Source organism: Thalassococcus sp. BH17M4-6 (assembly GCF_049323015.1).
Lineage (GTDB): Bacteria > Pseudomonadota > Alphaproteobacteria > Rhodobacterales > Rhodobacteraceae > Puniceibacterium.
The window spans coordinates 1-46,520 of record NZ_JBMPGU010000022.1 but is presented as its reverse complement, the minus strand read 5'-3'; the positions used below and the strand labels follow the sequence as shown (position 1 = coordinate 46,520).

Below are 46,520 nucleotides of genomic sequence, written 5' to 3'. Positions count from 1 at the left end.
GCCTATTATGTTGAAAAACTCTTCCTTGATCGAGTGGCAAGTCGCTGATTCAATTCGTCCTATAGGGAGGGATTGGCGATGATGGGACCGAGGCAGGAAGCGCAGGCGGCTCTGTTCTACGAGTTCTCGCTAGAGGATCATGTTCCCCAAGACCACCTGCTGCGGTCGATTGATCGGTTCGTCGATCTGAACGGCATCCGGGCCCATCTGGCGGATTTCTACAGCCACACCGGCCGCCCGTCCGTCGATCCTGAACTGCTGATCCGGATGCTGCTGGTCGGGTATTGCTTTGGCATCCGGTCGGAACGGCGGCTCTGTGAGGAGGTACATCTCAACCTCGCATATCGCTGGTTCTGCCGTCTCGATCTCGGCGACCGCGTTCCCGATCATTCCACCTTTTCAAAGAACCGGCATGGGCGGTTCCGCGAGAGCGAACTGTTGCGCCACTTGTTCGAGACGACGGTGGCGCGATGCATCGAAGAAGGCCTGGTCAGCGGACAGCGCATGGCCATCGATGCCAGCCTGATCGAGGCGGACGCCAACAAGCAGAACTCGACGCCCAAGGAAGAATGGAATGTGTCGACCATCGATCCGGCAGATGCGCCCCGCGCAGTGCGCGAGTACCTCGATACGCTGGACGAGGCGGCCTTTGGTGCAGCGTCCCCGGTTCAGCCCAAGTTCACGTCCCATTCCGATCCGGCCAGCCAATGGACGGCTGCGCGCAAAGGCCCAGCATTCTTTGCCTATTCCGACAATTACCTGATCGATACGGACCACGGCGTCATCGTCGATGTTGAAGCCACCAGATCAATCCGTCAGGCCGAGGTCGGATCGACCAAGACCATGCTGAGACGGGTGAAGGATCGGTTCGATCTGCATCCCGAACGGCTGATCGCCGATACCGCCTACGGAACTGGGCCTATGCTTGGCTGGTTGGTCGAGCAGAAGATCGCTCCACATATTCCGGTGTTCGACAAGGCTGGCCGATCCGATGGCACATGGTCCCGTGCCGACTTCGAATGGGATGCCGAGAACGATCAGTACATCTGCCCCGAAGGTCACGCCCTCAAACAGTTCCGCCGCAACTACTCGGACCCGAACCGAGGACCGACAGGCAAGGGCACCGCCCGTTATCGGGCACTGAAAGAGGTCTGCCAGGCCTGCCCATCCAAAGCCAGGTGCTGCCCCAACACCGACGCGCGCAAGATCACCCGCGAGGAACACGAAGACGCCCGTCAGGTCGCGCGCGACATTGCCAAGACCCGCCAATACGACATCTCGATGAAGCTCCGAAAGAAGGTCGAGATGCTCTTCGCCCATCTCAAACGCATCCTCGGCCTGGGCCGGCTTCGATTACGAGGTCCATGTGGCGCCAACGACGAATTCCTCCTCGCAGCCACCGCTCAAAACCTCCGCAAACTGGCCAAGATCTTCCCTGCACCGCAGAAACCATCCAAAGCCTGATCAGAGAGGCGCTTGCGCCCCGTTCCGGCCGCTACTTTCTGCATCCGCAACACGTTGTTTTTCAACAGAATCAGCCCAGAGTGACCGATGCTGCGCGATGCATGAATGTCCGGTTTCAATGCTATTTCATTGACAGGCTCAATGGGCACCCGCATGGTTTTTGGTATGCTTGAAGAAATTGCCATCCAATACGTTAATCAGACGGAAGACAGCCTACGGCTGATTTCCTACGGGATCACCATCACAGGCGCTTTTTTCGCAGCGATCTTCCACAAAAGCAGCGCCGAACTCCGGCGGGCGCCCTATTTTGCTTACTCAGGGCTTCTCTTCTTTGTTATGGCCGCATCGCAACTTGTGTGGTTGAACTCGATTCCGGCTATGGCTGGCGGATATCTCTGGGCCTTCATGCTTGTGGACGTAGTTATCGGCCTCTGTGTGGGCTACGCCCTCGGTATCATTGCGATGGCACGATCCCGCGACGCGTACGGTCATGCGCGGATGGGCGTACTCGCGTTCATCCCTATCGCGAACTTCTGGCTTCTGCTCACGCCGTCCAAGAGCGACGTTTCCGCGAACCGCGCGCCGACAATCCCGCTCCTGACAGGTGCGTTGGGAGTGTTGACAGGCTTCGTTCTTCTCTTCGCGGGTGTCGCGCTGGGCGCGTTGATTCAGGTGGAGACGAACCGCATGGTCGCGGAAACCGAGAATGACCCTGCGATGCAACGAGCTGGCATAGACATGATGGTGCGCGGACAGGGCCTTGAAGAAACCCTTCGCCAGATGGCGGCAGAGGTGCCAAGCCAGCGCGTTGACGATACGACGGCCTTGCTGAGAGTTTTGAGCGACGGCACGACCCTACGGTACGTCTACGAGGTATCAACAAACCCGGATGCGTTGCCCGTGTCGATGCGAATGGGCCTTGTCCAGCACAACTGCACCTATGAGGCTCTGCAGCCTGTCATAGAGGCCGGTGCTACCATTGAACACGTCTACCAGCGGACTGACAATAGTGAGATCGGGGTTGTGACGGTCACAGGCGACATATGTAATTATTGATTTGGAGGTTGACCCCGAGCGGACAATCGTTCGGTAGCCAAGTCCCGCGATGCAGGCTTTGAACCATACCGCGCCGAAGGGCCGGTCCGGATCCGAGTTGCTTGACGATTGCGCCAATCCTGCGGGATGCGGCGCGTCGATCGGTTTCGGACGATCCGCATCATCGCGGCAAAGCCGCGCGCGAAAGGTGGCCGGGGGCCGTCGCTCAGAAATCTGTGGGCACGCCGCCTTCGGCCTTTCGGCGGGCGACGAAATCGGACAGTTCCTCCTCTATGGCCTGATCCAGCGCGGGCGGTTCGAATTCTTCCAGGATCAGCTTGTAGAGCATATGCGCCCGCTCGGGTGTCCAGATCGCACCGGCGGAATGCCAGGCCTCGAAATTCTTCCAGTCCGACAGGAAGGGCTGGTAGAAGGCCGTGGCATAGCGGTCCTGGGTGTGCTGGGTGCCGAAGAAATGGCCGGAGTGACCGACTTCGCGGATCGCGTCGAGCGCCAGCGCGTCGTCGCTGACGTCGCAGATCTCGGGCTCCATGTAGCGCTGTAACTGCTGGAGCACCTCGCAATCCATGATGAACTTTTCGGGGCTGGCGATCAGCCCGCCCTCGAGCCATCCGGCGGCGTGATAAACCATGTTGGTGCCCGACTGCATCGCGGCCCAGAGGCTGTGCTCGGTTTCCCACATCGCCTGCCCGTCGGGGATGTTGGCGGCGCAGACGCCCGAGGACCGCATCGGCAGGCCATAAAAACGCGCCATCTGGCCGGTCATTTGCGTGGCGCGGATGTATTCCGGGGTGCCAAAGGCCGGCGCGCCGGATTTCATGTCGACATTGCTGGTAAAGGTGCCGATCACACACGGCACGCCCGGCTTGATGATCTGTGCCAGCACCACCGCGCTCAGCCCCTCGGCCAGGCTTTGCGCGACAGCCCCGGCCATCGTCACCGGCGCCATGGCACCGGCCAGCGTGAAGGGCGTGACCACCAGCGCCTGACCGCGCCGGGCCATCTGCATCCAGCCGTCGAGCATCGGATGATCGTGCTTGAGCGGCGAGGTCGAATTGATGTTGGTGTACATCCGGGGGCTGGCCTCGAACGCGTCGTGGCTGAGCCCGCCGGCGATGCGGACCATTTCCATCACGTCCTGCACCCGTTCCGTGCCCAGGGAATAGACGTGGTTGACCTTGTCGGTCAGCACCAGCTTGTCATAGGCCGCGTCAAGGTGCCGTTCGCGCGGGTGGATGTCGACCGGTTCGACCGGATAGCCGCCCGCGAAATGGATGCAGTTGAAATACTGCGTGAGCTTCAGCAGATTGCGAAAATGCGTCCGGGTGCCGGTGACCTTGTGCCCGATCTCCATGTCCCAGTAGTTTGGCGGCGACGACACGTTGCCGAAAAGAATGTGGTTGCCGCCGACCGTCACCTGCCGGTCGGGGTTGCGCGGGGTCACGGTGAACTGGTCCGGCGCCTTGCCGACCATCTCCATCACCATGGCGCGGTCGATGCGGACGTTTTCGCCCGTGACCGTACAGCCCGCCTTTTGCATGATCTGCGCCGCGGCGGGGTTGAGGAATTCGATGCCGATCTCCTCAAGAATGCGCATCGCCGCGTCGTGCATGCGAGCCACGCCTTCCTCGGTCAGCGGCTCTGTCGGGCGGTCGGTGTTGACCGGGATGCGCCAAGGCGACTGTTCGATGACGGTGGTGCCGCGCCGGGTGGCGTGACCGGCCCGCCCGCCGTGCCTGCGCCGTTTGACTGCTGCCTCTGCCATGCCGTCCTCCGCGTTGCTGGGATCAGCAGAGCATCCGCCCGGGCCGGGGGCCTGCCCGAATGCGACGTGGCGCGTCGTTTTTACCCGTCAGCGCCCCGCAGCCAGTCGGGCAGATGGCCGATATCGGGCAGGACCGCATCGGCCAGGGGCGCCAGATCCTGCGCCGTCGCCGGTCCGGTCAGCACGCCCACGCATTGCATCCCGGCAGCGCGCCCGGCGGTCAGGTCATGGCGGCTGTCGCCCACCATGACCACCCGCGCCGGATCCAGCGCCTGCGCGCGGGCAAAGGCCAGCAGCGGCGCGGGCGAGGGTTTGCCGCCAAAGCCGCTGTCGAAGCCCGCGATGAAGTCGAACCGGTCCGCGACCGCGGCGGCCCCAAGATGCGCGCGCGCGCCGAATTCGGTGTCGTTGGTCATCACCCCCAGCCGCAGGCCCAGGCCCCGCAGCGCGTCGAGCAGCGGCGCCAGCGCCACCACCGGGGTCAGCTGCGCCTCGGCCGAGCTGCGCATGAGGTGGTCCTCGATCTGCGCGATGCTGAGATGCGGCAGTTCCGGCGCCAGGCATTCCGCCGCCTCGCGGTTGGTGCCCGCGATGACCCGGCTTTGCGGACGGAACCGCGCCGATTCGAGGTCGTAACCCGCCGCGTCGGCCAGCGCCCGCAGCCGCCCGGGCACGCCAGCGGCCAGGTCGCGCAGGGTGCCCGCGGCCCAGACATCCCAGGTGGCGCTGAAATCGAAAAGCGTGCCGTCCTTGTCGAACAGCACCCCGTCCGCGCGCAGAGCCGTCACGTCCAGTGCACCTGCTCGCCGCCGGGCAGAAGCGCGCGCGCCATCATCGGCGCCTCGTATCCCAGCCCTTCGGCATCGCAGAAGGAGACGATCCAGGCGTCGTCCATCAACAGGAAATCCAGAACCGAGGCCTGGAATTCCGGATCGGTCAGACCGGCGCGAAACTCTTCGGCGCCGGCACCCGATGCGCCCTGGAAGACCGGGCACAGCTCGTCATTGCCGGCCAGCCAGGCCACCGCCTGCAGCCCGATCGTTTCTGCGCCGTCGCGGGAAATCGCCATGTTGACCAGATCCGGAAACCGTTTGTTAACCAACCTTAGTAAACACTGCCATCCAGCCGGGGTGCAAGCGCGCACTGACCGGTTCCGCAGAGGATGCTCCATGACGGGACGAATTCTGATCGTCGACCCCGTGGCCACGAACCGCATCGTCTTGCGGGTCAAACTGGCGTCGGCGTTCTACGACGTGTCGCAGGCCGCCTCGACCGACGAGGCGCTGCGGCAGATACGCACCGTGCGGCCCGATCTGGTGATCGCGTCGGACGGCGCGGGCGACCAGTCGGGCACCGAGCTGTGCCGCCGCATCCGGGCGGCGGCCGGGCGGCACGGTCTGCCGGTGGTACTGCTGCAATGCCAGCCCACGGCGGCGCAACGACTGGCCGGGCTGATGGCGGGGGCCGACGATATCCTGACGCGGCCGCTGGACGACCTGGTGCTGCTGGCCCGGCTGCGCAGCCTGCTGCGCGCCCGCAATGCCGAGGCCGAGCTGCGCCTGCGCGACGACACCCAGCGCGCGCTTGGTCTGGCCGAGGAGGCGCCGGGCTTTGCCCGGCCTGCGCGCGTGGCGCTGGTGCCTGCGGGGCCGGGGCACGACATGCCCGGGACGCTGGCAAAGCTGCGCCATGCGCTGCCTGATCAGTTTACCATCGCGACACCCGATGCGGTGCTGCGCGACCGCGCCGATCCGGCCGAGGTCTTCGTGATTGCCGAAGCGGCGGGGCGCGGAGGCAAGGGGCTGGCGTTCCTGTCGGATCTGCGCGCGCGGGCGGAAACGCGGCATGCGGCGATCCTGTACGTCGCGGGGGCGCATCAGCGGCAATCGGCGGCGGCGGCGCTGGACCTGGGGGCCGATGACCTGATGATCGGCACGCTGGACGCGCAGGAACTGGCGTTGCGCCTGCAAAAGCAGATTGCCCGCAAGCGCACGGCGGAAAAGCTGCGCGCCAACATGCGCGACGGGGTGCAGGCGGCGCTGATCGACCCTCTGACGGGGCTTTTCAACCGGCGCTATGCCCTGCCGCATCTGGGGCGGCTGATCGACACGGCCACGGCGCTGGGCAAGCCGCTGGCGGTGATGATCGCCGATCTGGATCACTTCAAGCGCGTCAACGACCGGCATGGCCACGCCGCCGGCGATGCGGTGCTGACCGAAGTCGCGACGCGGCTGTCATCGGGGCTGCGCGCCGCCGATCTGCTGGCGCGGCACGGTGGGGAGGAGTTCCTGATCGCGATGCCCGACACCACGCGGGAGCAGGCGATGACCAGCGCCTCGCGCCTGTGTCGCGACATCGCGGCACAGCCCTTTGCGCTGCCGGGCGGGCAGTTGCGCATCCCGCTGACCATCAGCATCGGGGTGGCCATCGGCGGCGCGCCGGGGGCGCTGCAAGCGCAGGCCGAGCTGCTCGAGGCGGCAGATCGCGCGCTATATGCCGCCAAGGCCGATGGCCGCAACCAGGCGCTGATCGACACGCCGAGCGCGGCCTGACGAAAGGCGCCCGGCCGCCCGGCTAGTCGTCGTCGCGTCGCCGCCACATGCGTTTTTCCAGCCGGTCGATCTGATCCGACAGCCGGTCGGCATAGGCCTGCCGTTCCTCGGTGCTCATCCCCGAAACGACGTCCAGAAGCGCCTGCCGCCCGGTTTGCTGGCGCGCCTCGGCGCGGGTGTCCTGGCGCGCCATCACTGCGTCAAAGGCGGCGCGGTCGAAAGGGTCGGCGCGCAGCACCTCGACAGCGGCGCGGAAATCGCCTGCGATCTCGGCGGCGACGGCCCGGCGGTCGCCGCGGAAGGCGGCGCGCAGGTCGCGGCGCAGGGCGTCGCGCTGATCCTCGGTCAGCGCGCGGGAATAGCGCACCGCGCCGTCGCGCCCGCGCGGCCCGTCGCGATGATCTGGCCCACCGCGCAGGACAAAGCCCGCGACGATGCCGACGATCACGAGGTTCAGCGCCAGCGAGGCGAAGAGCACAAGCCGCAGCCAGAATTTCATTCGGGGTGCCTGGTCTGCCATGTCTCAGCCCTCCGTCATCGCGAAATCGTAGCCGCTGACCGGGTCCAGCGTGTCGATCGTGCCATAGGTTCCGTCGCCATCCTGCCAGTAGGCCAGCATCGCATCGGGGGGCGAAAACCCGAGCCAGACCCCCGCGCAGGCCGCCGCCGCCAGCCCCGCCATCGCGGGCCAGCCGCCAAGCGCGGCGATCAGCCCGGCCAGCGGCCGCCGATGCGGCGCGGGGTCGGGATCGGGGCGCGCGGCCAAGGCCTGCGCCTCGATTCGCGCCATGAGGTCGGCGGGCGGTTCGGGCGTGTCGGCGCGGGCGGCGCTGAAATACGCCCCCAACCCCGGGGGCAGGTCATCATCCGGTTCATGCGTCATCGCTCAACCCCAGTTCTGCGCGGGCGGTCAGCAGGATCGCCTCGAGCGCGCGTTTGCCCCGCGCGGTAAGACTTTCCACCGCCCGCGGGCCTATGTCCATGATCTGGGCAATCTCGGGATTGGCCAGACCTTCGATGTGACGCAGCACCACCGCCTGCCGTTGCCGGTCGGGCAGTTGCAAAAGCGCCGCCTGCAGCGCCGCGGCACGGGCGTCCTGCTGCAGCCGTGCCTCGGCGCTGATCGCGTCGTCGGCGATTTCGGGCGCGTCGTCCAGCGGCACGCCGCGGCGTCTGCGCTGCCGGTCGATGCAGAGGTTCGCGGTGACACGGTAGAGCCAGGTGGTCACCTTCGCCTCGCCCGCGCGCCAGCCCGGCGCCTGCCGCCAAAGCCGCATCAACGCCTCTTGCGTCACATCCTCGGCCTCGGCCCGGTCGCCCAGCATGCGCACCGCATGCGCATAGACACGCGGGGTCAGCCGCAGGGTCAGCGCCCGCGCGGCCTCGGCGCTGCCAGCGGCGTAGCGCGCAAGAAGGGTCTCGTCGTCGAGATCGTTCATGGCATCCAGCGGCATCTTCGGTCCTTGCGGCGGTAGCGCCTTGGCGGGGCCGGCGCAAGCGCGGGGCCCCGACAGGACCCCGCGCCAGTGCTTCGGCGCCTAGTGGCGGCCGCGTCCTTCGCCGCGATGGCCGCGCCAGTGCTTGCGGGCGTCGGCGAACTCCTCGGCGCTGATCGCGCCATCCTCGTCCTTGTCGAGCCGCTCGAACATCCGCGCGGGGTCGCGGCGGCCTGCCACCTCTTCGGGGCTGAGCTTGCCATCGCCGTTTTCGTCCAGCCGTTTGACCATCCGCGCGGCGCGGGCGGCGCTGCGTTCGGCCTTGCGGGCCTCGCGCTGGGCCTGCAATTCCTCGGGGCTGAGCGCGCCGTCGCCATCGGTGTCGGCGGCGGCAAAGCGCACGGCCCGGTGGGCCGCCATCTCTTCGGGCGTGACCTGTCCGTCGGCGTTGGCGTCCAGCTCTTCGAACAGGATCGGCGCGCGGTCGGGACCGCCACGGCGGCCGTCGCGGTCATGGGCGCTGGCCGCTACGGCGGTGATGCTCATCGCGGTGACAAGAACGCCCGTGATCCAGATACCTCTTTGCATGTCGTCTTCTCCATTTCTGACGGCGAACCGGGGTCGTTGCCCGGGTTCATGCACAGTCAAACGGCGCGGCCCGGCGGTTCCGTCGCAGAAAGTTCGGACAAACGATCACAGGGCCGTGATTTGCGACATCCGGACGCGGGGCGTTTTGGCCCCTTTTGTCAAGGCCCGGCGAGGGTCATCTTGGCCGCATGAGCAACACGTCACACACCACCGAGTCGCAGACTGCGCAGCCCGAACGGCCGACCTGGCCCGCGGTCTGGAAAGGCTGGCGGCGCAAATGTCCCAACTGCGGCACCGGTCCGATGCTGCGCAGTTACCTCAAGGTACGCGACACCTGCCCGGTGTGCCGCGAGCCGCTGCATCATCACCGCGCCGACGACGGCCCGGCGTACCTGACCATCCTGATCGTGGGGCACCTGATGGCGCCGCTCCTGCACGTGGCGTTTACGACCTACCGGCCCGATCCGCTGATCCTGTTCACGATCTTCGCGGTTGGCTGCATCTCGCTCTCGCTCTATCTTCTGCCGAGGTTGAAAGGGGTGATCGTGGCCATCCAGTGGGCGCGGTACATGCATGGATTCGCGCCGCCCGCGTGATCCGGCCCCTGCTGCAAAGGGGCCCCGGATGACCGATGTGATCGACAAGACCGCCATTCGCCACGCCGCGACCGTCATCGTGCTGCGCGACCGGCTGACCCGGCCGCGCATTCTGATGGGGCAGCGCGGCGCGGGCGCGGCCTTCATGCCCAACAAGTTCGTCTTTCCCGGCGGTGCGGTCGATCCGGCCGATGCGGATGTGCCGCTGGCCGAACCGTTGCCCGCGCTCTGCGCCGCCCGTCTGACCGAAGACGCAGACGCCGCGCTGGCCCCGGCGATTGCCGTCGCCGCCATCCGCGAGTTGTGGGAGGAAACAGGTCAGATCCTTGGCGTGCCCGGGGTCTGGGGCGGCGAGGTTCCGGAAGACTGGCAGAGCTTTGCCGCCACCGGCCACCTGCCGTCTGCCACGGCGTTGCAGTTCGTTTTTCGCGCCATCACCCCGCCGGGGCGGCCGCGCCGGTTCGATGCGCGGTTCTTTCTGGTCGATGCGGGTGCGCTGGTCAGCGATCCGGACGACTTTGCCGCGGCCAGCGATGAGCTGTCGCATCTGCAATGGGTCGACCTGGCCGAGGTGCGCCGTTTCGACATGCCCTTTATCACCGAGGTGGTGCTGGCCGAGATCGCGGCGCGCGCCGAAGATCCCGCGCCGCCGCAATCGGTGCCGTTCTTTCGCAACGATGACGAGGAAAGCCTGTTCCTGCGGCTGCACGGGCGGGTCCTGACGGACTAGGATGATTGCGGGTGTCGCCCGCGTATGGTATTCCGTCGGTGTGCCCTGCAGGGGGCCGCCTGATCCGCGGAAAGCGTGGCTACGCACCTGTGACGACGAAACGACCTTAATCGGTTTTTTCTGTGCCCGACTGGCAAAGCGGATCCCGGGCGTGAACAGGAGGAACCTGCCATGGCCCGACCGAAGGCCCCGTCCTTTGACCATTTGCGCCGCGATGCGAAAACCCTCAGGCGTCTTTACGATGCGCGCGACCCCGGCGCGCTGACGCGGCTGAGGATGTATCCGCCGCGCGCGGACCCTGGCCATCTGAAACACGCGGATTTCCTGCATGTCATCGCCCGCGAACAGGGGTTCGAAAGCTGGCCAAAGCTGAAGCTGGCTGTCGAGACCGTGGGCATGGACCGCGCGGCCAAACAGCAGCGGTTGAAGATCGCGCTGTATCAGGGGCAGGGCTGGGTGGTGGAGCATCTGCTGAGCGAAACGCCGGACCTGGCCGACGGGCTTTTTGGTCTGGCCTGTGCGCTCTACGACATCGACGCCGTCGAGGCCGCGCTGGCGCGCGACCCGTCGCTGGCGGTGCAGGCGTTCGGACCGCGCCGCCCGATCCTGCATCTGGCGTTTTCGCGCTGGATCAAGCAGCGGCCCGAGCTTGCGCCGCAGATGATCGCGGTGGCCGAAGCGTTGCTGGCCGCAGGGGCCGACGTGAACGACGGCTATCCGGTGAGCCCCGGGAGCGATCATCTGCTGTCGGCGCTTTATGGCGCCATCGGGCACGCGGACAACATGGTTCTGGGCCGCTGGCTGCTGGAGCATGGGGCTGATCCCAACGACGGCGAGGCGCTGTATCACGCCACCGAACTTGGGCATCACGAGGGGCTGAAATTGCTGCTGGCCCACGGGGCCGATCCGCATGGCACCAACGCGCTGCTCAGGGCGATGGATTTCGACGACGTGGCGGCGGTGCGGCTGCTGCTGACGCACGGGGCCAAGGCCGACGATTACAACGATGCGGAGGTCGGAGGCGAGCAGCCCTGGGTCGTGCCGGCACTGCACCAGGCCGCGCGGCGCGGTTCGGGACCCGAAATGGTGAAGCTGCTGCTGGAGAACGACGCCGATCCGGGGCGGGTCTGGAAGGGGGCCACGGCCTATGGCTTTGCCCGCGTCTTTGGCCATGCGATGCTGGCGCGCGAGATCGAGGCGCGCGGCGGCGCGGTGCCGTTGAGCCGCGAGGAAACGCTTCTGGCACGCGCGGCCGACGGGGAAGAGAGCCCGGGCGCGTTCATCGACCCCGAACGGCTGCCGCCTGCCTACCGCGACATCATCCGTGACATCGTGCACCTGCCGGACCGGCTGGGGCAGGTGCAGCGGCTGGTGGCGCTGGGGGTGGAGTACGACCGGCCCGATGGCACCGGGGTGACCCCGGTGCAGGCGGCGGGCTGGTGCGGTCTGCCCGGGATGATGGCCTATCTGATGGGCCAGCGGCCCGACCTCGCGCATGTCAACGACTATGGCGGCACGCTGCTGGGCACGATCCTGCACGGGTCGGAAAACAACCCCGACCGGGCGGAGGGCGATTACCGCACCTGCCTGGAACTGGCGCTCGAGGCCGGGGTGGCCCTGCCGCGTCGTGCGATCGAGATGGCGGGGCGTGAGGATCTGGCGGCGTTCCTGGCCGATTGGGCAGAGGCGCATCCCGGTCAGGTGGTCTGAACAGGAGCGTCGCGGAACCTGCCGCTTGGAAAGGGAGTTTTTGCTTAAACCCGGCGGCTGGTCGTGTATCATCGCCGGGTCGGGATGCATGCGGGGGGAGTGGTCATGCGATTGAGAGGGGTGCGCCGCAGCCGCAATGTGGAGGACCGTCGCCGGTCCGGCGGTGGGGCCAAGGCGGGCATCGGCGGGGTCGGCCTGCTGGTTGTTCTGGCCATTGGCTATTTCGCTGGGATCGACGTGACGCCGCTCTTGCAGCAGGTGCCACAGCAAAGCACGGCGCCCCGCGAACTGACCGACGCGGAACAGCGCGCAGCGGAATTTTCGACCCGGGTGCTGGCCACCACCGAAGATGTCTGGGATGTCGTCTTTCCCGAGCAGCTGGGAGTGGAATACGCCGCACCCACGCTGGTTCTGTATTCCGGGGTGACGCAGTCGCCCTGTGGCGGTGCCAGCGGCGCGACGGGGCCGTTCTACTGCCCGGCGGATGGCAAGGCCTACCTCGACACCGATTTCTTCGCCACACTCAGCCGCGAGCTGGGGGCGAAGGGCGATTTCGCCGCCGCCTATGTGATCGCGCATGAGGTCGCGCATCACGTGCAGAATGAACTGGGCCTGCTGGGCCAGGTGAACGAGGCACGGCGCAGCGCCAGCCAGGCCGAGGCCAACGCACTGACCGTGCGGCTGGAGCTGCAGGCGGACTGCCTGTCGGGGGTCTGGGCGCAAAAGGTCGGCAATCTGCTGGAACCGGGGGATCTGGACGAGGCGCTCAACGCGGCGCGGCGGATCGGCGACGACTATCTGCAAAAGCGCGCGGGACGGGTGCCGCAGCCGCACACCTTTACGCACGGCACGTCTGACCAGCGGGAACGCTGGTTCGCGCGAGGTTACAAAAGCGGACGCATCGCCGACTGCGACACCTTCGGCGCGCAAAGGCTTTAGGGCCGTGACGGTGTTTCACGCCTTGCCCGTGGGGGGCGGCATCCTGGCCATCGCGCCGCTGCCGGGGGCGGAGGGAGATTATGCGGGCGATCTGGAGCATATTCGCGGCTGGGCCCCGGCAATGGTGCTGTCGCTGACCACGCTCGTGGAGATGGTCGCGACCGAGGCGCAGGACCTGGGTGCGCATCTGCAGGACCAGGGCACCCGCTGGGTGCATCTGCCGCTGGAGGATTTCGGCGCCCCCGATGCGGCCTTTCAGGAACGCTGGGAGGTGGTCCGCGTCCCGGCGCTGCGGGCGCTGGCAGGCGGTGGGCGGCTGCTGGTGCATTGCCGGGGCGGCTGCGGGCGGTCGGGCATGGTGGCGCTGCGCCTGATGATCGAGGCGGGCGAGGCGCCGGACGAGGCGCTGGCGCGGCTGCGGGGCGTGCGGCCCTGTGCGGTGGAGACCGAGGCGCAGATGAGCTGGGCGATGGCGGCCCCGCGCGAGGCGGCGGTGTTCGTGCGGTCTTCGGGGTAGGGGGCTGGGGGCAACTCATCCGCCCTGCGGGCGTCTTCGTGAAGGTTTGTGCTGAACTTGTCTGAGGCGGGACTCCGCAGACCTTCTGCGAAGGTCAGCTCTGTCCCGCTCGGTGCATTTGAGGGGCAAATGCACCGGAGGTGAGAGGCTGGACAACGACCCAAGCGGGGCTCGTTACGGCTGCTTCCTTCCGGACCTGACCGGGTTGGCGAGGCGCCTGCCCGCGCCAACCTCTCGACCCGGTACATAGTCGCCCGCGCGGCTTATCGCAAGGGGGTCAGCGGCCCAGCAGCCCGGCCCAGCGGGCCCCGTCCATCAGCGTCTCTGCCACGTGATGGGCAAACCGTCCCTCGGTCGGCAGGATGTCGGGGACCTGCACCACGCAGGCGCCGGCGGTATGCGCGGATTCGGCCCCCGGTTCGCTGTCCTCGAAGACCAGGCAGGCCGTGGGCGCGTGGCCCAGCCGGTCGGCGGCCAGCAGGTAGGGATCGGGCGCGGGTTTGGCCCGCTGCACCGAATCGCGGGTCACGACGATGGGAAAATACCGGTCGAGGCCGCTGATCTGCAGCTTTTCCGTCGCGCTTTGGTCATGCGAGGAGGTGGCGAGGGCCAGCGGCACGCCCAGATCGCTGAGATGCGCCAGCAGGTCCGCCGCGCCCGGTTTCAGCGGCACGCCGTCACGTTGGCGCAGGCGGCTGGTGGTGGCGGACCATTCGGTGTTCAGCCGGTCGGTGTCGATATCGCCGAATTCCGCCGCGATGATCTGCGCCCCGGCGTCGTAATCCTTGCCCACCAGCCGGTGCAGGAAATCCTCTTCGATCTCGATCCCCAGGGTTTCGAAGGCCAGAACGCCCGCGCGCATGGCCGCCGCTTCGGTGTCGAGCAGGGTGCCGTCGAGGTCGAAGATCACGGCGGTGAAGGTGGGAGGCGCTGTCTGTGTCATGCCGCGCATAAAGCACGCCGCCGCGCGGCTGTCGAGGTGCCGCCCCCCGGGCCGACCGTCAGAGCAGGATACGGAAGATGGTAAAGCCGTCGTCGTTCATCCCGACCTCTTCCAGCGTCAGGCTTTCCACGCCATCGGCATAGGCCTGCGCCGCCGGTCCGGTTTCGAAAAGCACCGAGGTGTCCGGCATCGGCGCGAAGGACCAGTTGGCGTCGGCGGCGGGGTCGACGGTGCCCTGCTCGACGATGTAGCGCACGATCACGTCGCGGTTGGTGTCGGGTGCCTCGAACACGATGGTGTCGCCCATGGCGCCCGGGAAGGACCCGCCGCCGCTGGCGCGGTAGTTGTTCGTGGCGACGATGAATTCGGCCGCGGGATCAATCGGTTCGCCTTGGTACCTGAGGTCGGTGATGCGGCTGGCGCCTGGGTTGAGCGATCCGCCCTTGGGGTCGTATTTCGACGGCTGCGACAGGTCGATCCGGTAGGTGACCCCGTCCATGACATCGAAATTGTAGCTTGGGAACGCCGGATCCAGCAGCGGCTGGTCGCTGGTGCCCGGGGTGATCTGGTTGAAGATCCCGGCCGAGCGTTCGAGCCAGTCCTTGACCTGCGCGCCGGTGACCTTCACCGCGCGCACGGTGTTGGGGTAAAGATAGAGGTCGGCCACGTTCTTGACCGCAATCGATCCCGCGGGCACGTCGGTGTAGTACTCGGGCCCGCCACGGCCCCCGGCCTTGAACGGCGCGGCGGCGGACAGGATCGGCAGGCCCTCGTATTCGGTGCCCTGCATCATCTGGCGGATATACCAGGTCTGCGCGACCGAGACGATCTGCACAGACGGATCGTCCGCCACCAGGGCAAAGTAGGAATGCAGCGGCGCCGTGGTCTTGCCCACCGGGCGGCGCACATAGTCCAGCGTCGCCTCGTGATCGGCCTTGACCGCGGCCAGGACCGCCGGGTCGTCCTCGACCAGCGCGGTGACAGAGCGGTCTTCGTTGCGGCGGCTGATCGGGCGTGCCTCGGACGTGGTGGTGACGACGCGCCATTCGGACCCGTCGCGTTCCAGAAGCAGGTCGATCACCCCCAGATGGCTGCCCCAGAAGCCGCCCATGGTCGCGGGCTTGCCGTGGATCGTGCCCTTGGCGGTATCGACCGCGGCGTAGCCTTCGTAGGTGGGCGACGGGAAGACCAGGTGCGAATGGCCGGTCATCACCGCATCGATCCCGTCGAGCGCCGCCAGCGGCACCGACGCGTTTTCCAGCCCCTCTGCGTCCTGCGCCTGGCCGATGCCGGAATGCGAAAGCGCGATGATGATGTCGGCACCGGCCTCTTTCATTTCCGGCAGATAGGCGCGGGCGGTGGCGGTGATGTCGCGGGCGGTCACGTTGCCTTCAAGATGCTGGCGGTCCCAGTTCATCACCTGCGGCGGGGTAAAGCCGATGATCCCCACCTTGATCGGGTGGCTGTCGCCTGCGCCGTCGGTCAGCATGCGGTCGAGGATCACGTAGGGCTTGAACAGCGTGGTGTCGTCGCGCGGGCCCGCGCCCGCCTGCGTCGCGATGTTCGACAGCACGATCGGAAAGGCGGCGCCCGCGGTGGATTTCATCAGGAACTCCAGCCCGTAGTTGAATTCATGGTTGCCAATGGTCGCGGCGTCAAAACCAACGGTGTTCATCGCGGCGATGATCGGGTGCATGTCGCCGTCCTGCATCCCGCGTTCATAGGCGATGTAGTCGCCCATCGGGTTGCCCTGCAGGAAATCGCCATTGTCCAGCAGCAGCGCGTTCGTGGCCTCGGCGCGGATGTCGGCGATGATCGACGCGGTGCGCGACAGCCCGACGGTGTCGACGGGTTTGTCGGCGTAGTAGTCATAGGGATAGACATGCACATGCAGGTCCGTCGTTTCCATGATCCGCAGATGGGCCTGACCAGTGCTGGCCCGGGCGGAGAAGGGATGCAAAGCAATCAAGGTGGTGCCTGCGGCTGTGCCGGCCAGAAAGGTTCGGCGAGAGATTGTGGTAGGGCGTTCGATGGGCATCGGGACTCTCCTCTGGTGCGATTCAAGTCTAATCGGAAAATGTGACGCCGGAACATTGGTGATAGAAAAAGATCGCGAATACAATCCCAAGTTGCGTTTCGCGGTGTGAATTCGGCGCAAATACCCTGCGGCAAAAAGGCGCCGCGGCGAAACGGTTTGCCCGCTCCCGCCCGCCGTGGCATGTGGAACAAAACGGGGGGCGGGATGCGACAGGCGGAAACGGTGACATTCGGCGGATCGGGTCTGGACCGCGCGGCAGAGCTGCGCGGCGACATTCCGGCCCTGGCCGCCGCAATGCAGGACAGGGCGGCGCGGACCGTGGTGCTGTGGCGCGGCAAGCCGCTGGTGGCCGGAGAGGACCCGCTGTCGCTTGTGCGGTTGCCGCTGGACCACCCGGTGCTGGCCGAGGCGCGCGGCGCGCCGGTGCTGCTGGGCCGCGAAGAGGGGGCAGCCCGCTTTGCGCATGACATCTCAGGCTGGGAGCCGGAGGGGCTGGACGCGAGCCAGCTGGGCGGCTTTGTCGATGCCAGCGAACAGGTGCACCCGGCGCTTGCGCCCGGCCAGCGCTTTGCCGAGCTGCGGCGGATCATGACCGCGCTGAGCCCGCGCGACGCCGAACTGGCCGCGACCGCCAAGGCGATCCACGGCTGGCATGCGGGGCACGGGTTCTGCAGCCGCTGCGGCAGCCCCAGCGACGTGGCGCAGGCCGGGTGGCAGCGGATCTGCCCGAAATGCGGCGGGCATCATTTTCCGCGCACCGATCCGGTGGTGATCATGCTGATCACACACGGCAATTCGGTGCTGCTGGGCCGCAGCCCAGGCTGGCCCGACGGCATGTATTCCTGCCTTGCGGGCTTTGTCGAACCCGGAGAGACGATCGAGGCCGCGGTGCGGCGCGAGGTCTTCGAGGAGGCGGGCGTGCGGGTCGGGGCGGTGCGCTATCTGGCCAGCCAGCCCTGGGCCTTTCCGGCGTCGCTGATGATCGGCTGTGTGGGCGAGGCGACGGGGCGCGATATCACCATCGATCCGGTCGAGATCGAGGATGCCCGCTGGGTCAGCCGCGAGGACATCGCCGAGGCCTTTGCCGGGCGGCATCCCGACATCCTGCCCGCGCGAAAGGGGGCCATCGCGCAGTTCCTGTTGCGCAACTGGCTGGCGGATCAGCTGGACTGATCCGCGGCGCAGGGCCCGACCCGCGCGGGCAAGGGCGGGATTTTTCAGACTGTTGCCGTCCAATGCCTTGCGATTTTCCGCCGAAACGGCAACACTTTGGCCACAACCAGAAGACGCGCAAAGCGCATGCGGCATCGGGGCAGGGCAGATGGAGTTCACCACCAAGGAAGATATCGAGGCGCCGGTCGACAGGGTGTTCGCGGCGCTGAGCGATTTCGACGCGATCGAACGGTCGGTCCTGCGGCGCGGGGTCGATGTGCGGCGGATCGATCAGTTGCAGGGCCCCTGCGAGGGCATGCACTGGAAAGCCGCGTTCCGGTTCCGCGGCAAGATGCGCGATGCCGATGTGACGCTGACCCGCTATGACCCGCCAAACAGCATGGAATTCAATACCCTGTCCGGCGGGCTCGAGACGAGGACGGTGGTGGATTGCGTAGCGCTGTCGCGCAGCCGCACGCGGGTGAGCCTTGTCGCCACCCTGCAGCCCAAGACCCTGTCGGCGCGGCTGCTGGTGCAGTCGCTGAAACTGGCCAAGGGCAACCTCAACAAGAAATTCCGGGTGCGGGCGGCCGATTACGCCAAGGACCTCGAGGATCGTCTGAAACACGGATGATGTGATCCCGCGTCGATTGCAGCGGGCGGCGGGCGCGCTATGCTTTGCCGCAACGCGCGCTAGGGGCCGCAACTTCTGCCGCCCGCGCTGCGTGACTGCGACAGCAGGCACAGCGCTTGTGCGACATCACATGAACGCGCCGCGCGCGGCGCAAGCAGCGGAGGGACCGATGCGGTTCTTGAAATCACTACTCCTTGCGGCGGCGCTGACGACGGGCGTTCCGGCCACGGCCCATGAATTCTGGATCTCGCCTCTGATCTACCAGGTGCCGTCGGATGCGATGCTGCTGGCCGACATCCGTGTGGGCGAGATGATGGAAGGCTCGCCCTATTCCTATGTGCCGCCGAATTTCGAACGCTTCGAGATCCGCATGGCCGGTGAGAGCTTTGACGTCGACGGCCGGGCGGGCGACCGGCCCGCGCTGAAGATGCGGGCGCCGATGGCCGAGGGTCTGGCCGTGGTGGTGCACGAGACCCGGGACTATTCGCTGACCTACCGTGACTGGGCGAAGTTCACCCAGTTCACCGAGCACAAGGATTTCCGATGGGCCCTGGACCGGCACCGCGAACGCGGCCTGCCGGAGCAGGATTTCAAGGAGCGCTACAGCCGCTACGGCAAGAGCCTGATCGGGGTCGGCTTTGCCGAAGGGTCGGACACCGAGGTCGGTCTGCTGATCGAGATCGTGGCGGGGGCGAACCCGTATACCGACGACCTGTCGGACGGTTTTCCGGTCACGGTGCTTTTCGAAGGTGCGCCGCGCGCCGATGAACAGGTGGAACTGTTCGAAAAGGCCCCCGACGGCAGCGTCACCTCGACCCTGCACCGGACCGATGCCAAGGGCCGGGTCACCCTGCCGGTCAAGGCGGGGCACGAATACCTGGTCGATTCCGTTCTGATGCGCGAGCTGGACCCGGTGGACGAGGGCGACCCGGTCTGGGAGTCGCTCTGGGCTTCGCTCACCTTCAAAGTGCCGGGCTGATGTCGGACCTTGTCGCGGCGCTGCGCGAAACCCTGGGCGCGGGGGCGGTTCTGACCGGTGGCGACGCCGCGCCCTGGTCGCGCGACTGGACCGGTCAGTATCGCTGGACGCCGCTTTGCGTGGTGCGCCCGCGGTCGACGCAAGAGGTGTCGGGGGTGCTGCGGCTGGCGCATGACCGGGGCCTGCCGGTGGTGCCGGTGTCGGGCAACACCGGGCTTTCGGGCGGCACGGCGGGCGAGGGCGCGATCATGCTGTCGCTGGACCGGATGAACGCGATCCGCGACATCCGGCCCGAGGCGCGCTTGGCGGTGGTCGAGGCGGGGGTGATCCTGTCGCAGTTGCACGAGGCGGTGGCCGGGCACGGGCTGAGCTTTCCGCTGACCTTCGGCGCGCGCGGGTCCTGCATGGTTGGCGGCTTCCTCAGTACCAATGCTGGCGGGTCCAATGTGCTGCGATACGGCAACACCCGCGATCTGGTGCTGGGGGTCGAGGTGGTGCTGGCCGACGGTCGGGTGATGAACCTGATGTCCGAGCTGCACAAGGACAATTCCGGGCTGAACCTGCGGCATCTGGTGATCGGTGCCGAAGGCCAGCTAGGGGTGATCACCGGCGCGGTGCTCAAGCTGGTGCCCGCGCCCCGGGCCTATGCCACGGCGATGGTGGCGGTGCGGGATCTGGGCGATGCGCTGACCCTGCTGAACCGGTTGCAGGAGGCGACGGGCGGTGCGGTCGAGGCGTTCGAATACATGGCGCACCCCTATCTGCGGGCGCTGAAAGAGCGCTTTCCCGAAACCCGCCCGGTCTTTGACCGTGAACACGCCGTGACCTTGCTGGTCGAGGTGGGGGCGACAGCACCCCGCGACGTCACCCCCGGCCCGGACGGGCAGGTGCCGCTGGCGGGCTACCTGGAAGAGGTTCTTGCATCGATGCTCGACGAAGGCGCGGTGCTGGATGCGGTGGTCGCCGCCTCCGAGGCGCAGCGGACCGAGATGTGGCAGCGCCGGGAACGCGCGGGCGAGGTTTCGGTGGTGCGTCTGCCGATGATCAACAACGACGTGGCGCTGCCTCTCGACAAGGTCGCGACGTTTCTGGAGCGGGCCGATGCGCGGGTGGCTGCGCTCGACCCAGGGGCGCAGCCGATCGTGGTGGCGCATCTGGGCGACGGCAACGTACATTACGTGATCTGGCCCGAAAGCGACGCGCCTGGGCTGCGCGACGCGGTCATGGAGGCGGTCGAGGACGAGGTGCTGGCGCTGGGCGGGTCGTTCTCGGCCGAGCATGGCATCGGTCTGGCCAAGCGCCCCAGCATGGCGCGGCGCAAGGACCCGGTGGCGGTGGAGGCGATGCGCGCGATCAAGGCGGCGCTGGATCCGAAGGGGATCCTGAACCCGGGCAAGGTCCTGCCGGACTAGAGCCTATCGCTCCTCGAGCCCTTGCGGGCTTTCCTCGCGTCGGATCAGACCTTGGGCGCGCCGGTGTGCCAGTCGAAAAAGCCGGGACCGGCGCGGGTCAGAAGCTCTTGCGCGAGGTCACTGCCCATCGAGGCGCCGTCGCTGATCGGCCCGCTGCGGTGCCCGGAATGCGCGGCGGACCCGTCCGGGCGCAGCACCTCGCCGCGCAGGTGCAGGGTATCACCGTCGAGTTCCGCGAGACCGGCAATCGGGGTTTCGCAGGAGCCGTCGAGCGTGGCCAGAAACGCGCGTTCTGCGGCCAGCCGTTGGCCGGTGGGGCGGTCGTGGATCGCCGCCAGCATCTGCGCCGTGCGCCCGTCGTTCAGACGCCGTTCGATGCCGATGGCGCCTTGCGCGACGGCGGGCAGCATCTCGGTCGTGTCGATGGCGGTTTTCGGAACGTCGTCCATCTTCATCCGGTTGAGGCCAGCCATGGCGAGGAAAGTGCAGCTTGCCACGCCATCGTCGAGCTTTTTCAGCCGGGTCTGCATGTTGCCGCGGAATTCGACCACCTGCAGGTCGGGCCGCCGGTGCAGAAGCTGCGCGCGTCGGCGCAGGCTCGACGTGCCGACCACGGCGCCGCTGGCCAGTTCCGCGATGCCTGAATGGGTGGGCGAGATGAAGGCGTCGCGCACATCTTCGCGCGGCAGGTAGGTGTCGAGCGTCAGCCCGTCGGGCTGCAGCACCGGCATGTCCTTCATCGAATGCACCGCGATGTCGATGCCGCCCGACAGCAGCTGCTCTTCGATCTCGCGGGTAAACAGCCCCTTGCCGCCGATTTCCTTGAGCGGCCGGTCGATGATCCGATCGCCCGTCGTCTTGATCACGACAATGGTGAACGCCTCGTGCGGCAGGTTAAAGGCCTGGGCCAGCCGGTCGCGGGTTTCGTTGGCCTGGGCCAGAGCGAGCGGGGAGCCGCGGGTGCCGATCTTGAGCGGCGCGTCGGGAGAGGGCAAATCAGGTGTCATGGCCCCTGCTTAGCGGTGTCCTTCAAGCCTGACAACCATGGTCGTGGCTTGACATATCGGCGCTGGCATCGGACCCATGTGTCAACCAAAGAGGACAGTTCCGAATGACCAAGACGATCCTGCGCGCGCTGGCGGGCGAAACCCTTCCGACCCCGCCGATCTGGATGATGCGGCAGGCCGGTCGCTATCTGCCGGAATACAAGGCCACGCGGGCCGAAGCGGGCGATTTCCTGTCGCTGTGCTACAACCCCGAACTGGCCGCAGAGGTGACGTTGCAGCCGATCCGCCGCTACGGATTCGATGCGGCGATCCTCTTTGCCGATATCCTGCTGTTGCCGCAGGCGCTGGGGGCGGATCTGTGGTTCGTGACCGGCGAGGGGCCGCGGCTGTCGACGATCACGACCGAAGAGGATTTCACCAAGCTCAAGCCGGTGCATGCCATCGACGACACGCTGTCGCCGGTCTATGAGACGATCCGCATCCTGCGCCGCGAACTGCCGCCCGAGACGACGCTGATCGGGTTCGCCGGGGCGCCCTGGACGGTGGCCACCTACATGATCGCAGGTCAGGGGACGCCGGATCAGGGGCCGGCGCACGCGCTCAAGACCGAGAACCGCGCGCTGTTCGAGCAGTTGCTGGGCAAGATCACCGAAGGTACGATCGATTACCTGTCGCGCCAGATCGAGGCCGGGGCGGAGGTCGTGAAGATCTTCGACAGCTGGGCCGGATCGCTCAAGGGGGATGATTTCGAGCGCTATGCGAAAGAGCCCGCGCGGATCATCACCCAGGCGCTGAAGGACCGGCACCCGGGCATTCCGGTCATCGCCTTTCCGCGTCAGGCGGGCGACAATTACATCGGGTTTCACGCCGCCACCGGGGCCGATTGCGTGGCCATCGACGATAGCGTCAGCCCCGAGTGGGCGGCGGAGCATGTGCAAACGGACGGCTGCGTGCAGGGCAATCTGGCCTCGTCCCACATGGTTACGGGCGGGGATGCGCTGGTGAGCGAGACAAAGCGCGTGGTCGAGGCGTTCTCGAACGGGCCGCATATCTTCAACCTGGGCCATGGGATCACGCCGGATGCGGACCCCGAGAACGTGCAGCTGATGATCGACACGATCCGGGGTACGTGACTTAGCGGCGGAACGGCCGGGCCCGGCGGCCCGGCAGAGGGCGGCCCTTCTGCTGTTCGCGCAGGAACACGAAAAGCCCCGCGCCCACGATGAGCGCGCAGCCCAGCCAGACCGTGGGGGCGGGCCACTCGCCGAAAATTGCCCAGCCCCAGAAGATCGCCAGCGGCAGGCCGATGTATTCGAAGGGGGCGATGGTCGCGGCGTCGGCCATGCGGTAGGCGGCCGACAGGCAATAGCCGATGCCGCCCGCGGCCAGGCCGATGGCGGCGAAGACCGGCCAATCGGCGCGCGGCGGCACGATCCAGGCGCGCAGCAGGAAATGCAGGCTTTCGTTCTGCGGTCCGGGCGACAGGCGGCCATCCCCCGCGATCAGATAAAAGCCGACGGACACCAGCAGGAACGTGCCCTGGATATAGATCGCCAGCGCCGAGGCGCGGGTACTGACCCCCAGCCGCCGCGTCAGCACCTGCATGAGCGCATAAAGCAGCGCGGCGGCCACCGGCAGCAGCAGGACAAACCGCGACGCCCCGACGGCGGTTTCGGCCCAGGGGCGCTGCATCACGGCGACGCCGGCAAAGCCCACGATCACCGCACCCAGGCGCAGCGGCCCGACCTTTTCGCCCAGCATCGGGATCGCCAGCAGCGTGATGAAAAGCGGCGCCACGAAGAAAAGCGCCGTGGCCTGCGCCAGCGGCAGCACCGCGACGGCGGCGTAGAAGGTCATATTGGCCCCCACCACCAGCAGCCCGCGCAGCAGGTGCAGGAACGGTGTCGAGGTCCGCAGGAGCTTGATCCCGCCTTCGTACTGCAGAAGTGCTAGGGAAAAGATTAGCCCGACGGCGGAGCGGACGAAGACGATCTGGTGTAGCGGATAGCCGCCCGACAAGAGCTTGATCAGCATGTCGTTGACGGAAATCGCGGCAACGCCTGCACAGATCAGCAGGATTCCAAGGGCGGGTCGGTCGGTGGATGTCATGGCCGCAGGGTTATCCCGCGCACAGGGCCTGTGCCATCCCGAAAACGACATTGCCGTTGCCATCTGAACGGGGCCGTTTAGATTGCCGCCAAATCCGAGGGAGGGGTGTGCCATGTCGGCGATGGTCGAGATTGACGATATCCGCAAGATCTATGACGGCGGATTCGAGGCTTTGGGCGGCGTCACGCTCGATATCGAGGAGGGCGAGATTCTGGCCCTGCTTGGCCCCAACGGTGCCGGCAAGACGACGCTGATTTCGATCATCTGCGGCATCACCCTGCCGACCGGCGGGCATATCCGCGTGGGCGGGCATGACGTGGTGTCGGACTACCGCGCGGCGCGCACGCTGATCGGTCTGGTGCCGCAGGAGGTCAACCTCGAACCCTTTGAAAAGGTCATCAACACGGTGAAGTTTTCCCGTGGGCTTTTCGGCAAGGGTGCGGATGACAGCTATATCGAAGAGCTGCTGCGGCGGCTGTCGCTTTGGGACAAGCGCAACGCCGCCATTCGCGAACTGTCGGGCGGTATGAAGCGGCGGGTGCTCATTGCCAAGGCGCTGAGCCACCAGCCGCGCGTGCTGTTTCTGGACGAACCGACCGCGGGCGTGGACGTGGAGCTGCGCCGCGACATGTGGGAGATCGTCGCCGGGCTCAAGGCTGATGGCGTCACGATCATCCTGACCACTCATTACATTGAGGAGGCCGAGGCGATTGCCGACCGTGTCGGGGTGATCAACAAGGGCCAGCTTTTGCTGGTCGAACCCAAGGACGAGCTGATGGAGCGTATGGGCCAGAAGCGCCTGCGCATCGATCTGCAGGAGCCGGTGAGCGAGATCCCGGCGTCGCTGAAAGGCTATGATCTGGCGCTGGCCGACGAAGGCCGCGCGCTGATGTATGTCTACGACACCCGCGCCGACCGCACCGGCATCGCCACCCTGATCAAGGAGATGAGCGCCGCCGGGCTGGTGCTGCGCGACATCCAGACCAGTCAGAATTCGCTTGAGGACATCTTTGTCGGGCTGGTCCACGAACAGGAGGGCGCGGCATGAACTGGCAGGCGGTCAAGTCGATCTACCTTTTTGAAATGGCGCGGTTCTTCCGTACGCTGGCGCAAAGCTTCGTGTCGCCGGTCATTTCGACCTCGCTCTACTTCGTTGTCTTCGGCGCGGCCATCGGCAGCCGCATCGACCAGGTCGACGGGATCAGCTATGGCGCGTTCATCGTGCCGGGGCTGATCATGCTTAGCGTCATCACCCAGGCGATTTCCAACGCGTCCTTCGGCATCTATTTCCCCAAGTTCATCGGCACGATCTACGAGCTTTTGTCGGCCCCCGTCAGCTTTCTCGAGATCGTGGCGGGCTATGTAGGGGCCGCGGCGACCAAGGCGTTGTTCATCGGGTTGGTCATCCTGGGCACCGCGGCGCTGTTCGTCGATCTGACGATCCAGCACCCGCTGGCGATGGTGGCGTTCCTGCTGCTCACGTGCCTCAGCTTTTCGCTGATGGGGTTCATCATCGGCATCTGGGCCAGCAATTTCGAACAGCTGCAGCTTGTGCCGCTCTTGGTGGTGACGCCGCTGGTATTCCTCGGGGGATCGTTCTATTCGATTTCTATGCTGCCGCCGGTCTGGCAGACGATCACGCTGTTCAATCCGGTGGTCTACCTGATTTCGGGCTTCCGCTGGGCGTTCTTCGGCATGGCGGATGTGCCCATCGGGCTGAGCCTTCTGGCCATCTTCGGGTTCACCCTGCTGTGCCTCGGGGTGATCTGGTGGATCTTCAAGACCGGCTGGCGCATCCGGAACTGAGCCGCGCGTATCTCAGGCAGGACGAACCCCGGGGGGATAGGCGATGAAGGGCACGGTCAAACTGGCGGATGCGCGTGAACTGCCCCTCTGGCGGCGGCCGGTGATGCTGTTGTTCCTCATGGCCATCGCGATGCCGCTGTCCTTTGCCACGTGGTCGGCGCTCTTGAACAACTTCGTCATCGAGGTCGCGGATTTCGACGGCTCCGACATCGGGTGGTTGCACACGGTGCGCGAGATTCCGGGTTTTCTGGCGGTGGGCGTCATTGCGATCATCATTTTCGTGCACGAACAGACGCTGGCGCTGGTGTCGCTGACGCTGCTTGGCGTGGCAACGGCGCTGACGGCGCAGTTCCCGGAACTGGGCGGTATCCTGACGATCACCATGCTCAGTTCCATCGGGTTTCACTATTACGAAACGGTCAACCAGTCGCTGCAGCTTCAATGGCTGCCCAAGGACCGCGCACCGCAAATGCTGGGGCTGCTGCTGGCGGCGGCGTCGGGGGCGACGCTGGTGGCCTATGTGGCCATCGTGATGACTTGGGAAGCCTTCGATCTGAGCTACAACTTCGTCTACATGACCAGCGGCGGGCTGACGCTCGCCATCGTGGCCTGGTGCGTCTTTGCCTTTCCCCGGTTCGAGGCGCCAAATCCACAGGTCAAGCGGATGGTGCTGCGGCGGCGCTACTGGCTCTATTACGCGCTGCAGTTCATGTCGGGGGCGCGGCGGCAGATCTTCGTGGTCTTTGCCGGCTTCATGATGGTCGAACGCTTCGGGTTCGAGGTGCACGAGGTCACGGCGCTTTATCTCATCAACCTGGTGGCCAACATGATCTTTGCGCCGCTCATGGGCCGCGCGGTATTCCGGTTCGGCGAACGCAACACGCTGGTCTTCGAATATGTCGGGCTGATCGCCGTTTTCCTGGCATACGGCGGCATCTACTGGTTCGGCTGGGGCGTGGTGATCGCGGCAGGGCTTTACGTGCTCGATCATCTGTTTTTCGCGCTGGCGCTGGCGCTCAAGACCTATTTCCAGAAGATCGCCGATCCCGGTGACATCGCGCCGACCGCCGCGGTGGCCTTTACGATCAACCACATCGCGGCGGTGTTTCTGCCCGCGCTTCTGGGTTATTTGTGGCTGATCTCGCCGCTGGCGGTCTTCGTGATGGCCGCGGGGATGGCGGGCGTTTCGCTGATCCTTGCCCTGATGATTCCGCGGCACCCCGAGCCGGGCAACGAGACGGTGTTTTCCGCCCTGCTGCCCGCCCCGGCCGAGTAGGCCTACCAGAAGCCCACCAGGATCGCGGCCATCGACACGGCCAGCAGCGCCGCCCAGACCTTGACGTTCTTCCAGATCGGCGCGTCGTCCGACAGCGCATCGGTCGCCATGTCCGGGGTCCAGACCACATCGGCCAGCTGGTCGTCGGGGCGCGGGGTGCCCGCACGGCTGACGATGAAGAAGATGCCGCAGCTGATCGCCGTCATAAGGCCCACGTTGGTGGTGTAATGCAGCGGCCAGTAGCCCATCTGCGTCGCCACGAAAAACGCGACGCTTACCGCATGTCCGCAACACAGCGTCAGGAATGCGGCGTCGCCGGTGCCCTTTTTCCACAGCGCGCCCAACAGGAAGATCGCCACCACCGGCGGCACGAGGATCGAGAAGGCCTGCTGCAGATAGGCCCACAGCCCGCCCATGTCGTCGATGAACGGTGCCCAGAGGATAGCGATGCCCATCAGCACCAGCGTGGTGATGCGTCCGATGCGGCGCTGCTCGCTGGGGCTTTTGTTCTCGACATCGAGAAAGTCATGGCTGATCAGCGTGGATGAGGAATTGAGCGTGGAGTCGACGCTGGACATGATCGCCGCGACCAGACCGGCCAGCACCAGCCCGGTCAGGCCCGAGGGCAACAGGGTGCTGGTGATGGTCGGGAACACCTGGTCCGGGTTGTCGAGGTCGGGGATGACCGCCAGCGCCATGGCGCCCGGAAGCACCATGATGAACATCGGGATGATCTTGAGGAAACCGCCAAGGACCGCGCCGCGCTGCGCCTCGCGCAGATCGCGGGCCCCCAGCACGCGCTGCACGATGTACTGGTTCGTGACCCAGTACCAGAAACCCAGAAGCGGGACGCCGAAGATCAGCCCCGGCCACGGCAGGATGTCGTCGCTGCGCGGTTGGATCAGCGACAAGTGGTTGGGATCGGGCACGGCGTCCTTGACCGCCTGCCAGGAAAACCCAAGGTCGGAAAACAGGATCCAGGTCATCGTCGCGGTGCCGAAGATCAGCACCACCGCCTGCAGCACGTCGGTGTAGACCACCGCCTTGAGCCCGCCGGAGGCGGTGTAGATCCCGGCGAACAGTCCGATCGCGACGCAGGTCTGCCAGATCGGGATGTCGGGAAAGAAGGTCCGCACCACCACCGCCCCGGCATAGAGCCCGCCCGCGGTATCGACGATCACCGTGAGCACGATGGTGACCCCCGAGAAATAAAGCCGGGCGCGCCGGTCGAAGCGCCGTTCAAGCCATTCGGGGATGGTGGTCACGCGGGATTTGAAGAACAGTGGTGCAAAGATGAAAGCCAGCAGGATCAGCGGGATACCGGACATCCATTCATAAGCTGAGGTGGCGATGCCGGTGGAATAGGCGGCCCCCGTCAGGCCGATGAGCGTGGTGGACGAGATGTTCGAGGCGAAGAGCGAAAAGCCGATGATCCCCCAGGTCAGAGATCGTCCGGCAAGGAACAGGTCGTCGCCGCTTTTTGTGCTGCGGGTGACCCAGATGCCGATCAGGATCACGATGACGAAATAGCCGATCAGAACCCCGATATCGAGCGATGTGATTGCGTTGGCAACGGCTCCCTGCGTGCCCTGTTCCATGTCAGAACCTCTGATTGTGGATGTCGGGAAAACCGCCACTGCGAAAGATTGTTCCGAAATTGCTGGAGTTCGCGCAATTTAGGGTTGCGCGGTCAGTGTTGGATCTGCTGCGTGAAGCGTCGCGCGGAAGGCCGGCCAAAGCGTTGCCGCGGGCGCGGCTTGCGCGGGCGGGGCGGGCGTGCCAAAGAGCCGCCTGACCCAGCATCGAGGCCCGCCATGACAACCTATACCGCCCTCACCACCCTGTCCGGCAAGGACCAGGCCGAAGCCCTGGGCGAGGCGATGGAGACGCTTTGGCCCGAACCCACCGGCGTCGGCGTCTTCGAGATGGAGGACGGGTCGGGCCTGTGGGAAGTGGGCGGCTATTTCGAAGAGCAGCCCGACGATACCGAGCTGGCGCTGCTGGCGGCGGGGTTCGGGGCGAAACCCTTTGTCATCTCCGAAGTGCCGGACACCGACTGGGTGGCAAAGGTGCGGCGCGAACTGGTGCCGGTCGAGGCGGGCCGCTTCTTCGTCTACGGCAGCCACGACGCGGACAAGGTGCCCGAAGGGTCAGAGCCGCTGCTGATCGAGGCGGCGATGGCCTTTGGCACCGGGCATCACGGCACCACGCTGGGTTGCCTGAGGGCGCTGGACGCGCTGGCGGGCGACGGTTTCGAAGGCCAGGCGGTGGCCGACATCGGCTGCGGCACCGCGGTGCTGGCCATGGGGGCGGCCCGGATCTGGCCCGGCACCGTGCTGGCCAGCGACATCGACGAGGTCGCGGTGGACGTCGCGCGGGCAAATGTGGCAGCCAACGGGCTGGAAGGCCGGGTGAAATGTGTCGAAGCTGCCGGATTCGATCAGCCCGATCTGACCGCTGCGGCGCCTTTCGATCTGGTGTTCGCCAATATCCTCAAGGCGCCGCTGGTCGAGCTTGCACCGGCGATGGCGGCGCATCTTCAGCCCGGCGGGCATGCGATTCTGTCGGGTATCCTGAACGAACAGGCCGACGAGGTGATCGCGGTATACACGCAGAACGGGATAAACCTGACGCTACGGCAAGAAATTGGCGAATGGACCACGCTGACGTTGACGCGCGGATAGAACAATCGGGGCAGATTGAAACGAATTCGCCTTATTTGCCCTAATTCTGCCGCATTCGAAGGCTAATTTTGGCATCGACGGTGGGGGCCGTGTAACGAGAGACCGGCCATGGACGACGCATTGCGGAAATTCGAAGAGCGGCACCGCGCCGTAACCAAACGGCATCGCCAGCTGGCGCGCGGATACGTGACGAAACTCGGTCGCAATGGTGTCATCGAACACCGCCCGCGCCGGCAGACTCCGAAACTGTCGCTGCCGATGGTCCTGATGCTGGGTTCCGGGTTTCTGGCCTTCAAGAGCTTTCTGTTCGTGTCGCTCGGGGCCGAGGCCTATGGCGTGCGGGTCGATACGCTGGCCAATGGCACCGTGGTCGAACGGGTGGGGGGCTGGCTGATGCAGGCCGACCCCGCAACGCAATGGATTTCCGCAAACCTGGTGCCGCTTCTGGGCTGAGGCCCACAACCGGGAATGACCGTGTCGCAGGCACAGAAAAAGCCGTGGGCCAGAAGGGCACACGGCTTTTCTGTTTCCGGGCGGGCGGCACCTGGCGCCATGGGGCGCCGGACGGCAACGCCGGTCAGTGGCGGCGGGCGATGCCGTCGATCATGCCGCGCGACAGGCCGATATCGTCAAGTTCGCGATCCGAAAGCTTTTCAAGGCTCTTGCGGGTAACGCGAGTGTCGTTCCATTCGGCGATCATGCTGATCGTGTCTGCGATGACCTTGCCGATGTGACCAAAGGCTTCGGCCGTGGCGAAGGTGGTGCGGTTGGTGTCGAGGAGAGCCATGTCCGTGCTCCTTGTGTAGAGGGTGAATCGATCATCGTGTCGAGCGGCATCTAGCGACGCCCAAACCCCCGCACAAGCGGCGAAAATCGCATGGGTCACATGCGTTTTCTGCATATCGGAATTCATACTTAACGCCCCGTTATTAAAGGCAAAAAGAAGGCAAGGCAAGGTCGCTTTCAGGCCATTGGAGGCCGTTTTTGAGCCACGGATGTCGGCCCGGTGTCGCGGCTGGACCGGCGGGGTCGTTTTCAGGCCGGGCGCGCTAAGGGCTTGGCCTATGTTCGCGTTTCGTGCTAGGCGTTGCCGCAAAGCAACAAAAGGCGGCAGGCATGCGGGTTTTGGGCATTGATCCGGGATTGCGAAACCTTGGCTGGGGCGTGATCGAGGCCGAGGGCAGCCGACTCAGGCATATCGCGAACGGTGTGTGCTGCTCGGCCGGCGATCTGCTGGCCGAACGGCTGTTGTCCCTGCACAGCCAACTGACCGAGGTGCTGCGCCGGCATGCGCCGCAGGCGGCGGCGGTCGAACAGACCTTCGTGAACCGCGACGGGGCCGGCACGCTGAAGCTGGGGCAGGCGCGCGGTATCGCGATGCTGGTGCCTGCGCAATTCGGTCTGGCCGTCGGGGAATATGCCCCGAACACTGTGAAAAAGACGGTTGTCGGGGTGGGCCATGCGGACAAGCGGCAGGTGCTGCACATGGTGCAGATGCAGTTGCCGGGGGCCGAGGTTACGGGGTCGGATGCGGCCGATGCGCTGGCCATCGCCATCTGCCACGCCCGCCACATGGGCACGCAGCCGCTGAGGATCCGGGCATGATCGGGCGCATCGCGGGGCGGGTGGAATACAAGGGCGACGATCACCTGCTGATCGACGTGCGCGGGGTCGGCTACGTGGTCTATTGTTCGGACCGGGTGCTGGCCGGACTGCCCGGCCCGGGCGAGGCGGTGGCGCTGTACACCGATCTGCTGGTGCGCGAGGATCTCTTGCAGCTTTTCGGCTTTCCGTCGCTGGTGGAAAAGGAATGGTTCCGGCTGTTGATGACGGTGCAGGGGGTGGGCGCCAAGGCGTCACTGGCGATTCTGGGGGCGCTGGGGCCCGACGGGGTCAGCCGGGCCATCGCACTGGGCGACTGGAACGCGATCAAGGCGGCCAAAGGGATCGGCCCCAAGACCGGGCAGCGGGTGGTCAACGAGCTCAAGGACAAGGCGCCCGGGGTGATGGCCATGGGCGCGGCGGTGGCCCCGCGCGCCGCCGATCCGGGCGATCTGGCCGAAGTCGTCGAAACGGCGGCACCCGCGGCCCCGGTGCCACGCGCCGCCCCGTCGAGCCAGGCCGAGACTTTGTCGGCGCTGGGCAACCTGGGCTATGGCCCTGGGGAGGCGGCAGGGGCCGTGGCTGAGGCGGCGGGGGCCAATCCGGACGCGGGCACGCCCGAGTTGATCCGCGCCGCGCTGAAACTGCTGGCACCGAAGGGATAGGGCGATGGCGCAGCTTATCCGCCCTGACGGGCGTCTTCGCAGGGAAGGGGGGCGGTGATGGACCGCGATCCGCATCTGCAGCCCCAGGCCCTGCCCGAGGACCGCGACCGCGCGCTGCGTCCGCAGATGCTGGACGATTTCGTGGGCCAGGCCGCGGCCAAGGCCAATCTGCGCATCTTCATCCAGTCGGCCCGGTCGCGCGCCGAGGCGATGGATCACACGCTGTTCCACGGCCCCCCCGGACTTGGCAAGACGACGCTGGCGCAGATCATGGCGCGCGAGTTGGGGGTGGGGTTTCGCATGACCAGCGGCCCGGTGCTGGCCAAGGCAGGCGATCTGGCGGCCATTCTGACCAACCTCGAGCCACGCGACGTGCTGTTCATCGACGAGATTCACCGGCTCAATCCGGCGGTGGAGGAGGTGCTGTATCCCGCGCTGGAGGATTACGAGCTGGACCTGGTGATCGGCGAGGGGCCTGCCGCGCGGACCGTGCGGATCGAATTGCAGCCCTTCACCCTGGTGGGGGCGACCACGCGGCTGGGTCTGTTGACCACGCCGCTGCGCGACCGGTTCGGCATTCCGACGCGGCTGGAATTCTACACGGTGGATGAGCTGAATCACATCGTCACGCGCAATGCCGAAAAGCTGGGCGTGCGTGCCGAAGGCGATGGCGCGCGAGAGATCGCGCGGCGGTCGCGCGGCACGCCGCGCATCGCCGGGCGGCTGCTGCGGCGGGTGGTGGATTTCGCGGTGGTCGAGGGCGATGGCGTGGTGACGCGGGCGCTTGCGGACAATGCTTTGACCCGTCTGGGGGTGGATCATCTGGGTCTTGACGGTGCTGATCGGCGGTATCTGACCTTGATTGCCGAGAATTATCAGGGCGGCCCTGTGGGAATCGAGACGCTGTCGGCGGCGCTGTCGGAATCGCGCGACGCACTGGAAGAGGTGATCGAGCCCTACCTGCTGCAGCAGGGGCTTATTCAGCGTACGCCGCGCGGTCGGATGCTGGCGCAGAAGGCCTGGGATCATCTGGGCCTGGCGGCACCGCGCCCGCCGGGGCAATCGAGCCTGTTTGACTGACCGCGCCTCGCACGGCACAAAGTGCGTGCGGCGGGGGCCGGAGCCTCCGGCGGGAGTATTTTGCCAAGAAGAAGCTGGGGGTTGCGCGATGAGCGACGCTTTGGACGCGGGGGAGATCGAGGCGCTGTTCACGCGGTCGGACGGCGCCTATGCCTTTGCGCGCTGGGGGCGGCCGCTGTCGCCGGTGGTCTTTGGCGTCGAGGATCAGACCCTGGGCGTGATAAAGGGCGCGTTCGAGGCGGTCTGCCAGCTGGCCGGGCACCAGATGGCCGAGACCGATCCGGAGCTTGGTGCCAATGTCATGGTGTTTTTCTGCCGCGAATGGGCCGAATTGACCGGTGTGCCGAATCTTGACCGGCTGGTGCCCGACCTGGGGCCGCTCGTGGCGCGGCTTGAGGATGCCGGGGCCAACCAGTACCGCATTTTCCGGTTTGACGAGGCTGGCGCGATCCGTGCCTGTTTCGTGTTTCTGCGGATGGATGCGGAGTTGAGCGCGGTGCCTGCGGAAACCCTGGCGCTGGCGCAGGTGGTGCAGAGCATGCTGCTGTGGTCCGACCGGGCCTTTGCCGACCGGTCGGCGCTGGGGCGGCTGGAGGACGGGCGGATCGTGCTGCGCCCCGAGATCGGTGCGCTGTTGCGCGCGGCCTATGATCCGGTGATGCCTGTCGCCGCCCATGATCCGTCGCATGCGCTACGCCTGTTCGCGCGCGTGTCGCAGGCGCTTTGACAGGGGTAGGGAGGGACAGATGAGCCACGAATTTCCGATCCGTGTCTATTACGAAGACACCGACATGGCGGGGATCGTCTATTACGCCAACTACCTGAAATACATCGAACGCGCTCGCAGTGACTGGGTGCGCGAGATCGGGATCGACCAGAATGCCATGCGCGCCGATGGGGGGGTTTTCGTGGTGCGGCGGGTCGAGGCGGATTACCGGCGGCCCGCGCATTTCGACGACCGGCTGCTGGTCCGGACCGAAACGCTGAGCGTGTCCGGCGTGCGGCTGGTGATGCGGCAGGATGTGCTGCGCGGCGAGGAAGTGCTGTTTCAGGCCGTGGTCACGGTGGTCTGCGTGAACGGCGAGGGGCAGCCCGCGCGGCTTCCGGCGAATATCCGCCGCCAGATCGCCTGATCGTGGGGCCAGGGCGCGCGCGCACGCCATTGTGTTGGCCTTTGCCGGGCAAATCGGTTAAACCCACGGCAATCAGAGCCCCGACAGAGGGGCCGTTGTCGAAAGAGCAGGCTTATGGAACTCGAAACCGTCGCGCTGGCGCAGGAGGTTGATTTCTCCATGTGGGCGCTATTCGCACGCGCCACATTGACCGTGAAACTGGTGATGCTGGTGCTGATCATCGCCTCTTTCTGGTCCTGGTCGATCATCGTGCAGAAGCTGATCGCCTACCGCGCCGCCCGGCGCGAGGCCGAAGTGTTCGACCGCGCGTTCTGGTCCGGCGATCCGCTGGACGAGCTTTTCGACAAGATCGGGGTCGAGCCTGAGGGGCGCGCCGAAAAGGTCTTTGCCAGCGGCATGATGGAATGGCGCCGGTCCCATCGCGAGGATGGCGGGCTGATCGCCGGGGCGCAGGCGCGGATCGACCGCAGCATGGATGTGGCGATTTTGAAAGAGGCCGAAGAGCTGCAGAAAGGCCTGCCGGTGCTGGCCACGGTCGGATCGACCGCGCCCTTCGTGGGCCTTTTCGGCACGGTCTGGGGCATCATGCACGCCTTCATCGAGATCGCGCAGCAGCAGAACACCAACCTGGCGGTCGTCGCCCCCGGCATCGCCGAGGCGCTGCTGGCCACCGGCCTGGGTCTGATCGCGGCGATCCCGGCGGTGGTCTTCTACAACAAGCTGAGTGCCGACAGCGACCGTATCGTCGCGGGCTACGAGGCCTTTGCCGACGAATTTTCGACCATCCTGTCGCGTCAGCTGGACAGCTGAGCCATGGGCGCGGGCGTGATGAAAAAGGGCGGCGGGGGCGGACGCAGACGGCGCGGGCGCCGCGCCAGCGCGCCGATGTCGGAAATCAACGTCACGCCCTTCGTGGACGTGATGCTGGTGCTGCTCATTATCTTCATGGTGGCGGCACCTTTGTTGACCGTCGGTGTTCCGGTGGAACTGCCCAAGACCGCCGCGACCGCGCTTCCGTCCGAGACCGAGGAGCCGCTGACCGTCACCCTGACCACCGATGGCGTCGTGATGATCCAGAACACCGAGGTGGACCGCGGTGATCTGGTCAACCGACTGCGCGCGATCGCGGTCGAGCGTTCGGACGACCGGGTGTTCCTGCGGGCCGACGGGGCGGTGCCCTATTCGGACGTGGCGCAGGTGATGGGCGCGCTCAATGCCGGTGGCTTTGCCTCGATCGGTCTGGTGACGGATATCGGCGGTCCGGCCCTTGACGGGTCGGGGAACTAAGGCGCGCGCCCATGCATATCGGGCATTATATCTCGGGCGCAGGGCACGGGGTTCTGATCCTGTGGCTACTGTTCGGCGGGATCTTCGAGCCCGAGCCCGAGGCGCCGCAGGTGGCCGAGGTATCGGTGCTGTCCGAGGCGGAGTTCGCGGCGCTGACCGCGCAGTCGCAGCCGCCCGAAAGCACCGTTGACGTGGCCGCGCCCCCGGCGCCCGAGGTGACGCCGGAACCGGTGCCGGAGCCGCCCGCGCCGGAGCCCGCCCCCGCGCCGCAGCCCGAGCCCGAAGCGGCGGAGCCGCCCGCGCCCGAAGCCGCGCCCGAGGCCCCCGCGCCGCCGCCACAGGCCGATATCAGCGACGCCGCGCCGGTGCTCGACGCGCCCGAGCCCGAACCGCTCGACATCCCCGAAACCGCTCCGCGCCCGCAACCCCGACCGGCGCCGCGCGTGGCCCCCGAACCCGTCGCCCCGCCCGAGCCCGACACCGCCGTGGCCGAGGTCGAGCAGGAGGCCGTGGTGCCGGACGAGACGGCGCCCGCCGACACACCGCCCGAACCCGAGCAGGAGGCCACGGCGCCCGAGGCCGCGGCGACCGAGATCGTGACCGAGGCCGAGGAACCCGCCTCTGCCGCGCCGACGGCGTCGGTGCGGCCGCGCACTCGGCCCAACCGCCCCGCGCCCGCGCCTGAGCCGTCGCCGGAGCCCTCGCAGACCGCCGAGACCGCAGAGCCTGCCCCCGCCACCGACACCGCGGATGCCGTTGCCGATGCGGTGGCGCAGGCGCTGGCCGGTGGCACCACGGATCCCGCGCTCGAATTGCCGGTCGGCCCGCCGATGACCAGCAGCGAAAAGGATGCGCTGCGGGTCGCGGTGCAGCGCTGCTGGGTTGTCGACGTGGGCAGCCAGGCGGCCAACGTGACCGTCACCGTGGCGATGGAGATGGACCAGAGCGGAAAGGTCGTTGGGGCGATCCGGCTTGCCTCGTCCGACGGCGGGCCGCAGTCGGCGGTCGACACCGCATTCCAGGCGGCGCGCCGGGCGATCCTGCGCTGCCAGCGCGACGGGTATGACCTGCCGTCCGAGAAATACGCGCAGTGGCGCGAGATCGAGATGACCTTTAACCCCGACGGGATGCGCGTGCGATGACTTGGTTTCCCCGAATAGCGATCTGCCTTCTTCCCGCCTTTATATCGGCGCATGCCGCTCTGGCGGACAGCATCATCATCGACCTTCCCGCTGGAAGCTTTGAGATGATCCAGGGCAGCCTGCGCCCGGCTGGCGATGGGGTTTTCAAGCTGGATGGGGTCGTTCGCATCAACAACGGCACTTTGCGCATGGGCAGCGCTCCGAGGTCGGCTACGGCTCACCCGTCGATGCGCAGCGTTCCGAAAGCGCCTGCGTCCAGAAAAGACTATACGATGGATAGCTTGCGCGTCGCCGTACAGCGCTGCTGGGTCGTTGACCTGAGCAGCGAAGCCGCCAATGTCAGAGTGACGGTCAGGATCGTTTTCGATGAGGCTGGCCGCGTGTCGGGCCCAATCCGAATGATCGAAGCTGAAGGTGGGCCGCAGTCGGCGGTCGACACCGCGTTCCAGGCGGCGCGCCGGGCCATCCTGCGCTGCCAGGGCGACGGATACGACCTGCCGTCCGAGAAATACGCGCAGTCGCGCGAGATCGAGATGACCTTTAACCCCGACGGGATGCGCGTCAGATGAGCCATGGGAACACATCGGCGGAATTCCCCCGACACGGCGTTTTGCACGCCCTGAAATCCCGCTATGGTGCCGCCAGACGCGCGGCCCGGAACCCGAGAGGATGACGATCGGATGAGACAGTTGTTTGCCCTGACCCGCCTTGTGCTCTTGTTGATCGCGGCGCCGCTGGCCGCGCTGGCCCAGGACGGCCCGCTGCGGATCGAGATCACCGAAGGCGTAATCGAGCCCTTGCCCTTTGCGGTGCCCGATTTCGTCGCCGAAAGCAGCGCCGCGGCGAGCTATGCTAACGAGATCAGCCGCGTCGTGGCCGACGATCTGATCGGCAGCGGCCTGTTCCGCGAAGTCCCGCGCGAGGCGCATATCAGCACCGTCACCAGCTTTCAGAGCCCGGTGCAGTTCGCCGACTGGAAGGCGATCAACGCGCAGGCGCTGATCACCGGGGCGGTGGATGTGGACGCGGGCGGCCGGGTCGTGGTCAAGTTCCGGGTCTACGACGTCTTTGCCGGGACCGAGCTGGGCGACGGCATGCAGTTCGCGGGCACGCCAGACGGGCTGCGGCGCATGGGCCACAAGGTCGCCGATCAGGTCTATTCGCGGATCACCGGCGAGTCGGGGTATTTCGACAGCCGCGTCGTCTTCGTTTCCGAAACCGGCCCAAAGGACCAGCGCGCCAAGCGGCTGGCGATCATGGATTACGACGGCGCCAACCTGCAGTACCTGACCAATTCCAGCTCCATCGTGCTGGCGCCCCGGTTTTCGCCGACCGGCGACCGGGTGCTTTATACCAGCTACGAGACAGGCTTTCCGCGGGTGCATGTGCTCAACGTCGGCGACGTGCAAAGCCGCATCCTGCAGGGCAACGAGGGCGTGATGAGCTTTGCGCCGCGCTTTGCCCCCGATGGCCGCACGGTGGTCTATTCGCTGACCCAAGGGTCGAACACCGACATCTTTGCGATGGACATCGCCAGCGGTGCCACGACGCAGCTGACCTCGGCGCCGTCGATCGAAACCGCGCCCAGCTTTTCACCCGATGGCAGCCGCATCGTTTTCGAATCCGACCGCAGCGGCACGCAGCAGCTATATATCATGCCCGCGGGCGGCGGAGAGGCGCAGCGCATCAGTTTCGGCCAGGGCCGCTATGGCACGCCGGTCTGGTCACCGCGCGGCGACCTCATCGCCTTTACCAAGCAGAACGCAGGCCGCTTTCACATCGGCGTGATGCGCACCGACGGATCCGAAGAGCGGCTGCTGACCGCGTCCTTCCTGGACGAGGGCCCGACCTGGGCCCCAAATGGCCGGGTGCTGATGTTCGCGCGGGAAACCCAAGGGGCTGCGGGCTCCTCATCGCTTTATTCCGTTGATATTTCGGGCCGCAACCTCAAGCGCGTCCGCACACCCGAGGGCGGATCGGACCCCAGCTGGGGGCCACTGCAGTGACGTCGGGTCCGGTCGGAAAAATCCTCGAGGATTTTTTGCCAGAAATTTTCGAAAATTTCTGTGCCGGGCGGCGGACGTCGGGCGCGCGGTTTGCATGGCGCGGGCGCTGTGGTAGCGTTTCGCAAAACGACAGAGCAGGACGGATCCAATGAGACATATGACCAAGGCCCTTTTGCTGATGGCGGCGCTGGGCGTCGCGGCCTGTACCAATGCCGACCGGTTTTCGGGCGATGCGGGCGCGGGGATGTTCGATGCCAATGCGGGTGCCAACGCTGGCATCATCCCGGGCAGTGCCAACGACCCGGCCTCGCCCGCGTACTTCAGCCAGACGGTCGGGGACCGGGTGCTTTTCGCCGTCGACCAGTCGACGCTGGGGCCCGAGGCGCAGAACACGCTGAACGGGCAGGCGCAGTGGCTGCTGACCAATTCCGACTACCTCGCCGTGATCGAAGGCCATGCCGATGAACAGGGCACGCGGGAATACAACCTCGCGCTGGGGGCGCGCCGGGCCAATTCGGTCATGGAATACCTGATTTCGCGCGGCGTTCCGGCCAGCCGCCTGAAGTTCGTCAGCTACGGCAAGGAACGTCCGATCGAGATCTGTTCGGAAGAGGCGTGTTATGCCAAGAACCGCCGGGCGGTCACGATCATCTCGTCCGGTGGTCTGACAAGCTAGGCCCAACCCGAGGAGGGGTGCGATGCGATTTGCAGCGGTTTTGCTGAGTTGTGTGCTGGCGGCGGGGCCGCTGGCGGCGCAGGAGTCCGAAACGCTGGCGGACATCCGTCAGGATCTGTCGGCGCTTTATTTCGAGATGCAGCGCCTGCGCACCGAGCTGAGCACCACAGGCGGCACGGGTTTGACCATCGGCGGCGGCACGCTGGACCGGGTCAACGCGATCGAGGCGGAATTGCAGCGCCTGACCTCGAAGACCGAAGAGATCGAGTTCCGCATCGGCCGCGTGGTCGAGGACGGGACAAACCGGATCGGCGATCTGGAATTCCGCCTGTGCGAGCTTGAGCCCGGTTGCGACATCGCATTATTGGGCGACACCCCGCGGTTGGGCGGCGGTGCCGCACCTGCGGTTCCCACCGGTCCCGCGCCGGTGACGGAAACGGGCGACACCGGGGGCATGGAACTGGCAGCGGGAGAAGAATCAGACTTTCGGCGGGCGCAGGAGGCGCTCGCCAGCGGTGACTTTCAATCCGCCGCGGACCAGTTTGCGGCCTTTCGCCAGACTTACCCGGGCGGACCGCTAGAGGCGGCGGCGCTGGTGGGCCAGGGCCGCGCGCTCGAGGGCGCGGGCGATATGCGTTCGGCCGCGCGCGCCTATCTCGACGCCTATTCCGGCTATCCGCAGGCCGATGTCGCCCCCGAGGCGCTGTTCCTGCTGGGCCGGTCGCTGGGCGCGCTGGGGTCGCTGCAAGAGGCCTGCGTGACGCTCGCCGAGGTCGCGGTGCGCTATCCCGGCAGCCCTGCCATCAGTGACGCGCAGGCGGCGCGCACGTCGCTGGGATGTTCGTGAGCGGGGCCACGCTCGACCAGCGGTTCGCCGACAGCATGGGCCAGCTTCTGGGGCCCGATTTTCCCTCTGACATCGCGCTGGCCGTTTCCGGCGGCGGCGACAGCATGGCGATGCTGACGCTGGCGCACAACTGGACGCGGGTCTGGGGCGTCCGGCTGTGGGTGGTGACCGTCGATCACGGTCTGCGCCCCGAAAGCGCCGACGAGGCCGCGTTCGTGGCGGAGGAGGTGCGCGCCCTTGGCCATCCGCACGCCACACTGCGCTGGCACTGGGACGGGCAGGGCAACGTGCAGGACGCCGCGCGGCACGCGCGGCTGTCGCTGATCGACCGCTGGCGCGCCGGGCTGGACCATGTGCTGATGGCGCATACCCAGGACGACGTGGCCGAGACTTTCCTGATGCGGCTCAAGCGCGGCTCCGGCGTTGACGGGCTGTCGGCGATGCGGGCGCGGCGGCGCGTCGTGCCGCATGTCGGCACACCGCCCGCGCTGCCCGATGCCGATGTCACGCAGACGCAGGCGCCGCCAATGCGGGGTGCCGCGGCCACGCCCGGTTTCGACGTGATCCGCCCCTGCCTCGACATGCGCCGCGCCGAGCTGCGCCATTACCTCCGCACCCTCAAGGGCCGCTGGGTCGAGGATCCGTCGAACGACGATCCGGCCTTTGGCCGCGTACAGATGCGGCAGGCGCTGTCGGTGTTGGAGGAGGCGGGGCTGTCGGTGGCCTCCCTGACCCGCACGGCGGACCGGATGCGCCGCGCCTCTGACGCGCTGCGGGCGCGAGCGGTAGAGGCCTGGCGCGCCCTTCAGCCCGAGGATGCGGGGCAGATGCACCGGACCGGCGACGTGTCGTTTGACCGCACCGGGTTCGAGCGGGTGGAGCCGGAGACCCAACTGCGCCTCCTGGCGGCGGCGCTACAATATGTCTCGACCAACGCCTACCGCCCTCGGGCCGATCCTTTGCAGGCCGTGCTGGAGCGTGTGCTGGCCGGAGGAGCAGGTACGCTGCACGGCTGCGAGGTCCGGGCCGATGGCGCACAGCTGCGCATCCTGCGTGAGTTTCAGGCCGTCGCGGCGCTGCAGACACGCGCCGGTGACGCGCGCCTCTGGGATGGCCGTTGGCAGGTTGTTAACCCTGACATGCAAGGCTTGACCGTGCGCGCGCTGGGTGAGGACGGCTGGGCGCAATGCCCGGACCGGGGCGTGGACACACCCGCGTTTCATGCCGCCCGCGCCCTGCCGTCGATCTGGGACGGCGCAAAGCTGGTCGCCTGCGATGCCATGGGCGTGGGGCCGGGCGGCACGATGCGGCTTTGCCCCATGGGCCGCGACCTGCCGGGCTTCGAAGGTTTCCTGCTTTCGCATTGAACGAAGGCCCGGGATGGCTATGTTACAATGGCAAATGGTGTGCTATGACGCACACTCCGAGATTTTGGGAGATTTTCCTTGGGTAACGCGCGCAATATCGCCTTCTGGGTCGTTCTGTTCCTGCTGATCCTGGCGCTGTTCAACCTGTTCAGCGGTGGTGGCAACACCATGCAAAGCCGCGAGATCAGCTATACCGACTTTGTCAGCGCGGTCGAGGACCAGACCGTGAGTTCCGTCACGCTTGACGGCGAACAGGTGCGGTTCCGCAGCGATGACGGTCAGGATTACGTCACCATCAAGCCCGAGGATGCGGAGGTCACCAACCTCTTGCTGGAAAATAACATTCCGGTGCGGGCCGAACAGCAGGAACAGTCGGGCTTCCAGTCCTTTCTGCTGAGCCTCTTGCCCTTCCTGCTGCTGATCGGGGTCTGGATCTACTTCATGAACCGGATGCAGGGCGGCGGCAAAGGCGGCGCCATGGGCTTTGGCAAGTCCAAGGCCAAGCTGCTGACGGAAAAGCACGGCCGCGTGACGTTTGACGACGTGGCGGGCATCGACGAGGCCAAGGAAGAGCTGGAAGAGATCGTCGAATTCCTGCGCAATCCGCAGAAATTCTCGCGCCTTGGCGGCAAGATCCCCAAGGGCGCGCTGCTCGAAGGGCCTCCGGGGACCGGTAAGACGCTGCTCGCGCGCGCCATCGCGGGCGAGGCGGGTGTGCCGTTCTTCACCATCTCGGGCTCCGACTTTGTCGAAATGTTCGTGGGTGTGGGTGCGTCCCGTGTGCGCGACATGTTCGAACAGGCGAAAAAGAACGCGCCCTGTATCGTCTTCATCGACGAAATCGACGCCGTGGGCCGCAACCGCGGGTCCGGCTATGGCGGCGGCAACGACGAACGCGAACAGACGCTGAACCAGCTCCTGGTCGAAATGGACGGGTTCGAGGCGAACGAAGGCGTGATCATCATCGCCGCCACCAACCGCAAGGACGTGCTCGACCCCGCGCTGCTGCGCCCGGGCCGGTTCGACCGGCAGGTGACGGTGGGCAATCCCGACATCAAGGGCCGCGAAAAGATCCTTGGCGTGCACGCCCGCAAGACCCCGCTGGGCCCGGATGTGGACCTACGCATCATTGCGCGCGGCACCCCCGGCTTTTCCGGTGCGGATCTCGCCAACCTTGTCAACGAGGCCGCGCTGGGTGCGGCGCGCGTGGGGCGGCGGTTTGTGGCGATGATCGATTTCGAACAGGCCAAGGACAAGATCATGATGGGCGCCGAACGCCGCTCCATGGTCCTGACCCAAGAGCAGAAGGAAAAGACCGCCTATCACGAGGCCGGGCACGCCATCGTGGGCATCAACCTGCCGAAGTGCGATCCGGTCTACAAGGCCACGATCATCCCGCGCGGCGGCGCGCTCGGAATGGTGATGAGCCTGCCGGAAATGGACAAGCTGCAGATGTTCAAGGACGAGGCCGAACAGAAGATCGCCATGACCATGGCGGGTAAGGCGGCCGAAATCCTGAAATACGGCGCCGACGAGGTGTCGTCGGGCCCGATGGGCGACATCATGCAGGCAAGCCAGCTGGCGCGCGGCATGGTCATGCGCATGGGCATGTCCGACAAGGTCGGCAACATCGACTATTCCGAGGCCGCGGCCGGCTATCAGGCCAATGGCGGGGCGGGGGGCTTTTCGGTCTCAGCCGCGACGAAGGAGCTGATCGAGAACGAGGTCAAGCGCATCATCGACGAAGGGTATGAACGCGCGGTGCAGATCCTGACCGAGAAGAACGAAGAGTTCGAGCGTCTGGCCCAAGGGCTTCTGGAATACGAAACCCTGACGGGTGAGGAAATCGAGCGCGTCATTCGGGGCGAACCGCCGACCCCGGAAGAGGGCGACGATGACACGCCGGACACCCCCAGCGTCACGGCGATCCCCAAGACCAAGCCGAAATCGAAGCCAACGGACGGCAGCATGGAGCCTGAACCCTCGGTATGACGCCCGACGACAGCACAGACTGGAACCCCGGGACCTACCACAGGTTCCGGGGTTTGCGCTTGCGCCCCGCGTTGGATCTGCTGCGCGCGCTGGCCCCCTTGCCCGAAGGCGACGTGGTGGATCTGGGCTGCGGCTCCGGCTCTGTCGGTCCGGCGCTGGGGCAATTGCGCCGCCGCCTGATCGGCGTCGACACCAGCCCCGCGATGCTGGCGCAGGCGCGGCTGACCGGCGTCTACAAGGAGCTGATCGAGCAGGACCTTGCCGCGTGGGAGGCGCAGTCGCCGACCGCGCTGATCTTCGCCAATGCCTCGCTCCACTGGTGCAAAGATCACACCACGCTGCTGCCGAAACTGGCGGGCATGCTGGTGCCAGGCGGCATCCTTGCCGTGCAGTTCCCGCATCAGAACAACGCGCCGTCACACCGGCTGTGGGTGTCGCTGGTGGATGAGCTGTTTCCGGGCCGCTACGACCATTCCCGCGGCACCAGCGTGCTGTTGCCCGCCGAATACCACCGGCTGCTGAAACCGCTGGGCCAGGTCGGGCTGTGGGAAACGGAGTATTATCAGGAGCTCGCCCCCGATGCCGAAGGCCACCCGGTCCGGCGTTTCACCGAAGGTACCTTTGCCCGGCCGATCCTTTCGTCATTGGAACCGGACGAGCAGAAGCGCCTGATCGCGGCCTATGAGGCGGTGATCGGCAAGGCCTATCCCAAGGGGCGGCAGGGCACGGTGTTGTTCCCGTTCCGGCGGATGTTCGTGACGCTGACGGTGTGACCGCCCGGCCGTCTTGGTCTCGGGGCGTGAAATAATCGTATATTCACAGGGCCCTGTTTGACTTCGCTGGCGGGGCGGGCACTCTGACGGCACCTCATACAGGAGCCTGCCCTTGCCCGCGCTGAAACCCACAACATTCTCTGCCACGATCCGCTGGCTGGGCCAGGTGCCCGAAACCGGGGAGGGCATCCGGTCGGTTCCCGTGCAGGCGCTTGAGCTGGACTGGGACGGTGCGGTGGGCGAACGTCACCGAGGCGCCACGCGGCCGTCGTGCAGCCGGATGCTGCAGCAATATCCGCGCGGCACCGAAATCCGCAACGTCCGGCAACTGGCCATCGCCTCGGTCGAGGAAATGGCCGACATCGCCGCGCGCATGGGGCTGGACAAGATCGCGCCGGAATGGCTGGGCGCGTCCATGGTGATCGAGGGGCTGCCGGATTTCAGCCATCTGCCGCCCTCTTCGCGGTTGCAGGGGCCGGATGGCGTGATGCTGACGGTGGATATCCAGAACCGCCCCTGTCAGCTGCCCGCGCGCGAGATCGAGCGGGCGCATCCCGGCCATGGCAAGCATTTCAAACCGGCGGCGCAGGGGCGGCGCGGCGTGACGGCCTGGGTCGAACGGCCCGGGCGGCTGGCCGTGGGCGACAGTCTGCAGGTGCACATCCCCGACCAGCGCGCGTGGAATCATGTCGAGGCCGCGCGCCGCAGTTGACGCGGGATTTCGCCGCGCACCGCGCCGCCGTTTGCATCGCGGGAAACGTCGGATTCGCAGCGCCGCCTTCCCGAACGTGCCGGTATGAGTGGCGTCAAACGTCATGCACCATCAACAGGGGACGCACACATGGCCTTAAAGACGGATATCGAGATAGCGCGTGAGGGGGTTAAGGAGCCCATTCAGGCGATTGGGGAGAAGTTGGGGATCGGGGCGGAGCATTTGCTGCCCTACGGTCACGACAAGGCCAAGGTCAGTCAGGCGTTCATCGATTCGGTGCAGGACCGGCCCAATGGCAAGCTGATTCTGGTAACCGCGATCAACCCGACGCCCGCGGGCGAGGGCAAGACCACGACGACCGTGGGCTTGGGCGACGGGCTCAACCGGATCGGCAAGAAGGCGGCGATCTGCATCCGCGAGGCGAGCCTTGGGCCGAACTTCGGCATGAAGGGCGGGGCCGCGGGCGGCGGCTATGCCCAGGTGGTGCCGATGGAGGACATGAACCTGCATTTCACCGGCGATTTCCACGCCATCACCAGCGCTCATAATTTGTTAAGCGCGATGATCGACAATTCGATCTACTGGGGCAACCCGCTGGGAATCGACGAACGCCGCGTCGCCTGGCGCCGGGTGCTCGACATGAACGACCGCGCGCTGCGGGACGTTGTGACCTCGCTTGGCGGGGTGGCCAACGGCTTTCCGCGCCAGACCGGTTTCGACATCACCGTCGCGTCCGAGGTGATGGCGATCCTGTGCCTGGCCAAGGACCTGGCCGATCTGCAGAAACGTCTGGGCGACATGATCGTCGCCTACACGAGAGAGAAGGAGCCGATCTACTGCCGTGACATCAAGGCCGACGGGGCGATGACGGTGCTGCTGCGCGATGCGATGCAGCCCAACCTCGTGCAGACGCTGGAAAACAACCCGGCGTTTGTGCACGGCGGGCCGTTCGCCAACATCGCGCATGGCTGCAATTCGGTCATCGCCACGAGGACGGCGCTGAAGCTGGCGGATTATGTGGTGACCGAAGCCGGGTTCGGCGCCGATCTGGGCGCGGAAAAGTTCATGGACATCAAGTGCCGCAAGGCGGGGCTTGCCCCCGATGCGGTGGTGATCGTGGCGACGGTGCGCGCGATGAAGATGAACGGCGGCGTGGCCAAGGCCGACCTGGGCGCCGAGAACGTGGACGCGGTCAAGGCGGGCTGCCCGAACCTGGGGCGGCACATCGCCAACGTCAAAGGCTTCGGCGTGCCGGTGCTGGTGGGGATCAACCACTTTGCCGGCGACAGCGAGGCCGAGGTGCAGGCGGTCAAGGACTACGTGGCCGAACAGGGTGCGGAGGCGATCCTGTGCAAGCACTGGGCCGACGGCGGTGCCGGCATCGAGGAGATGGCGCGCCGGGTCGCCGAGGTGGCGGATTCGGGCGTGTCGGAGTTCAAGGTGCTCTACCCCGACGAGATGCCGCTGTTCGAGAAGATCGAGGCGATCGCCAAGAACATCTACCACGCCGACGGGGTGGATGCGGACGGCAAGATCCGCAGCCAGCTGAGTGAATGGGAGGCGCAGGGCTACGGCACGCTGCCGATCTGCGTGGCCAAGACGCAGTATTCCTTCACCACCGACCCGGGCCTGCGCGGCGCGCCCACGGGCTTCCGCCTGCCGGTGCGCGAAGTGCGCCTGTCGGCGGGCGCGGGGTTCGTCGTGGCGATCTGCGGCGAGATCATGACCATGCCCGGCCTGCCCCGCACCCCCGCCTCCGAATCCATCCGCCTCAACGACGACGGCCTCATCGAGGGCCTGTTCTAGGGGGCATCGCCCGGCATTTTTGAACTGCAAAAGCGGCGA

At 66.4% G+C, this 46,520-nt stretch carries 48 protein-coding genes and 1 other RNA gene; 35 read left to right on the top strand and 14 right to left on the bottom strand.

All coding sequences use genetic code 11. The annotated features are described in order from the left end of the window. Positions 1–78: 78 nt before the first annotated feature. Together ACOXXX_RS20520 and ACOXXX_RS20515 are read left to right on the top strand one after the other, a co-directional pair. Positions 79–1,464, top strand: coding sequence for an IS1182 family transposase (locus ACOXXX_RS20520; protein WP_422825414.1), 1,386 nt, complete (start codon positions 79–81; stop codon positions 1,462–1,464). Between the two features lie 105 nt (positions 1,465–1,569). Beyond that, positions 1,570–2,520, top strand: a complete 951-nt coding sequence (locus ACOXXX_RS20515) for a hypothetical protein (protein WP_422828492.1) — start codon at positions 1,570–1,572, stop codon at positions 2,518–2,520. Positions 2,521–2,725: 205 nt separating this feature from the next. Here the strand turns inward: ACOXXX_RS20515 and ACOXXX_RS20510 are convergent, their stop codons facing one another. From ACOXXX_RS20510 to ACOXXX_RS20500, 3 genes are all read right to left on the bottom strand, one after another. After that, positions 2,726–4,285 carry a trimethylamine methyltransferase family protein gene (locus ACOXXX_RS20510; protein ID WP_422828491.1) on the bottom strand — a complete coding sequence of 520 codons (1,560 nt, stop codon included), beginning with the start codon at positions 4,283–4,285 and terminating at the stop codon, positions 2,726–2,728. Between the two features lie 80 nt (positions 4,286–4,365). Beyond that, positions 4,366–5,064 (bottom strand): HAD family hydrolase, encoded by a 699-nt coding sequence (locus tag ACOXXX_RS20505; RefSeq protein WP_422828495.1) that lies wholly within the window; start codon positions 5,062–5,064, stop codon positions 4,366–4,368. A 5-nt stretch (positions 5,065–5,069) separates the two neighbouring features. Beyond that, positions 5,070–5,354, bottom strand: coding sequence for a DUF3572 domain-containing protein (locus ACOXXX_RS20500; RefSeq protein WP_422828494.1), 285 nt, complete (start codon positions 5,352–5,354; stop codon positions 5,070–5,072). Positions 5,355–5,454: 100 nt separating this feature from the next. Here ACOXXX_RS20500 and ACOXXX_RS20495 point away from each other — a divergent pair, with 100 nt between their 5' ends. Then, positions 5,455–6,837 carry a diguanylate cyclase gene (locus tag ACOXXX_RS20495; RefSeq protein ID WP_422828490.1) on the top strand — a complete coding sequence of 461 codons (1,383 nt, stop codon included), beginning with the start codon at positions 5,455–5,457 and terminating at the stop codon, positions 6,835–6,837. Between the two features lie 22 nt (positions 6,838–6,859). Here ACOXXX_RS20495 and ACOXXX_RS20490 read toward each other — a convergent pair whose 3' ends face one another. The 4 genes from ACOXXX_RS20490 to ACOXXX_RS20475 form a co-directional block, all read right to left on the bottom strand. Further along, complete coding sequence (locus ACOXXX_RS20490; RefSeq protein ID WP_422828489.1) at positions 6,860–7,357, bottom strand: periplasmic heavy metal sensor; 498 nt, start codon at positions 7,355–7,357, stop codon at positions 6,860–6,862. Between the two features lie 3 nt (positions 7,358–7,360). Then, the gene (locus ACOXXX_RS20485; protein WP_422828488.1) at positions 7,361–7,720 is read right to left on the bottom strand and encodes a hypothetical protein; all 360 of its coding nucleotides are present in this window, start codon (positions 7,718–7,720) and stop codon (positions 7,361–7,363) included. After that, positions 7,710–8,291, bottom strand: coding sequence for an RNA polymerase sigma factor (locus tag ACOXXX_RS20480; protein WP_422828487.1), 582 nt, complete (start codon positions 8,289–8,291; stop codon positions 7,710–7,712). Before ACOXXX_RS20480 ends, ACOXXX_RS20485 begins: the two co-directional genes overlap by 11 nt. Positions 8,292–8,375: 84 nt before the next feature. After that, complete coding sequence (locus tag ACOXXX_RS20475) at positions 8,376–8,861, bottom strand: EF-hand domain-containing protein (RefSeq protein ID WP_422828486.1); 486 nt, start codon at positions 8,859–8,861, stop codon at positions 8,376–8,378. Between the two features lie 188 nt (positions 8,862–9,049). Here ACOXXX_RS20475 and ACOXXX_RS20470 point away from each other — a divergent pair, with 188 nt between their 5' ends. The 5 genes from ACOXXX_RS20470 to ACOXXX_RS20450 all read left to right on the top strand — a co-directional run bounded on the left by ACOXXX_RS20470 (position 9,050) and on the right by ACOXXX_RS20450 (position 13,353). Further along, positions 9,050–9,457, top strand: a complete 408-nt coding sequence (locus ACOXXX_RS20470; protein WP_422828485.1) for a DUF983 domain-containing protein — start codon at positions 9,050–9,052, stop codon at positions 9,455–9,457. A gap of 28 nt (positions 9,458–9,485) precedes the next feature. Next, complete coding sequence (locus tag ACOXXX_RS20465; RefSeq protein WP_422828484.1) at positions 9,486–10,187, top strand: NUDIX hydrolase; 702 nt, start codon at positions 9,486–9,488, stop codon at positions 10,185–10,187. A 171-nt stretch (positions 10,188–10,358) separates the two neighbouring features. Continuing rightward, positions 10,359–11,897, top strand: coding sequence for an ankyrin repeat domain-containing protein (locus ACOXXX_RS20460; RefSeq protein ID WP_422828483.1), 1,539 nt, complete (start codon positions 10,359–10,361; stop codon positions 11,895–11,897). A 105-nt stretch (positions 11,898–12,002) separates the two neighbouring features. Beyond that, the gene (gene ypfJ, locus ACOXXX_RS20455; protein ID WP_422828482.1) at positions 12,003–12,836 is read left to right on the top strand and encodes a KPN_02809 family neutral zinc metallopeptidase; all 834 of its coding nucleotides are present in this window, start codon (positions 12,003–12,005) and stop codon (positions 12,834–12,836) included. Between the two features lie 4 nt (positions 12,837–12,840). After that, positions 12,841–13,353 carry a protein-tyrosine phosphatase family protein gene (locus ACOXXX_RS20450; protein WP_422828481.1) on the top strand — a complete coding sequence of 171 codons (513 nt, stop codon included), beginning with the start codon at positions 12,841–12,843 and terminating at the stop codon, positions 13,351–13,353. A gap of 139 nt (positions 13,354–13,492) precedes the next feature. On the opposite strand, the gene ffs is transcribed toward ACOXXX_RS20450, so the two are convergent. From ffs to ACOXXX_RS20435, 3 genes are all read right to left on the bottom strand, one after another. Beyond that, positions 13,493–13,589: signal recognition particle sRNA small type (ffs, locus tag ACOXXX_RS20445), an RNA gene on the bottom strand. Positions 13,590–13,630: 41 nt separating this feature from the next. Beyond that, positions 13,631–14,296, bottom strand: coding sequence for an HAD family hydrolase (locus ACOXXX_RS20440; protein WP_422828480.1), 666 nt, complete (start codon positions 14,294–14,296; stop codon positions 13,631–13,633). Between the two features lie 58 nt (positions 14,297–14,354). Next, positions 14,355–16,334: a bifunctional 2',3'-cyclic-nucleotide 2'-phosphodiesterase/3'-nucleotidase gene (locus ACOXXX_RS20435; protein ID WP_422828479.1), complete on the bottom strand. Its 1,980-nt coding sequence runs from the start codon at positions 16,332–16,334 to the stop codon at positions 14,355–14,357. A gap of 204 nt (positions 16,335–16,538) precedes the next feature. On the opposite strand from ACOXXX_RS20435, the gene nudC reads away from it, so the two are divergent. The 4 genes from nudC to ACOXXX_RS20415 all read left to right on the top strand — a co-directional run bounded on the left by nudC (position 16,539) and on the right by ACOXXX_RS20415 (position 20,511). Next, positions 16,539–17,507 carry an NAD(+) diphosphatase gene (nudC, locus tag ACOXXX_RS20430; RefSeq protein ID WP_422828478.1) on the top strand — a complete coding sequence of 323 codons (969 nt, stop codon included), beginning with the start codon at positions 16,539–16,541 and terminating at the stop codon, positions 17,505–17,507. Between the two features lie 148 nt (positions 17,508–17,655). Next, positions 17,656–18,120, top strand: a complete 465-nt coding sequence (locus tag ACOXXX_RS20425; protein WP_422828477.1) for an SRPBCC family protein — start codon at positions 17,656–17,658, stop codon at positions 18,118–18,120. Positions 18,121–18,289: 169 nt separating this feature from the next. Further along, positions 18,290–19,099 (top strand): DUF4198 domain-containing protein, encoded by an 810-nt coding sequence (locus ACOXXX_RS20420; protein WP_422828476.1) that lies wholly within the window; start codon positions 18,290–18,292, stop codon positions 19,097–19,099. Then, on the top strand, positions 19,099–20,511 hold the full coding sequence (locus ACOXXX_RS20415; RefSeq protein ID WP_422828475.1) for an FAD-binding oxidoreductase: 1,413 nt from the start codon (positions 19,099–19,101) through the stop codon (positions 20,509–20,511). Before ACOXXX_RS20420 ends, ACOXXX_RS20415 begins: the two co-directional genes overlap by 1 nt. Positions 20,512–20,555: 44 nt before the next feature. On the opposite strand, the gene hemC is transcribed toward ACOXXX_RS20415, so the two are convergent. After that, positions 20,556–21,518, bottom strand: a complete 963-nt coding sequence (gene hemC / locus ACOXXX_RS20410) for a hydroxymethylbilane synthase (protein ID WP_422828474.1) — start codon at positions 21,516–21,518, stop codon at positions 20,556–20,558. Between the two features lie 104 nt (positions 21,519–21,622). On the opposite strand from hemC, the gene hemE reads away from it, so the two are divergent. Next, positions 21,623–22,651: a uroporphyrinogen decarboxylase gene (gene hemE, locus ACOXXX_RS20405; protein ID WP_422828473.1), complete on the top strand. Its 1,029-nt coding sequence runs from the start codon at positions 21,623–21,625 to the stop codon at positions 22,649–22,651. Between the two features lies 1 nt (position 22,652). On the opposite strand, the gene ACOXXX_RS20400 is transcribed toward hemE, so the two are convergent. Continuing rightward, entirely contained in the window at positions 22,653–23,627 is a 975-nt protein-coding gene (locus ACOXXX_RS20400) for a DMT family transporter (RefSeq protein WP_422828472.1), read from the bottom strand. Positions 23,628–23,739: 112 nt separating this feature from the next. Between ACOXXX_RS20400 and ACOXXX_RS20395 the strand changes: the two genes are divergently transcribed. Genes ACOXXX_RS20395 through ACOXXX_RS20385 form a run of 3 tightly spaced genes read left to right on the top strand, consistent with a single transcriptional unit; the run spans position 23,740 to position 26,709 of the window. Next, complete coding sequence (locus ACOXXX_RS20395) at positions 23,740–24,675, top strand: ABC transporter ATP-binding protein (protein WP_422828471.1); 936 nt, start codon at positions 23,740–23,742, stop codon at positions 24,673–24,675. After that, on the top strand, positions 24,672–25,433 hold the full coding sequence (locus tag ACOXXX_RS20390) for an ABC transporter permease (RefSeq protein ID WP_422828470.1): 762 nt from the start codon (positions 24,672–24,674) through the stop codon (positions 25,431–25,433). Before ACOXXX_RS20395 ends, ACOXXX_RS20390 begins: the two co-directional genes overlap by 4 nt. Positions 25,434–25,476: 43 nt before the next feature. Then, positions 25,477–26,709, top strand: a complete 1,233-nt coding sequence (locus tag ACOXXX_RS20385; RefSeq protein ID WP_422828469.1) for an MFS transporter — start codon at positions 25,477–25,479, stop codon at positions 26,707–26,709. Positions 26,710–26,711: 2 nt separating this feature from the next. Here ACOXXX_RS20385 and ACOXXX_RS20380 read toward each other — a convergent pair whose 3' ends face one another. Next, on the bottom strand, positions 26,712–28,307 hold the full coding sequence (locus ACOXXX_RS20380; protein ID WP_422828468.1) for a sodium:solute symporter: 1,596 nt from the start codon (positions 28,305–28,307) through the stop codon (positions 26,712–26,714). Between the two features lie 216 nt (positions 28,308–28,523). Between ACOXXX_RS20380 and ACOXXX_RS20375 the strand changes: the two genes are divergently transcribed. Further along, a complete protein-coding gene (locus ACOXXX_RS20375) occupies positions 28,524–29,393 on the top strand; it encodes a 50S ribosomal protein L11 methyltransferase (RefSeq protein WP_422828467.1) in 870 nt (289 codons plus the stop codon). Positions 29,394–29,501: 108 nt separating this feature from the next. Further along, positions 29,502–29,846: a hypothetical protein gene (locus tag ACOXXX_RS20370; RefSeq protein WP_422828466.1), complete on the top strand. Its 345-nt coding sequence runs from the start codon at positions 29,502–29,504 to the stop codon at positions 29,844–29,846. A gap of 124 nt (positions 29,847–29,970) precedes the next feature. Here the strand turns inward: ACOXXX_RS20370 and ACOXXX_RS20365 are convergent, their stop codons facing one another. Further along, positions 29,971–30,180 (bottom strand): DUF1127 domain-containing protein, encoded by a 210-nt coding sequence (locus tag ACOXXX_RS20365; RefSeq protein WP_422828465.1) that lies wholly within the window; start codon positions 30,178–30,180, stop codon positions 29,971–29,973. 329 nt (positions 30,181–30,509) lie between these two features. Between ACOXXX_RS20365 and ruvC the strand changes: the two genes are divergently transcribed. The 17 genes from ruvC to ACOXXX_RS20280 all read left to right on the top strand — a co-directional run bounded on the left by ruvC (position 30,510) and on the right by ACOXXX_RS20280 (position 46,481). Beyond that, on the top strand, positions 30,510–30,998 hold the full coding sequence (ruvC, locus tag ACOXXX_RS20360) for a crossover junction endodeoxyribonuclease RuvC (protein WP_422828464.1): 489 nt from the start codon (positions 30,510–30,512) through the stop codon (positions 30,996–30,998). Next, a complete protein-coding gene (gene ruvA, locus ACOXXX_RS20355; RefSeq protein ID WP_422828463.1) occupies positions 30,995–31,660 on the top strand; it encodes a Holliday junction branch migration protein RuvA in 666 nt (221 codons plus the stop codon). The genes ruvC and ruvA overlap by 4 nt, the downstream gene beginning before the upstream one ends. A gap of 54 nt (positions 31,661–31,714) precedes the next feature. After that, the gene (gene ruvB, locus ACOXXX_RS20350) at positions 31,715–32,740 is read left to right on the top strand and encodes a Holliday junction branch migration DNA helicase RuvB (protein ID WP_422828462.1); all 1,026 of its coding nucleotides are present in this window, start codon (positions 31,715–31,717) and stop codon (positions 32,738–32,740) included. Positions 32,741–32,828: 88 nt separating this feature from the next. Further along, positions 32,829–33,467, top strand: a complete 639-nt coding sequence (locus ACOXXX_RS20345) for a hypothetical protein (protein WP_422828461.1) — start codon at positions 32,829–32,831, stop codon at positions 33,465–33,467. A 19-nt stretch (positions 33,468–33,486) separates the two neighbouring features. Then, complete coding sequence (gene ybgC, locus ACOXXX_RS20340) at positions 33,487–33,873, top strand: tol-pal system-associated acyl-CoA thioesterase (RefSeq protein ID WP_422828460.1); 387 nt, start codon at positions 33,487–33,489, stop codon at positions 33,871–33,873. A 114-nt stretch (positions 33,874–33,987) separates the two neighbouring features. Next, positions 33,988–34,683 carry a protein TolQ gene (gene tolQ / locus ACOXXX_RS20335; protein ID WP_422828459.1) on the top strand — a complete coding sequence of 232 codons (696 nt, stop codon included), beginning with the start codon at positions 33,988–33,990 and terminating at the stop codon, positions 34,681–34,683. A 3-nt stretch (positions 34,684–34,686) separates the two neighbouring features. Further along, entirely contained in the window at positions 34,687–35,160 is a 474-nt protein-coding gene (gene tolR, locus ACOXXX_RS20330) for a protein TolR (RefSeq protein ID WP_422828458.1), read from the top strand. An 11-nt stretch (positions 35,161–35,171) separates the two neighbouring features. Continuing rightward, positions 35,172–36,302, top strand: a complete 1,131-nt coding sequence (locus ACOXXX_RS20325; RefSeq protein WP_422828457.1) for a cell envelope biogenesis protein TolA — start codon at positions 35,172–35,174, stop codon at positions 36,300–36,302. Further along, a complete protein-coding gene (locus ACOXXX_RS20320) occupies positions 36,299–36,871 on the top strand; it encodes a hypothetical protein (RefSeq protein ID WP_422828456.1) in 573 nt (190 codons plus the stop codon). The genes ACOXXX_RS20325 and ACOXXX_RS20320 overlap by 4 nt, the downstream gene beginning before the upstream one ends. 111 nt (positions 36,872–36,982) lie before the next feature. Further along, complete coding sequence (gene tolB, locus ACOXXX_RS20315; RefSeq protein ID WP_422828455.1) at positions 36,983–38,308, top strand: Tol-Pal system beta propeller repeat protein TolB; 1,326 nt, start codon at positions 36,983–36,985, stop codon at positions 38,306–38,308. A gap of 148 nt (positions 38,309–38,456) precedes the next feature. Then, positions 38,457–38,984 carry a peptidoglycan-associated lipoprotein Pal gene (gene pal / locus ACOXXX_RS20310; RefSeq protein WP_422828454.1) on the top strand — a complete coding sequence of 176 codons (528 nt, stop codon included), beginning with the start codon at positions 38,457–38,459 and terminating at the stop codon, positions 38,982–38,984. A gap of 22 nt (positions 38,985–39,006) precedes the next feature. Then, positions 39,007–39,831: a tetratricopeptide repeat protein gene (locus ACOXXX_RS20305; RefSeq protein ID WP_422828453.1), complete on the top strand. Its 825-nt coding sequence runs from the start codon at positions 39,007–39,009 to the stop codon at positions 39,829–39,831. 35 nt (positions 39,832–39,866) lie between these two features. Then, a complete protein-coding gene (gene tilS, locus ACOXXX_RS20300) occupies positions 39,867–41,198 on the top strand; it encodes a tRNA lysidine(34) synthetase TilS (protein WP_422828493.1) in 1,332 nt (443 codons plus the stop codon). A 78-nt stretch (positions 41,199–41,276) separates the two neighbouring features. After that, on the top strand, positions 41,277–43,190 hold the full coding sequence (ftsH, locus tag ACOXXX_RS20295; RefSeq protein ID WP_422828452.1) for an ATP-dependent zinc metalloprotease FtsH: 1,914 nt from the start codon (positions 41,277–41,279) through the stop codon (positions 43,188–43,190). A gap of 53 nt (positions 43,191–43,243) precedes the next feature. Continuing rightward, positions 43,244–43,963 (top strand): methyltransferase domain-containing protein, encoded by a 720-nt coding sequence (locus ACOXXX_RS20290; protein ID WP_422828451.1) that lies wholly within the window; start codon positions 43,244–43,246, stop codon positions 43,961–43,963. 112 nt (positions 43,964–44,075) lie between these two features. Continuing rightward, entirely contained in the window at positions 44,076–44,675 is a 600-nt protein-coding gene (locus ACOXXX_RS20285) for an MOSC domain-containing protein (RefSeq protein WP_422828450.1), read from the top strand. Between the two features lie 129 nt (positions 44,676–44,804). Then, positions 44,805–46,481, top strand: a complete 1,677-nt coding sequence (locus ACOXXX_RS20280; RefSeq protein WP_422828449.1) for a formate--tetrahydrofolate ligase — start codon at positions 44,805–44,807, stop codon at positions 46,479–46,481. Positions 46,482–46,520: the final 39 nt, after the last annotated feature.

What these genes read in the sequence shown, in the direction of transcription:
- ACOXXX_RS20520 (WP_422825414.1), top strand. Translation starts at nt 79, where the DNA reads ATGATGGGACCGAGGCAGGAAGCGCAGGCGGCTCTGTTCTACGAGTTC.
- ACOXXX_RS20515 (WP_422828492.1), top strand. Translation starts at nt 1,570, where the DNA reads ATGTCCGGTTTCAATGCTATTTCATTGACAGGCTCAATGGGCACCCGC.
- ACOXXX_RS20510 (WP_422828491.1), bottom strand. Translation starts at nt 4,285, where the DNA reads ATGGCAGAGGCAGCAGTCAAACGGCGCAGGCACGGCGGGCGGGCCGGT.
- ACOXXX_RS20500 (WP_422828494.1), bottom strand. Translation starts at nt 5,354, where the DNA reads ATGGCGATTTCCCGCGACGGCGCAGAAACGATCGGGCTGCAGGCGGTG.
- ACOXXX_RS20495 (WP_422828490.1), top strand. Translation starts at nt 5,455, where the DNA reads ATGACGGGACGAATTCTGATCGTCGACCCCGTGGCCACGAACCGCATC.
- ACOXXX_RS20490 (WP_422828489.1), bottom strand. Translation starts at nt 7,357, where the DNA reads ATGGCAGACCAGGCACCCCGAATGAAATTCTGGCTGCGGCTTGTGCTC.
- ACOXXX_RS20485 (WP_422828488.1), bottom strand. Translation starts at nt 7,720, where the DNA reads ATGACGCATGAACCGGATGATGACCTGCCCCCGGGGTTGGGGGCGTAT.
- ACOXXX_RS20480 (WP_422828487.1), bottom strand. Translation starts at nt 8,291, where the DNA reads ATGCCGCTGGATGCCATGAACGATCTCGACGACGAGACCCTTCTTGCG.
- ACOXXX_RS20475 (WP_422828486.1), bottom strand. Translation starts at nt 8,861, where the DNA reads ATGCAAAGAGGTATCTGGATCACGGGCGTTCTTGTCACCGCGATGAGC.
- ACOXXX_RS20470 (WP_422828485.1), top strand. Translation starts at nt 9,050, where the DNA reads ATGAGCAACACGTCACACACCACCGAGTCGCAGACTGCGCAGCCCGAA.
- ACOXXX_RS20465 (WP_422828484.1), top strand. Translation starts at nt 9,486, where the DNA reads ATGACCGATGTGATCGACAAGACCGCCATTCGCCACGCCGCGACCGTC.
- ACOXXX_RS20460 (WP_422828483.1), top strand. Translation starts at nt 10,359, where the DNA reads ATGGCCCGACCGAAGGCCCCGTCCTTTGACCATTTGCGCCGCGATGCG.
- ypfJ (WP_422828482.1), top strand. Translation starts at nt 12,003, where the DNA reads ATGCGATTGAGAGGGGTGCGCCGCAGCCGCAATGTGGAGGACCGTCGC.
- ACOXXX_RS20440 (WP_422828480.1), bottom strand. Translation starts at nt 14,296, where the DNA reads ATGACACAGACAGCGCCTCCCACCTTCACCGCCGTGATCTTCGACCTC.
- ACOXXX_RS20435 (WP_422828479.1), bottom strand. Translation starts at nt 16,334, where the DNA reads ATGCCCATCGAACGCCCTACCACAATCTCTCGCCGAACCTTTCTGGCC.
- nudC (WP_422828478.1), top strand. Translation starts at nt 16,539, where the DNA reads ATGCGACAGGCGGAAACGGTGACATTCGGCGGATCGGGTCTGGACCGC.
- ACOXXX_RS20425 (WP_422828477.1), top strand. Translation starts at nt 17,656, where the DNA reads ATGGAGTTCACCACCAAGGAAGATATCGAGGCGCCGGTCGACAGGGTG.
- ACOXXX_RS20420 (WP_422828476.1), top strand. Translation starts at nt 18,290, where the DNA reads ATGCGGTTCTTGAAATCACTACTCCTTGCGGCGGCGCTGACGACGGGC.
- ACOXXX_RS20415 (WP_422828475.1), top strand. Translation starts at nt 19,099, where the DNA reads ATGTCGGACCTTGTCGCGGCGCTGCGCGAAACCCTGGGCGCGGGGGCG.
- hemC (WP_422828474.1), bottom strand. Translation starts at nt 21,518, where the DNA reads ATGACACCTGATTTGCCCTCTCCCGACGCGCCGCTCAAGATCGGCACC.
- hemE (WP_422828473.1), top strand. Translation starts at nt 21,623, where the DNA reads ATGACCAAGACGATCCTGCGCGCGCTGGCGGGCGAAACCCTTCCGACC.
- ACOXXX_RS20400 (WP_422828472.1), bottom strand. Translation starts at nt 23,627, where the DNA reads ATGACATCCACCGACCGACCCGCCCTTGGAATCCTGCTGATCTGTGCA.
- ACOXXX_RS20395 (WP_422828471.1), top strand. Translation starts at nt 23,740, where the DNA reads ATGTCGGCGATGGTCGAGATTGACGATATCCGCAAGATCTATGACGGC.
- ACOXXX_RS20390 (WP_422828470.1), top strand. Translation starts at nt 24,672, where the DNA reads ATGAACTGGCAGGCGGTCAAGTCGATCTACCTTTTTGAAATGGCGCGG.
- ACOXXX_RS20385 (WP_422828469.1), top strand. Translation starts at nt 25,477, where the DNA reads ATGAAGGGCACGGTCAAACTGGCGGATGCGCGTGAACTGCCCCTCTGG.
- ACOXXX_RS20380 (WP_422828468.1), bottom strand. Translation starts at nt 28,307, where the DNA reads ATGGAACAGGGCACGCAGGGAGCCGTTGCCAACGCAATCACATCGCTC.
- ACOXXX_RS20375 (WP_422828467.1), top strand. Translation starts at nt 28,524, where the DNA reads ATGACAACCTATACCGCCCTCACCACCCTGTCCGGCAAGGACCAGGCC.
- ACOXXX_RS20370 (WP_422828466.1), top strand. Translation starts at nt 29,502, where the DNA reads ATGGACGACGCATTGCGGAAATTCGAAGAGCGGCACCGCGCCGTAACC.
- ACOXXX_RS20365 (WP_422828465.1), bottom strand. Translation starts at nt 30,180, where the DNA reads ATGGCTCTCCTCGACACCAACCGCACCACCTTCGCCACGGCCGAAGCC.
- ruvC (WP_422828464.1), top strand. Translation starts at nt 30,510, where the DNA reads ATGCGGGTTTTGGGCATTGATCCGGGATTGCGAAACCTTGGCTGGGGC.
- ruvA (WP_422828463.1), top strand. Translation starts at nt 30,995, where the DNA reads ATGATCGGGCGCATCGCGGGGCGGGTGGAATACAAGGGCGACGATCAC.
- ACOXXX_RS20345 (WP_422828461.1), top strand. Translation starts at nt 32,829, where the DNA reads ATGAGCGACGCTTTGGACGCGGGGGAGATCGAGGCGCTGTTCACGCGG.
- ybgC (WP_422828460.1), top strand. Translation starts at nt 33,487, where the DNA reads ATGAGCCACGAATTTCCGATCCGTGTCTATTACGAAGACACCGACATG.
- tolQ (WP_422828459.1), top strand. Translation starts at nt 33,988, where the DNA reads ATGGAACTCGAAACCGTCGCGCTGGCGCAGGAGGTTGATTTCTCCATG.
- tolR (WP_422828458.1), top strand. Translation starts at nt 34,687, where the DNA reads ATGGGCGCGGGCGTGATGAAAAAGGGCGGCGGGGGCGGACGCAGACGG.
- ACOXXX_RS20325 (WP_422828457.1), top strand. Translation starts at nt 35,172, where the DNA reads ATGCATATCGGGCATTATATCTCGGGCGCAGGGCACGGGGTTCTGATC.
- ACOXXX_RS20320 (WP_422828456.1), top strand. Translation starts at nt 36,299, where the DNA reads ATGACTTGGTTTCCCCGAATAGCGATCTGCCTTCTTCCCGCCTTTATA.
- tolB (WP_422828455.1), top strand. Translation starts at nt 36,983, where the DNA reads ATGAGACAGTTGTTTGCCCTGACCCGCCTTGTGCTCTTGTTGATCGCG.
- pal (WP_422828454.1), top strand. Translation starts at nt 38,457, where the DNA reads ATGAGACATATGACCAAGGCCCTTTTGCTGATGGCGGCGCTGGGCGTC.
- ACOXXX_RS20305 (WP_422828453.1), top strand. Translation starts at nt 39,007, where the DNA reads ATGCGATTTGCAGCGGTTTTGCTGAGTTGTGTGCTGGCGGCGGGGCCG.
- tilS (WP_422828493.1), top strand. Translation starts at nt 39,867, where the DNA reads ATGGGCCAGCTTCTGGGGCCCGATTTTCCCTCTGACATCGCGCTGGCC.
- ACOXXX_RS20280 (WP_422828449.1), top strand. Translation starts at nt 44,805, where the DNA reads ATGGCCTTAAAGACGGATATCGAGATAGCGCGTGAGGGGGTTAAGGAG.